The organism is Enterobacter cloacae complex sp. GF14B (genome assembly GCF_004136805.1).
GTDB classification, from domain to species: Bacteria; Pseudomonadota; Gammaproteobacteria; order Enterobacterales; family Enterobacteriaceae; genus Enterobacter; species Enterobacter hormaechei_C.
The window spans coordinates 1-55,326 of the sequence record NZ_QFRV01000027.1; the positions used below are offsets into that span (position 1 = coordinate 1).

Consider the following 55,326-nt stretch of genomic DNA (forward strand, 5'->3'; position numbering starts at 1 on the left):
CTGCGTCGGGCCGCGCTGGCCCAGGGTTTTCTGTCGATTGCCTTTAGCGCATTCTGGTCAACGCTGGCGGTCATGCTGCTGGAACGGTATCACCTTGGCAGCGCTGTGGCGGGTGGATTTGGTATTGCCGGAGCCGCTGGCGCGCTGGCCGCACCGCTGGCAGGTGGTCTGGCAGATAAGCTGGGCGCCGGTAAAGTCACCCAACTGGGTGCCGCGCTGGTGACCCTCTCGTTTGCCCTGATGTTCCTGATGCCGGCACTGGGTATACACGGTCAGTTGATCCTGATTGCCCTCTCCGCGGTCGGTTTCGATCTCGGCTTGCAGTCCAGCCTCGTGGCCCACCAGAATCTGGTCTACAGCCTTGAGCCGCAGGCCCGTGGACGCCTGAACGCTCTGCTGTTTACCGTCATTTTCATCGGAATGGCGCTGGGTTCGGCATTAGGCAGCAATATCTACACGCTGGCAGGCTGGTCTGGCGTGGTGGCTCTGGCAACCCTGTGTGGTGCCATTGCGCTGGCTATCAGAGTGATTGAAAGCGCCCGGGTGCTGTCCGCACAGGCAGAAAGTGTGTAAAAAAAAAATGCCCAACCCGGACGGGTTGGGCAGTCAAAACATGCCCAGTTTCAAGACATGTTAAACAGGTCAGAGTCTTATCTGTTCATCTGGAACAAAGACATACCCTGCATATCGCTAAAGGCTTTATACGAGGCCTGCAACGCCGCCTGCTGCATGGTGTAGGACGAAATCACCGAGTTCCAGTCCACGTCAACCAGGTTACTCATCTGCTGGGTCTGACCCAGCGCGCGGTCTTCACCCAGAGCGTCCAGCTTGCCCAGCTCATCCAGCTTGATGCCGAGGTCGGCGCGCACGGTCAGCACGTTGTTGAGGGAGTTGCTCAGGCCACGGTTGGCTTTATCAATAGCCGCCGTAAACGCCTCGGCTTTCGTTTCATCCTCCCCAATCGGCGTATTCAGCGCTTCAATTGCGGAGTCGAGGATCTTGAACAAATTCGTTTCCGGCTTACTACCATCTGGCTCTGGCTTCGCATTGCTGGTGAAGCTATCGAAAACTTCAGTGCCCGTATGGCTGATTTGCATCGTGCGCGCGGAGTCAACCTGCTGGCTGATTGGCGTTCCGCCGCCCTTATAATCACCCGTAGTCTGGTCGAAAGCCGCCGCTTCGGTCTTGTAACCGGAAAAAATATAGCGGCCGTTACCGTCCGTGCTGTTAGCCAGGTTCATGAGCTGATCGCGAATACCTTGCAGGTTCGTGGCCAGCGAAGCGCGGTCATCGTCACTTAACGTACCGTTGCCCGCATTGACAATCTTTTCCTGAGCAGCCTGGATAGCGGTTGTCACTTGCGATAACACGTTCTCTTCCAGCGAGACTTTCGTCGTAGCGAAGGAGCGCGCCAGCGCATACTGACTGTTTTGCGTTTGAGCCTGAGAGAGCACAACGGCCTGCGAGGCGGCAATCGGATCGTCAGATGGACGGTTGATACGCTTCCCCGTAGACATCTGCTCGCCGTAGCTGAGCCAGAGACTTTGGGAGTTCGTCACGCCGCGCATGCTTTGCTCATACATCATTTGAGTACTAATACGCATTTTTATGCCTCAGCCTTAGCGGATATTGATCAATGCATCAAACAGCGTGCTCGCCGTTTGCAGCACCTGCGCATTCGCCAGATAGTACTGCTGATAGCGTTGCAGGTTGCCATACTCTTCATCCAGGTTAACCCCGGAGATTGACTGCTGTTGTTTGGTCAGCTGCGTCACCACGTTAACTTTGGTTTCGCTGCTGGTTTTCAGCGACGCCGTGGTGCTGCCCACCGTACTGACCAGCGCGGCATAAGCATCGTTAAAGGTTTTGTTCCCCCCCACCAGCTTAGCGCTCTGTAAATCCAGCAGCTTCTGGCCATTGGTATTGTCGCTTTCGCCGCTTCCTTGCGCGGAGGCCATCGCCAGTTTGGATTCGTCGCTGATCGCAACGTCCATATTCACAATGACGTCATTCACCGGTTTGACGATGAAACTGTCTTTATTATTGGCTGAGCCGCTAATCTTAACGTTAAGACCATCAAACGACAGATTACCGCTGGCGTCAGGCTTGGCCGTGAAGCTGGTGTTGTCCGACAGACGCGTGATTGTCCAGTCAGTACCGTTGTACTCAACTTTGTAGTTTGTCGCCTGGACCTTGGTACTGTCCGTCATCGTTGCCGTAACGGACGCGCTTCCGGTGTTTTTGCCGTTACTCAGCACTGCCGGGGAGCCAAAATCAAACAGCTTGCCGCCTTTATCTCCGTTGGCGTCAAAGCCCGCCTGGTGCTGGGTATTCATGGCATCCGCAAACGCCAGCGCCATCTGGTTGAGGGTATTTCGCGCCTGATCCAGATCCTGAGAACGGAACGTTAACAGCCCTCCAAGCGACCCCGTGGTGATCTGTTTTTCTGAGATCTCCACGTTGCCTGCTGCGGCATCCACATACGCAATCGTCGTACGCGCTGGGTCCGCACTGGATTTCACCGCCGCCAGCTGACTTGCGTTGCTGCCCTGTACCAGGGTGTAACCGTTGGCGATAGAGATGTTATACGTGCCGCTGTCCTGTACGGTAACGTCCACACCGACAATCTTGTTCAGTTCACTCACCAGCTGATCGCGCTGATCGAGCAGTTCGTTCGGGGATGCGCCCGCCCCTACGCCAGTCAGCCGGGAGATCTGATCGTTAAGGTTAGCAATCTGCTTCGCATAGTTATTGATCTGATCGACGCTGGTAGAAATCGCCGTATTGACCTGCGCATCCTGATCGCGGAGATATTGATCGTTGGTTTTAAACTGGTTTACCAGACCATCCGCCTTACCGAGCACCGTCTGGCGTGCAGCCGGATCTTCTGCGTTACTCACCAGCGTTTGCAGGCTTTTAAAGAAATCCTGGAGGTTGGCAGAAAGCGAGTTCGTGGTATCCGACAGCACGTCGTCAATTTTTGACATCTGCTGGTAGCGCGTGGTCAGCCCACTGCTCTGGTTCTGCGCCGCACGCAGCTGGTTGGTGATAAACGCATCATATTCACGCTGAACGCCGGAGACATAGACCCCGTTACCCACCCAGCCACCACCGGTCAGGGTGCTGTTTGATGCCCCCAAAATGGTGGTCTGGCGGGTATAACCTGCCACGTTGTAGCTTGAAATATTATTACTGACGGTATTGAGTGCCGACTGCGCAGCACTGAGGCCACTCATGGCGCTGTTAATCAAACTGGACATGGGGGTTCCTTTTATACGTTCAGACACGAGTCCTGATGAAGGTTATCGGCAACCTCCTCCGGGACTTGAGAACTTTCAGAACAGATTTTCGAGATCTGTGCTATACGCTTTACTGACCTTCTCAGACATGGATTTCAGCTGCTGGATCATGCTGGTCAGCTTGCGTGCATAGTTTGGATCGGTCGCGTAGCCGGCATTCTGCAATGCCTGAGCGCCCTGCTCTGGCGTGGCGGCCTGGGTCACCGCGGTGTAGCGCGGATTCCGGCTCAACAGCCCGACATAATCCGACAACGCTTCCAGATACGAGCTGTAGACGCGGAATTTGGCTTTCACCTTCACTGCCGCACCGTTCTCATATTCGGTGGTGGTGATTTCCGTGGTCGGCCCTTTCCAGCTGGAGGTGGCCTTCACGCCAAAGATGTTGAAGCTCGGCTCGCCGTTCTCCCTGCGGATCTGACGTTGCCCCCAGCCCGACTCCAGCGCCGCCTGCGCCAGAATCAGATGGTGCGGCACGCCGCTCTCTTCACTGGCAAGACGCGCCGGCAGGGAGAGCTGCGCCAGGAAGTCTTTGCTGTCGCCGGAGAGCGGCTCGTCACGCGTTTCTGCCGGCTTCGGCATCGCCTTACGCACCATCTGCGTTAGCGCCTGATTTTGATAACTGGTCACCTTTTCCAGATCAAACTTCAGCGGCACCTGCGGCGGAGCCTCTTCAGGCGGGAGTCCCTGAGCGGCTGCGGTCTGCTTCACGATCATGTCCGCCAGGCCGAGTCCCTTTCCGGCGGTCAATTGCTGGGCAATCTGCTGATCGTACATGCTGGTGTAAAGCCGCGTGGAATCACTGCTGAACATGCCGTCTTTCGGCAGAGTTTCACGCATGCTTTTCAACATCATCTGCACGAACATGCCTTCCACCTGACGGGCAACCGGGCGGATATTCGCCGCCGGATCCTTGCCCGCTTTGGTTTTCAGCTCGTTGAGCGACTGGGCATCCCAGGCGGCACTGGTCAACAGTTTGCTATCGGTCAGCATTTAGATGATTTCCAGTTTAGCGCGCAGGCAGCCTGCACTTTGCATGGATTGCAGAATGGACATCAGATCCATTGGCGTTGCACCCAGCGCATTCAAGGCACGCACCACGCTGTTCAGGTTGGCGCTGGAGCGCACGCTCTGCAACGAACCGCCGCTCTGTCGTAAATCAATCTGCGTTTGCGGGGTCACTACCGTCTGACCGCCACCAAACGGGGTATCCGGCTGGCTGACGTTGGCCGAGCGGTTAACCGTGACGGAGAGATTGCCCTGCGCCACGGCGCAGCTGTCCAGCGTCACTTCGCGGTTCATCACCACCGAGCCGGTACGGGAGTTGATAATGACTTTCGCATCCTGAACCGGCACGTTCACTTCCATATTCTGGATATCTGCCAGCATTCGCACCTGGTTGCTGCTGCCGGTTGACGTGCGGATCTGCACGGTGCGGGCATCCAGCGCGGTGGCGCTGCCGTAGCCCCGGCTGCGGTTGATGGTGTCAGCAATCTGCTGCGCCATCGTAAAGTCTTCGTTATTCAGTTGCAGGTTAATGGTGTTGCCGGTGCCGAACTGGGTCGGCAGCTCACGTTCGATGATCGCGCCGTTGGTAATACGTCCCCCGTTCAGCTGGTTCACCTGCACGCTGCTGCCGCCCGCCGACGCACCTGCTCCGCCAACCAGAATGTTGCCCTGCGCCAGAGCATACACCTGGCTGTCGACGCCTTTCAGCGGCGTCATCAGCAACGTACCGCCACGCAGGCTTTTGGCATTACCCATCGACGAGACAACCACGTCGATGGTCTGCCCCTGACGCGCAAAGGCCGGATAAGACGCGGTCACCATCACGGCCGCCACGTTTTTCAGCTGCATGTTGGTCCCGGCCGGTACGGTAATACCGAGCTGCGAGAGCATGTTGTTCAGGCTCTGGGTGGTGAACGGCGTCTGGGTCGTCTGGTCACCCGTCCCATCCAGCCCCACCACCAGGCCATAGCCAATCAGGGAGTTTTCGCGCACGCCCTGCACGCTGGTGAGATCGCGTATGCGATCGGCCTGCGCAACGGTAGCGACCAACGACAGCGCCACGGCGAAGAGAAATTTATACATAGGTCACCTCGCTTACATCGGCGATAGGTTAAGGAAGAAGCGTTGCAGCCAGCCCATATTTTGCGCTTCGTTGATGTAGCCGTTGCCGACGTACTCAATGCGCGCATCCGCCACCTGGGTGGACGGTACGGTGTTGGTGCCGCTGATAGTGCGAGGGTTAACCACACCGGAGAAACGAATGAATTCCGTACCCTGGTTAATGGCGATCTGTTTTTCGCCCACCACGTGCAGGTTGCCGTTCACCAGAACCTGGTCAACCGTTACCGTCAGCGTTCCGCTGAAGGTATTGCTGGCGTTCGCGCCACCTTTACCGTTAAAGGTGTTGCCGCCGGAGGCTTCCACATCCGCACGGGCGTTGCCGAACAGCCCTTGCAGATAGCGCGGTACGGTGTCGAAGCCAAAATTGGTTTTGCCGTCGCGGCTGGCGTTCGCCGACGAGCTCTTGCTCGCGCTGACGTTTTCCTGCAACACAATGGTCAGCGTATCGCCGACGTTACGCGGACGACGGTCTTCAAACAGCGGCTGATAACCGTAGTTAATCGGCTGCGCGGTCTGGAAAATAGAACCGTTCACCACCGGCGCGGGGCCGGGAACGGGTTGGGCGGTAGTCGCACCCTGTACCAATGGTTTAGACGGGATCCAGGCACACCCGCTGAGGGTGACGGCCAGAACAGTCAGGATCGGATAACGAAACGCCGCGTTTTTTTGCATTGCCTTCATCTTCGAAAACAGGGAGCCGGTGCGACGTTTACCGCACCGGGCTACACCTTAGAGTTGCGTCAGTTTTTGCAGCATCTGGTCGGTCGTCGACACTGCTTTACTGTTAATTTCATAGGCGCGCTGGACCTGGATCATATTCACCAGCTCTTCCGCCACGTTAACGTTCGAGGTTTCCACATACCCCTGATACAGCAGCCCCGCCCCGTTCAGGCCCGGGGTACTTTCATTTGGCGTGCCGGAAGACTGCGTTTCGGTGTAGAGGTTCTCACCGATGCTTTCCAGTCCGGTATCGTTCATGAAGGTCGTCAGATTGAGCTGTCCAACCTGGACCGGCGCGGCCTGACCTTGCTGAGTGACGCTGACGATACCGTCACGACCAATGGTGATACTCAGCGCGTTCGCCGGGATGGTGATCGCAGGCTGAACCTGGAAGCCGCCCGCTGTCACCAGCTGACCATTCTGATCCACCTGGAACGAACCATCGCGGGTATAGGCGGAGGTCCCGTCAGGCAGCTGCACCTGGAAGAAACCCTGACCTTTGATGGCAACGTCTTTACTGTTGTTGGTCTGGGACAGGTTGCCCTGGCTGTGCAGACGCTCGGTGGCAACCGGGCGCACGCCGGTACCAATTTGCAGACCGGACGGCAGCGTGGTTTGCTCAGAAGACTGCGCCCCTGGCTGACGAATCGTTTGATAAAGCAAATCTTCGAAAACCGCACGCTGGCGCTTGAAACCATTGGTGCTGACGTTTGCCAGGTTGTTGGCAATCACATCCATATTGGTTTGCTGTGCGTCCAGACCGGTTTTCGCGATCCATAAAGAACTGATCATAGGGAGTCCTGTTAACTCATAGCCAGAAGTTGGTTAGCCTTGCCTGCGTTTTCATCGACGCTGCTGATAATTTTCATCTGCATTTCGAAGCGGCGGGCGCTGGCGATCATGTCGGTCATGGCTTCTACCGGTTTGACGTTACTGCCTTCCAGCACGCCGGACATCACGCGGATGGTCGGGTCGGCCTGTAACGTGGCGCCACGCGTAGCCTGCGCCGCCTGGGTCAGACGGAACATCCCGTCATCGCCACGCTGCACTTCGTTGCCTTCCGCTTTCACCAGCTTCAGACGACCGACAGGCGCAACGGTGTTAGCCGGGTCGCCCGGGTTTAACGCCGAAATCGTCCCGTCTGCCGCAATGGTCAGCTCTGACCCTTCCGGCACCGTCAACGGACCGGCTTCGCCCATCACCGGATGCCCCTGAATCGTCAGCTGCCCGGTGGAGCTCACCTGGATATTACCGTTGCGGGTATACCCTTCCCCGCCGTCAGCCGTTTGCACCGCCAGCCAGCCGTCCTGCTGAAGGGCAACGTCCAGCGGACGCGCGGTGTAATCCATCTGGCCTGGCGTCATGTCGGCGCCCGGCGTGGAAGCGGTGACCAGCGTACGCGTGGGCAATGACAGCCCTTCTACCGGCACCGCACGCAGCGCGTTGAGCTGCGCACGAAAACCTGGCGTGGAGGCGTTCGCCAGGTTGCTGGCGGTAACAGCCTGCTGGTTGAGCGTCTGGCTTGCTGCGCCCATCGCTGTATATATTGCGTGATCCATTGCGCTTTCCCGTCAGCTGCTTAACGCAGGTTAACCAGCGTGTTAAGGATCTGATCCTGGGTTTTGATGGTCTGCGCGTTGGACTGGTAGTTACGTTGCGCGACGATCATGTTCACCAACTCTTTGCTCAGATCGACGTTAGAGGCTTCCAGCGCGCCGTTGGTCAGCGTGCCGAAGTTACCGGAACCCGCAGTACCCAGCAGGGCAACACCGGAAGACTGCGTGGCAGACCAGACGTTGTCCCCTTCGGATTTCAGGCCTTCGTTGTTGGCGAAGTTTGCCAGCACGATCTGGCCCAGCACCTGGGTCTGTTCGTTCGAATAGTTACCGACAACGGTACCGTCATCGTTGATCTGGTAGCTCACCAGATCGCCCGGCTTATAACCGTTCTGGCTGGTCGCCACGATGTTGTTCGCACCGGTATTCTGTTGCATGGAGTTGGCGAAACTCATGTCAAACGTGGCTGGCGTCGCGCCCGGAACGGTGCCCGTTGTGATCTTGATATCATCGCCACCCGTCAGCACGCCGCTCGCGTTAAAGGTCAGCGTGGTTGCCAGTTTCGCTGCATCTCCCGCTACGCTGCCGTCCTGGGAATACACCTTCCAGGAGTTAGCTGGCGTCGCGTTTTTGACATAGAACAGGTTCATGTTGTGCGCATTACCCTGGCTGTCAAACACCGTCACGGTGCCTTTCTTGTTGTAAGAGTCAGGGTTGGCCGGGTCGAAGGCGACGGTTGGTGCGGTATCGGTGGAGTTCAGGTTGATCTGCTGAGAGGCCGTGGTGGTGGACTTCGCCGCCATCAGCGTCGTTGGGATGGAGATCGCCTGCGGATTCGCACCGGTTTGCACCGTAGGCGGCGTGCCGGCAACCGGATAACCGGTTAACTGAAGCCCCTGCATGTTCACCAGGTTACGGTTTTCATCCAGCTTGAACTGGCCGTTGCGGCTGTAGAATACGGAACCGTTGGCATCCACCATACGGAAGAAACCGTTCTGGCTGATGGCGACGTCCAGACCGCGACCGGTGTTGGTGGTCGTCCCGTCGGTGAAGTCCTGGGTGATACCCGCCACCTTCACGCCCAGGCCCACTTTAGAGCCTGCAAACATATCTGCAAAAGACGCAGAACCGGATTTAAAACCATAGGTCGCGGAGTTGGCGATGTTGTTGCCAATGACGTCCAGGTTGGTGGCCGCAGCATTCAGGCCGCTGACCGCTTGAGAAAAGGCCATGACTTACTCCTGATAAGTATGAAGGCTTAGATAATCTGCCGAACTTCGTCGAGTGTGGTGGTACCGGAGGTACCCAAATCCAGTTTGTTACCATCGCTACCTTTGATGACGCCCTGAACCAGGGCAAACTGTAGCGGCTGAGCCACCAGCTGAGTGGTGCCGTTGCTGGCGCTAATCGCAACCTGATACGAGCCGTTAGGCGCTTTAGTGCCGTCGGTCAGGCTGCCATCCCAGGTAAAGGTATGAACGCCCGCTTTAAGCTCGCCAATCTCAATCGTGCGCACCACGTTGCCGCTGGCGTCTTTGATGGTGGCGGTGACTTTGTCGGCCGGCTGCTGCAACTCAACGCCAAACGGCGTCGTGGTGGTGGTGGACGTGCCATCGGTGGTGCTGGTGCCCGCCAGAATCGTGGTCCCCGGGATCATCACCCCGTGCCCGATCAGGTTGGCGGCCTGCAAGGACTGGCTATTATCGATTTGACCGGAGACCGAGCCGAGCGTGGTGTTCAGTTTCTCAATGCCGCTGACGGTACTGATCTGCGCAAGCTGCGTGGTCAGTTCGTTGTTCTGCATCGGATTGGTCGGGTCCTGATTTTTCAGCTGCGCCACCAGCAGGGTCAGGAAGCTGCTCTGTAAATCGGAGGCATTGCTCCCGGTGAGAGAGCTGGAACCGGTCGCACTGCTGGTGCTATTGACGCCGGTATTTGTCGGGTCATTCACGTTTACGGCGATGGACATGCGTGTCTCCTTTACTGGCCGAGAGTGAGTGTTTTGAGCATCATGCTCTTCACGGTATTAAGCACTTCGACGTTTGCCTGGTAGCTGCGCGACGCGGACATGGAGTTCACCATTTCCCCGACCACATCCACGTTCGGCATTTTCACGTAGCCGCTGGCATCCGCGAGCGGGTTGCCTGGCTCGTAAACCAGCTTGTCGGGTGCCTGGCTCTCAACCACGTCCGCCACTTTTACGCCGCCCGTTGCCGCACCCGGTGCAGCATCAACCTGGAAGACAACCTGTTTAGCGCGATACGGTTGCCCGTCAGGGCCGGTCACGCTGTCGGCGTTGGCCAGGTTACTGGCGGCCACGTTCAGTCGTTTAGACTGCGCCGTTAATGCCGAACCGGCGATATCAAAAATATTCAGCAAGGCCATTTACTAATTGCCCCCCTGTAGGACGGTCATCATGCCTTTAATTTGCCCGCCGAGTAGCGTCAGGCCTGTCTGGTATTGCAGGCTGTTATCGGCAAACTGTGTGCGCTCCCTGTCCATGTCGACGGTGTTACCATCAAGCGAGGGCTGATCGGGAATACGGTAAAGCAGGTCGGTCGTTGGCGCGGTCATCGCCTGAGCGGGAATATGACGTGAGGATGTCAGGGCCAGTGAGACACCCGTTCCTTCGGCACGTCCACGCTCCATCACTTTTTTGAGTTCACTGGAAAAATCAATATCGCGCGCCTGATACCCGGGGGTATCCGCGTTGGCGATATTGGCGGCTAAAATCTCCTGCCGCTGGGCGCGTAAATTGAGCGCTTCCTGCTGAAAACGTAACGCGGCGTCGAGTTTATCGAGCATGTCTCCTCCGCTGATGAGAAAATTTCAGTTCACAGCTTAAATCTCAAGGCGTCTCCCTTATCGACGGAATAAGCGCAAAATGCGTCGCTATTTGTTGCGTTGATGGAAAACCACTGCGGGTAGAATTTGCTTAATTCTGGACATGGTGGAACGTGCGATGCGGACTTTTAAACGTGGCCTGGCGGCGACCCTACTGCTTTTGAGCCCTCTGGTGCAGGCTGAGGGGTTAGAGGACCAGCTCAATGCATTCTTTGCGCAGAAGCTGGCCGGTTTCAGCGATGACGTACGCGTGACCGTGCGCACCCCGCCTAACCTTTACCCTTCCTGCGAAGCCCCGTCATTTAGCGTGACCGGCAGCACAAAGTTATGGGGTAACGTGAACGTGCTGGCGCGTTGCGCCAATGAAAAACGGTATTTACAGGTTGCGGTACAGGCGACGGGCAATTATGTTGTCGCCGCCGTTCCGATTCCGCGAGGCAGCCTGCTGCAACCTGACAGCGTAACGCTGAAGCGAGGCCGTCTGGATCAGCTTCCACCGCGGACGATGCTGGACATTAACCAGGCTCAGGAGGCGGTCAGCCTGCGCGATGTCGCCCCTGGACAGGCGATACAGCTATCCATGCTGCGCCAGGCATGGCGGGTGAAAGCGGGACAACAGGTGATGGTGGTCGCCAATGGCGAAGGCTTTAGTATCAACAGCGAAGGAAAAGCGCTGAATAATGCCGCAGTGGCGCAAAATGCCCGGGTCAGAATGTCCTCAGGCCAGGTGGTCAGCGGCACGGTCGGTCCTGATGGGAATATTCTGATTAACCTGTAATCTTTTTAAAGATTTCGCGGCGACTGCCGATAAATATTCAACAAATGATGATGTCAGGCGCAAACGCCGCGAACCCTCGATGAGGACAACACTATGAGCATTGATCGTACATCAGCCCTGAAGCCGGTTAGCACTGTACAACCTCGCGAAACGAATGAGGCTGCCCCGCAAAAAACGCGTCTGGAAAAAACGTCGACGGCTAACAGCACCAGCGTCACGCTGAGCGATGCGCAGTCGAAGCTGATGCAGCCAGGCAGCAGCGATATCAACATGGAACGTGTTGAAGCGCTGAAAACGGCTATCCGTAACGGCGAACTGAAAATGGATACCAGCAAAATCGCTGATGCGCTGATTCAGGACGCACAGAGTTTCCTCCAGAGTAACTAACCGTATGAGTCGACTGTCAGAAATACTGGATCAGATGACGGTGGTCCTGAACGACCTGAAAACGGTGATGGATGCCGAACAGCACCACCTCTCTTCTGGTCAAATCAACGGCAGCGCGTTGCAACGCATAACTGAAGATAAAAGCTCGCTGCTGGCGACCCTGGATTATCTGGAAAAACAGCGACGCGCTGAGCAAGACGCGAAACGCAGCGCCAATGATGAGATCAACGAACGCTGGCAGACCATTACAGAAAAAACCCAGCATCTTCGCGATCTCAACCAGCATAACGGCTGGCTGCTGGAAGGTCAGATTATCCGTAATCAGCAGGCGCTTGAGGTGTTAAAGCCCTATAAAGAGCCGGGGCTGTACGGTGCGGATGGTCAGACGGCCACGGCACGTATCACGGGCGGGAAAAAGATTTCGATTTGACGCAGTAGCGGCACGTCATGAAGCGGGGAGCACCTTCTGGTGAACTCCCCTTTTGACGTTTATACCGTGCGGCGGGCGAATTCTTTCACCTTGAAGCCAAGCACCGCCAGCGTGGCAAAGTACGCCACCACCCCGACCGCCACCACGGCCATCAGACGCATCAGGCGGTAAGGCATGGTGCCCTGCGCCCATTCAGGCATGACATACAACATGCCAACCAGCGCGGCCGCCATCACCACTACCGCGATCGCCAGACGCAGCAGGAAGCTTGCCCAGCCCGGCTGCGGTGTGAAGATATCCTGCTTGCGCAGCTGCCAGTACAGCAGCCCGGCGTTCAGACAGGCCGCCAGACCAATCGACAATGACAGCCCCGCGTGTTTCAGCGGTCCAATAAACGCGAGGTTCATCAGCTGCGTCATAATCAGCGTCACAATGGCAATCTTAACCGGCGTTTTGATGTCCTGACGTGAATAGAAACCGGGCGCAAGCACCTTCACGACGATCAGCCCCATCAGCCCCACCGAGTAGGCTACCAGTGCACGCTGGGTCATGGCGGCATCAAAGGCGGTGAATTTTCCATACTGGAACAACGACACCGTCAGCGGTTTTGCCAGGATCCCCAGCGCCACCGCGCTTGGCAATGCCAGCAGAAAACAGAGACGCAGTCCCCAGTCCATCAGGCGGCAGTATTCATCGTGGTTGCCGCTGGCGAAACTTTTCGACAGCGACGGCAGCAGAATAGTCCCCAGCGCCACGCCCAGCACCCCTGATGGAAACTCCATCAGACGATCGGCGTAGTACATCCAGGACACCGAGCCCGACACCAGGAAAGAGGCGAAGATGGTATTGATGATCAGCGAGATCTGGCTGACGGACACGCCGAGTATCGCCGGTCCCATCTGTTTAATAACGCGCATTGCGCCCGCATCTTTGAAACTAATGCGCGGCAGAACCAGCATGCCGATCTTTTTCAGGTGCGGAAGCTGGTAAGCAAGCTGTAACACCCCGCCGACGGTCACGGCCCAGGCCAGCGCCAGCACCGGTGGGTTAAAATGCGGCGCGGCGAACAGCGCAAAGCCAATCATGCTGACATTAAGGAACGTGGGGGCAAAGGCCGGCACGGAGAAGCGGTTCCAGGTATTCAGGATGGCACCCACCAGCGACGCCAGCGAAATCAGCAGAATATAGGGGAAGGTTATCCGCAGCAGTTGCGTCGTCAGGGCGAATTTATCCGCCGTGTCGGCAAAGCCCGGTGCCGTTACCATGATTACCCAGGGCGCTGCCAGCATGCCCAGGACGGTCACGATCGCCAGCGCCAGCGTCAGTAAACCGGAAACGTAAGCCACAAAGACGCGGGTGGCATCTTCGCCCTGCTTGCTTTTATATTCCGCAAGGATCGGGACAAATGCCTGTGAGAAAGCCCCTTCAGCAAAAATACGGCGCAGCAGGTTCGGCAGCTTGAACGCAACGAAAAAGGCGTCAGTCGCCATCCCTGCGCCAAAAACCCTTGCCACAATGGCATCGCGCGCAAAGCCAAGCACGCGGGAAAACATGGTCATCGAGCTGACGGCCGCCAGCGATTTTAATAAGTTCATTAACGTGAAGTTCCAAAACCCTACGGATTTCCAGGACGGATAAGCGAAAGCGCCACCCGGCAAAGCCAACAAGCGGCGCTTAGTCTAACCGGATTTCAACGAATTACTATCGGCAGATGTTACAGCGAGTTATTCCGACATGGCTTCGCGCCAGAGTCGTTCCACGATGCGCTGCGCCAGAATGGCCTGCTCCCCGGACGTTTCAGGAACCGTCTGATTCTGCACGCAGGTGATGAAGTGACGCGCGCAGCCCACAAAGCCACGCTGTTCCAGGGTGCTCTGCCAGCCGGGAACGGGTAACGCAACCACGCCATTGCCCTTCTCTTCCCGCCACTCTCGCATATCGGTGACGTCATACAGCGCGCCATCCGTAACGGCCTGCACGGACTCGCGCTGGCTGCCCGCCCGACGATGCATGCTGGTCGTCACCTGCAAATGCTCAACGGCAAAATGATGTTCGGCGTAAACCATCTCACCCTGCTCGCTGGTCAACAGCGTGCCGCTTTGCAGCTGGGCTTTTCCGTTACTCAGCCACAGGGCCGTATCCACGACGTGGAGATAATCATCCAGCAGCGTGAAGCGCAGATCGTTCGGCCCCACGCTGTCGGTACGGTGCTTATCCATACGCAGAGAGGCGAACGAGCCGGACTGCGCTTTAAGCTGCTGATAGAGCGGCGCAAAACGGCGGTTGAAGCCGACCATCAGCGTCAGCTTTTTACGCGCGGCCAGCTCAATCAGTCGCTCAGCATCCTGTACATTTTCCGCCAGGGGTTTATCCACGCAGACGTGAACGCCTGCATTCAGCAACTCGCTCACCACCTGGTAGTGCGTCGCGGTTGAGGTATGCACAAATACCGCATCACATTCACGGGCTAAATCCTGTAGCGAACCGGCATAAGGGATGCGCCAGGTTTTGCAGATGCGCTCTGCTTTCTCGCGGGTGGGCGACCACGCCCCTTGCAGCGTCCAGTCTGACGCGGCGCCTAAAACGGGCAGCCAGGCTTTTTGCGCAATCCCTCCCAGCCCCACAACACCAATGCGTAATGTTGTCACGATTAATCTCCCAGATGTGCGAGTAACGCATCCAGACGCTGCTTCAGCCCGGCAACCTCGTCTTCCAGGGCTGCCACGCGCGCGGTCAGGCTTTCGTTTGATGCTGGCGTGTCGGATACGACGGCCAGCGCAGAGGGCTCCACGTCGCCGCTAAACAGGTGCATGTAGCGGCTTTCACGCTTGCCCGGTTCGCGGGGCAGACGCACCACGTAGGGACCGTCCTCGCGTGAGGCTAATCCCTCCAGCGTCTGTTCAACGTCCTGCATATCCTGAAACTCATGCATGCGGGAAGCGCGTGTGCGCAGTTCCCCCGGCGTCTGCGCCCCGCGCAGCAGCAACGTGGTGATAACGGCCACTTCCGCAGCGCTGAGTTTTAAATCGCCAAATTCAGAATTACAAAAGCGCTGTTCATATTTAGTGACGCGGTTACCGAAGCCGCTGACGGTGCGCAGGTAGTGGCGCTTCACCAGCTCATCAAGGATATCCTGCACCTCGTGCTCGCCAAGGTTCATCACCGGCTCACGGTTCGTCTTCTGGTTGCAGGCCATCGTGACGGCATTCACGGACAGAGGATACTGTTCCGGCGTGGTGACCTGCTTTTCCAGAAGGCAGCCGATCACGCGCGCTTCGGCGCCATTTAACTGATATTTCATCTTTTCTCCTTAACGACCCGCGGTCCACTCCTGCGTGGTGAGCGCGGTGAGCACATGGTCCCGCCACTCGCCGTCAATCAGCAGATAATCTTTGGCATAGCCTTCTTTCTCAAACCCCAGGCGGGCCAGCAGATCGCCGCTGCGCTTATTGTGCGGCATGTAGTTAGCCATAATGCGATGGATATGTTGCGTGCGCTGCATGTAGCGAATCGCCGCCGTCAGCGCCTCAAACATGAGCCCCTGTCCCTGCCATTTCTGGCCGATGGAATACCCGAGATAGCAGGCGTGAAACGACCCGCGTACCACGTTTGAAAAATTGGCAATGCCAACGATCTCTTTCTCTTCCGGATCGAGAAGCGCGAAATAAAACGCACTTCCCTGTTTATGAAATTCCGCAATCATACTGAGGCGCGCCTGCCAGCCAGAGGGGTAGCAGTGGCTCTCGTCCCGAACGGGTTCCCAGGGTTTTAAAAACTGGCGATTCTCGGCGTAATAATCCGCCAGACGCCAGGCATCACGCTCATGCACCAGACGAACGACCAGCCTGTCCGTCGTCAGACGCACTTTTGGCACATTACTGCGATAGCCAAACATCGTTACCACTCCTTCCCGTCGCTTCTGCTCTGCCTGTTAGCTTTACTATACCTGTGCCTGCGCCTTCTGTGAAAACAGTGACATACCATTTTGATCGCTTTTCACATTTTTCGATGAGAACTCTCTATCAAAGCACCTTTTTGATAAAAAAATATTGTCGCCAGCGGGTATGGGAAAAAGCGCGGCGACACCGCAAAATGTTAGCGTGCTCACCTTTTATTTTCCCTGGAGGGAAAATGTCCCGCGTATCACAGGCCAGGAGCCTGGGTAAATATTTCCTGCTCGTCGATAACATGCTGGTCGTGCTCGGCTTTTTTGTCGTTTTTCCGCTTATATCAATTCGTTTTGTCGATCAAATGGGCTGGGCGGCATTGATGGTCGGGATCGCGCTGGGTCTACGCCAGTTTGTACAACAGGGTCTGGGCGTGTTTGGCGGCGCAATAGCTGACCGCTTCGGTGCAAAACCGATGATCGTCACCGGCATGCTGTTACGTGCGGCGGGATTCGCCACCATGGCAATCGCTCATGAACCCTGGCTGCTGTGGTTCTCCTGTTTCCTTTCCGGGATTGGCGGCACCCTTTTCGACCCACCGCGTACCGCGCTGGTGGTTAAGCTTATCCGTCCGCAACATCGGGGGCGCTTCTTCTCGATTTTGATGATGCAGGACAGCGCAGGCGCGGTGGTGGGCGCCCTGCTGGGAAGCTGGCTGCTGCAATACGATTTCCGCCTGGTTTGCGCCACCGGCGCGGTGTTGTTTATTCTCTGCGCGCTGTTTAACGGTCTGTTTCTGCCCGCATGGAAGCTGTCGACGGTGAAAGCGCCTGTGCGGGAAGGGCTTGACCGTGTGCTAAGCGATAAACGCTTCGTCACCTATGTGTTAACCCTGACCGGCTACTACATGCTCGCCGTGCAGGTCATGCTGATGCTGCCCATTATGGTTAACGATATTGCCGGCACGCCGGCAGCGGTGAAATGGATGTATGCCATTGAGGCCTGCCTCTCACTGACTCTGCTCTATCCAATTGCCCGCTGGAGCGAGCGCCGTTTCCGGCTTGAGCACCGTCTGATGGCCGGGCTGTTGCTGATGACGCTGAGCATGATGCCCATCGGTCTGGTAAGTTCGCTTCAGCAGCTGTTTATGCTGATCTGCACCTTCTATATTGGCTCAATCATTGCCGAGCCAGCCCGTGAAACGCTGAGCGCGTCACTTGCCGACGCCCGGGCCCGGGGCAGCTACATGGGCTTCAGCCGTCTCGGGCTGGCGCTTGGCGGCGCGCTGGGTTACACCGGTGGCGGCTGGCTGTTTGATGCCGGAAAAGCGCTCCATCAGCCGGAGCTGCCGTGGGTCATGCTCGGCATGGTCGGCTTTATGACGCTGATTGCCCTCTGGTGGCAGTTCAGTGATAAACGCAGCACCCGCGGGATGCTGGAGCCTGGCGCCTGACCTCTTGCATTATCAGTTTTTTCTGCTGGTTTCTGTAGGATCACCCTGACATACTGGCGTATCAGGACAGATGCGCCGATTTTATGTTGAGGAACGCCATGAAAAAGATCGTTATTGCCGCTGCGTTAATTGTCAGTGGTCTGCTGGTGGGATGTAACCAGCTTACGCAGTACACCGTCAGTGAGCAGGAAATTAATCAGGCGCTGGAAAAACATAATAACTTTTCAAAAGATATCGGCGTGCCCGGCCTTGCGGATGCGCATATCGTCCTGACGAATCTCGCCAGCCAGATTGGTCGCGAGGAGCCTAACAAAGTCACCCTTTCCGGCGATGCCAGCCTCGATATGACCTCGCTCTTCGGCAATCAGAAAGCGGATATCAAGCTGAAGCTCAAGGCGCTGCCGGTCTTTAATAAAGAGAAAGGGGCAATTTTCCTGCAAGAGATGGAAATCGTCGATGCGGTTGTAACGCCGGATAAAATGAAACCGGTGCTGCAAACGCTGATGCCGTATCTCAACCAGTCGTTGCAGAACTACTTTAACCAACAACCTGCCTATGTTCTGAGCGAAGACAAAAGCAAAGGTGAATCTCTGGCGAAAAAATATGCCAAAGGGATAGAGGTGAAACCGGGTGAAATCATCATCCCTTTCACCGACTAAATACTCCGGGCGCTCAGGCGCCCGTTTTTTTTAACGGAATAGTGTGCAAACGAAAACGTTTCCGCTTATGATTTGTGTCCGGCAAAAACAGCCATCTTATGACTGATCTCTTTCAAGCCGGAGCTTCCATGACTGTACAATCCCAGGTTCTCAAAATCCGCCGCCCAGACGACTGGCATATCCATCTTCGTGATGGCGACATGCTGAAAACCGTCGTGCCGTATACCAGCGAAATTTATGGCCGTGCGATTGTTATGCCTAACCTGGTTCCGCCAGTCACTACCGTCGAGGCCGCGATTGCCTATCGCCAGCGTATCCTTGACGCCGTTCCGGCCGGGCACGATTTTACCCCGTTGATGACCTGCTACCTGACGGACTCGCTGGATCCCAATGAGGTTGAGCGCGGGTTTAACGAAGGTGTGTTCACCGCCGCGAAGCTCTACCCGGCGAATGCCACCACCAACTCCAGCCATGGGGTGACCAGTATCGACGCCATCATGCCCGTTCTGGAGCGTATGCAAAAACTGGGCATGCCGCTGCTGGTGCACGGGGAAGTGACCCACGCTGACATTGATATTTTCGATCGCGAAGCACGTTTTATCGAAACGGTCATGGAGCCGCTGCGCCAGCGTCTTCCGGGGCTGAAAGTGGTGTTTGAACACATTACGACTAAAGATGCCGCAGAGTATGTCCGGGATGGAAACGAGCTGATTGCCGCCACCATCACCCCGCAGCACCTGATGTTTAACCGTAACCACATGCTGGTGGGCGGCGTTCGCCCACATCTGTATTGTCTGCCGATCCTCAAGCGCAACATCCACCAGCAGGCGCTACGTGAGCTGGTCGCCAGCGGCTTCCCGCGCGCGTTCCTCGGCACGGATTCCGCCCCGCATGCCCGTCACCGTAAAGAGGCGAGTTGCGGCTGTGCAGGCTGCTTTAACGCCCCGACCGCCCTGGCAAGTTACGCAACCGTGTTTGAAGAGATGAATGCGTTAGACCATTTCGAAGCCTTCTGCTCCCTTAACGGCCCGCGTTTCTACGGTCTGCCGATCAATGACACGTTCATTGAGCTGGAGCGCAAAGAAAGCCAGGTTGAAGCGTCGATTGCGCTCACCGACGATACGCTGATCCCCTTCCTGGCCGGTGAAACCGTAAACTGGACGGTAAAACGCTAAAAAACTGTCGCCCCCTGTTGTCAAACCGATAATATAACTGTATAAATAAACAGTATATTACACAGGGGGCATTTATGCGTATTGAAGTCACCATTGCCAAATCCACCGTCCTGCCTGCTGGCGCACTCGACGCTCTGGCGGGTGAACTATCCCGACGTATTAACAGCACTTTTCCTGAAAACGATGGCGCCGTAACGGTACGTTATGCGACAGCAAACCATCTTTCAGTCATCGGCGGCGCGAAAGAAGACAAAGAACGCATCAGCGAAATTTTGCAGGAAACATGGGAAAGCGCCGACGACTGGTTCATCACTGATTAAAATTTGCTCCCTCATTGTGTTTTTTGCCGGGTCGCCCCGGCTTTTTTTCGTTTCGTCTCCTGAAAGTTCAAAATATTTCAGCATCTTCTTAGAAAATCGTGAACAAGATGGCGTTTTATTGTTCGAACAATCCTAAAAAGCAGAAAAATGTGTTGCTACCCGTTTATTTTTTCCTGCTGAACCCTTATTAATTGATATACTGAAATTGCTTTCAGAAAAACATGCATTGAACCTCAAAGTCGTTGTCTTCTAACACGCATTAAGGGGGTTATAATGGAAAAGAATAGTGAAGTGATCCAGACCCATCCGCTTGTTGGCTGGGATATCAGCACCGTAGACAGCTACGATGCGCTGATGCTGCGTTTGCACTACCAGACCCCAAATCAGCTAAACCGTGATGAAGCGGAAGTTGGACAGACGCTGTGGCTTACAACAGACGTCGCCCGTCAGTTTATCTCTATTTTGGAAGCAGGCATCGCAAAAATAGAATCTGGCGACTACCAGGAAAATGAGTATAAACGGCATTAATCTTATGCCTCTTCACTCAACAGGCACCCTCGCGGTGCCTTATTTATTTCGTTCTTGTATAAGCCTACATAGTTAATTACTCTGCTAACAAAGCGTTAGTAAAGAGAAGCCTATGAAATACGATTTGATCATTATCGGAAGCGGCTCCGTAGGATCTGCCGCCGGTTATTACGCCACGCAGGCGGGTCTGAATGTGCTGATGATTGACGCCCATCGTCCCCCCCACTCTGAAGGAAGCCATCACGGCGATACCCGTCTGATACGTCACGCTTATGGCGAAGGTGAGCGCTATGTACCGCTGGTGCTTCGGGCTCAGACGCTGTGGGATGAGCTGGCCGCCCTCACCGAAGAACGCATTTTTGAGCGCACCGGGGTCGTTAACCTGGGGCCAGCCAGCTCCACGTTTCTGGCGACCGTCGAGGAGAGCGCGAAAGCCTACCGCCTGGACGTCGAGCGTCTGGATGCGAACGGCATCATGGCGCGCTGGCCGGAAATTTCTGTCCCTGAAGACTACATTGGGTTGTTTGAAGCCAACTCTGGCGTACTGCACAGCGAAACGGCCATTAAGACCTGGATTGATCTCGCCGCCAAAGCGGGCTGCGCGCAGTTGTTCAACTGTCCGGTCACGGGCATCACCCACCATGCAGAGGGTTCAACCGTCACCACCTCTGAAGGTGAATATACCGCCACGCGTCTGCTGGTGAGTGCGGGAACGTGGGTGACGAAACTGCTGCCGGACCTGCCCATCCAGCCGGTGCGAAAAGTCTTCTCCTGGTTCCAGTCTGACGGGCGTTACAGCAGCCAGAACAAATTCCCGGCGTTTACAGGCGAGTTACCCAATGGCGACCAGTTCTACGGTTTCCCCTCGGAAAAAGACGCGCTCAAGATTGGCAAACATAACGGCGGGCAGGTAATTTCCTCTGCGGAAGAACGCAAACCGTACGGCGCTTATCCGCAGGATGGTTCCGAAGCCTTTACGTTCCTGCGTAATATCCTGCCGGGTGTAGGCGGGTTGCTTTACGGCGCAGCGTGCACCTACGACAACACCCTGGATGAAGACTTTATCATCGACACCCTGCCGGGGCACGACAACACCCTGCTCGTAACCGGGCTCAGCGGTCACGGGTTTAAATTTGCCTCTGTGTTAGGTGAAATCGCCGCCCAGTTTGCTCAGGGGATAGCGCCTTCGTTTGATCTCAAGCCCTTCGCGCTCTCGCGCTTTGATCGATAATACCTCTTCAGGCTCCGAGTAACCGGGGCCTGTTTAGCGAGAGGGGCATGATGCGCAGACTGGTGAATTACCTTATCAATAACATCCGCGAGCATTTCATGCTCTACATTGTTCTTTGGTCGCTACTGGCGATCATTGACGTTATCTATATTGTATTCTTCTGAACATTCTCGCTGACGTTTATTGACACTCCTTTAAATTTATTTAACTTATTTTTTTTAAAAAACGTCGCCTCAAATTTATTGAACGAAGCGATTGAAATACATTGCGCAAACACATTCAAATTCGCTGAAATAAATTAAATAAAATACATTATTCATTTTTTTCAGTTGCATTATTTATTTAACCCGTCCATTTTTATTGCTCAGTCATTTGAGAACGGAAATTCATATGCAATGGCGTAACTCCTCCCGTCGCTACGGAATAATATCCATGTGTTTACACTGGCTATTTGCAATTGCCGTCTATGCCATGTTTGGTCTCGGCCTCTGGATGGTGACATTAAGCTATTATGACGGTTGGTATCATCAGGCCCCCGAATTGCACAAAAGCATTGGGGTTCTGCTGATGATGGGTCTGGTTTTTCGCGTGATCTGGCGACATATCTCTCCGCCCCCTCCTGCGCCCAAAAGCCATGGCCGACTTACCCGCATAAGCGCTGTTGGCGCGCATATCGCACTCTATGCCCTGCTGTTCGCCATTTTGATCAGCGGCTATCTCATTTCGACCGCAGACGGCAAACCGATCAGCGTATTTGGGCTTTTTGATGTCCCAGCCACGCTGGCTGACGCCGGTTCACAGGCTGACACCGCAGGTGTGGTTCATTTGTGGCTGGCATGGAGCGTAGTGATCCTGTCTGTCCTGCATGGCCTTGCGGCCCTGAAACACCACTTTATTGATAAAGACGATACGCTGAAGCGCATGCTTGGCCGTTCGTCAGTTGACTCTGGAGCATAAAATGAAAAAACGCCTGTTGGGTATCGCATTAGGTTCGCTGTTATTTACTACCGGTTCGGCCCTGGCCGCCGACTATAAAATTGATAAAGAGGGCCAGCATGCCTTCGTCAATTTCCGTATTCAGCATCTGGGTTACAGCTGGTTATATGGCACGTTCAATGATTTCGATGGCACATTTACTTTCGACGAGAAAAACCCTGCTGCCGATAAAGTGAACGTCACCATTAATACCAACAGCGTCGACACTAATCACGCCGAGCGTGATAAACATCTGCGCAGCGCTGAATTCCTGAACGTGGGCAAATTCCCGCAAGCTACTTTCGCGTCGACAGAGGTGAAGAAAGACAGTGATAAACTCGCTATTACCGGTAATCTCACGCTGAACGGCGTAACAAAACCTGTCACACTGGATGCCAAATTAATTGGACAGGGTGACGATCCATGGGGCGGAAAACGTGCTGGCTTTGAAGCCGCAGGCAAAATTCATCTGAAAGATTTTAATATCACCACGGATTTAGGCCCGGCATCGCAGGATGTAGAGCTGATTATTTCGGTGGAAGGCGTTCAGCAGAAGTCATAAAACAGGCCCGGCAGGCTTGTGAGCCGCCGGGCAGTGTTTTACTCCGGGTCCGGAATACCCAGTTTGGTATTCAGTCGGCCCCGGGATTTATTAAAGATCTTATTCCCGTTCTCGCGTCCGGCACGGCGACGACGTTGCTCTTCTTCAGGCAACATACTCTCTTCGCTGCACAGCTCGCTACAGCAGCCATTAAACTTCTCGGCGCATGCAGGGCACTGAATAAACAGCAGATGACACCCGTCGTTTTTGCAGTTGGTATGCGTATCGCACGGTGTTCCGCACTGGTGACAGTGCGCGATCACGTCCTCTGAAATTCGCTCGCCCATACGCTCATCAAACACAAAGTTCTTACCGATAAAACGCACCGGTAAACCCTGCTCACGGGCGCGGCGGGCATACTCGATAATCCCACCCTCAATGTGCCAGACTTTATTAAACCCGTTGTGCTTCATCCAGGCGCTGGCTTTTTCACAGCGGATCCCCCCGGTACAGTACATCACAATCTTTTTGTCTTTATGCTCCTGCATCATCTCAACCGCTTTCGGCAGTTGCTCGCGGAAGGTGTCGGCAGGAATTTCCATCGCATTTTCGAAGTGCCCCACTTCATATTCGTAGTGGTTACGCATATCGATGAACACCGCATCCGGATCGTCGAGCATCGCGTTCACTTCAGCGGCCTTCAGGTATTCCCCCACATTAGCAGCATTGAAGCTCGGATCGTCAATGCCATCCGCCACAATACGCTCGCGCACCTTCATGCGCAGCACCCAGAATGATTTACCGTCATCATCCAACGCAATATTCAGGCGTAAGCCGTTAAGCGCCGGATCAAACCCGTAAAGGAGATCGCGGAAGGCGCTGACCTTGCTTTCCGGCACGCTGATCTGCGCGTTAATCCCCTCACGCGCCAGATAGACGCGACCAAACACGTTCAGGGCGGTGAAAGCCTGGTAAAGCGCATCGCGGGTCGCCTGTGGATCGTCGATGGTGAAATACTTATAGAAAGAGATCGTTGTGCGCGGTTCGGTTTCGGCCAACATACGCGCTTTCAACATCTCATTCGAAACGCGGTTGTGTAACACTGGCATGGTGTACAAGTCCTGCAATCGTTGAGAAATAAAAATCGGTCGGCATGATATAGCAAACAAAGACAATTTACATCCACACAATTTACGCTACATTTCAGTCAATCTGATTAATCAGACTTAACATTTGCATATTCTTTCATGTTTCGATGACAGACATTTTGGCTATGCCTTAAAAAATGAGACAATAGCCTTTCAGGACGTTAGAACACAGGACAGACATGACCCAGTTACCGAAATTTACTGCCGCGCTTTTGCATCCCCGCTATTGGTTAACATGGTCAGGCATTGGCTTGTTGTGGCTAATTGTACAGCTGCCTTATCCCGTCATTTTCCGCATGGGTAAAGGGCTGGGTCGCATTGCTCAGCAGTTTATGAAGCGTCGCGCCAGGATCGCGTATCGCAACCTTGAGCTTTGCTTTCCTCAGATGAGTGAATCTGAGCGCCACGACATGGTGGTTAAAAACTTCGAATCTGTCGGCATGGGGCTGATGGAGACCGGTATGGCCTGGTTCTGGTCGGATAAGCGCATGGCGCGCTGGACGGAAGTGGCCGGGACCGGCATGGAGCCAGTGCATACTCTTCAGGCCAACCAGACTGGCGTCCTACTGATTGGCGTTCATTTTCTGACGCTCGAAATTGGCGCACGCATGTTCGGCATGCAGGCGCCCGGTATTGGCGTTTATCGTCCTAACGATAATCCGGTGATCGATTTGATCCAGACCAACGGACGTATGCGCTCCAATAAAAGCATGATCGACCGAAAAGACCTGAAAGGGATGATCCGCGCCCTGAAATCAGGTGAAGTGGTCTGGTACGCTCCGGATCATGACTATGGCCCGCAATCCAGCGTGTTTGTTCCGTTCTTTGCGGTGGAAGATGCAGCGACGACCACCGGGACCTGGATGCTGGCGCGAATGTCCAAAGCGGCTATCGTGCCGTTTGTACCGCGCCGTAAACCAGACGGTTCAGGCTATCAGCTCATCATGCTGGAGCCGGAGCTCGCGCCACCGCTGATTGATGCGGAAACCACCGCCCGCTGGATGAACGGCGTTGTCGAGAAATGCATTATGCTCGCCCCGGAGCAGTACATGTGGCTGCATCGCCGCTTTAAAACCCGGCCTCAGGGCGTACCTTCACGTTATTAACCTGCGTGCGGCCATCCGGGCCGCATGTTGTTTTAGCTTTAAAAGCTCCCCGTCATTGCGGCAATCATACCCCGGGCGCATAATTAGCAGGCTTATTACCTCACTGGTCACGGTGCCCTGCACCTCATTATGCGGATAGTTATGTCCCCCACAGATGCTCCCATAAACTGGAAACGTAACCTGACGGTTGCGTGGCTGGGTTGTTTTCTTACTGGCGCCGCCTTTAGCCTGGTGATGCCTTTCCTGCCCCTCTACGTTGAGCAGCTCGGCGTCACCGGACATAGCGCCCTGAATATGTGGTCCGGCCTGGTGTTCAGCATTACGTTCCTGTTCTCCGCCATTGCGTCGCCTTTCTGGGGTGGGCTGGCGGATCGCAAAGGCCGCAAAATTATGCTGCTGCGCTCCGCGCTCGGCATGGCGATCATTATGCTTCTGATGGGGATGGCGGAGAACGTCTGGCAGTTCCTGATATTACGCGCACTCCTGGGTCTGCTCGGGGGATTTATCCCTAACGCCAACGCCCTGATCGCCACCCAAATCCCGCGCCAGAAAAGCGGCTGGGCGTTGGGCACGCTCTCCACTGGCGGCGTAAGTGGCGCACTGCTGGGCCCGCTGGCGGGCGGGCTGCTGGCCGACCACTACGGACTGCGGCCGGTATTCTTCATTACCGCCAGCGTGCTGTTCCTCTGCTTCCTGGTGACGCTTATCTGTATCCGGGAGAATTTCACGCCGGTAGCCAAAAAAGAGATGCTGCACGCCCGGGATGTGCTGGCCTCGCTGAAAAACCCAAAGCTGGTGCTGAGTCTGTTTGTGACTACCATGATTATCCAGGTGGCCACCGGTTCAATCGCGCCTATTCTGACGCTCTATGTCCGCGATCTGGCGGGAAACGTCAGCAATATCGCCTTTATCAGCGGCCTGATCGCCTCTGTTCCCGGCGTGGCGGCGCTAATGAGCGCGCCGCGGCTCGGCAAGCTGGGAGACCGTATCGGCCCGGAAAAGATCCTGATCTGCGCCCTGATCGTCTCCGTCCTGCTGCTGATCCCCATGGCGATGGTGCAGTCTCCCTGGCAGCTCGGCGTCCTGCGCTTCCTGCTGGGGGCTGCCGATGGCGCACTGCTCCCGGCCGTGCAGACGCTGCTGGTCTATAATTCCACCAACCAGATAGCCGGTCGTATTTTCAGCTATAACCAGTCGTTTCGCGATCTGGGTAACGTCACCGGGCCGCTGGTCGGTGCGGGGATTTCAGCCAGTTTCGGTTTCCGGGCGGTCTTTATCGTGACGGCAGGCGTCGTGCTGTTCAACGCCGTTTATTCGTGGCTCAGCTTATCCCGGGCGCTACGCCCGGGGCGAATAAGACAACATCGTGACGGCTAATTTTCGCATTCATACTTGCAAAATCACATAATCAGCTATTCTTTCCCTGAATACCTTCACGAAAAACAGGGAGACACCAATGACCATGTACGCCACGCTGGAAGAAGCAATTGATGCCGCTCGCGAAGAGTTCCTCGCCGATAATCCCGGCATTGAGGAAGAAGATGCTGACGTGCAACAACTCAATATCCAAAAATACGTCCTACAGGACGGCGATATTATGTGGCAGGCCGAATTCTTTGCTGATGAAGGTGAAGATGGTGAATGTCTGCCGATACTGAGTGGTGAAGGAGCACAGGCGGTATTCGACGGCGACTATGACGAAATTGAGTTACGTCAGGAGTGGCTGGAAGAAAATACGCTGCACGAATGGGACGAAGGCGAGTTTCAGCTCGAACCGCCGCTGGATACCGAAGAGGGTCAGGCCGCAGCGGACGAATGGGACGAGCGATGAGCTCCCGTTACTCGTAAGGGCCGTGACTGGCATCAATGGGCAGCAGCAGCGTGTCGAAAATCAGCGAAAACGGCAGATCGAGTACGGTGAGATAGCGCCATGCGGAATCGCGAACGTCCCACTGTACGCCGGGGTAGTATTGATTCCCGTGGCCCTGCCCGGGGATGGTGCGGCTGATAATGCTGCCGCAGCCGCTGAGCAGGCATGCCATCATGACGACAATGATTACTTTCATGTCTGACCTCTAAAAAAATACCGGCGATTAAGCCGGTATTTCATTTGGCGGGTGGCGCTTCGCTTACCCGCCCTACTTAACAACTTACTTCGCCTTCAGTGCCAGCGGATTCAGCTTAACGTCCTTATAGTAGTTCACCCACGAAGAGTATCTCTCCGGAGAAGACCACACGCGGTAGTGAAGCCGTGCCATCGTCACCGGATCGCTCAACAGCACCAGACGACGGTCGCGGTTAAGCTTTTCTGGCGTCTCGTTCAGCGCCTGCTCAACGTGGCGATCGCGGGCGATCTCCAGCACCTGGCTGGCGCGGTGACGCGCCGTCGCCATCGCGGTTGCCAGCGCGTTGAATGACGGGTTAAACACGGCGTGCATAAAGCCATCATCCAGCGTGCGTTTGCGGTTCTGCTCCAGATAGGTATCGGTATCCACCAGCACCTGCGGCGGAGAATACTCTTCCGGGATCAGGAACAGCTTCCAGCGTTTGGTACGCAGGCCCACCGTGGAACGGCTGGAGATCACCGACACAAACGGCGACAGGATCAGCGAGAAGACGATTGGCGCCAGCCAGAACAGGAAACGCAGATCCAGCCAGGCCATACCAACGGCCCACACCAGGCCCAGCAGCAGCTGAGAGCCGTGGCGCATAAAGGCCTCACTCCACGGCGTAGAGTCATCGTCACGCTGCGGTGAATTCCACACCACTTCCCATCCCAGGAACGCGCTCACCACAAACACCGTATGGAACAGCATACGCACCGGCGCCAGCAGGACCGAGAACAGCACTTCCAGCAGCAGTGAAAGGGTCACGCGGCAGAAACCACCGTACTCCTTCGAACCTTTGCACCAGATCAGAATGATACTGAGCAGCTTAGGCAGGAACAGCAGCACCATGGTCGACGCGAACAGCGCAATCGCCAGCTCCGGACGCCACTGCGGCCACACCGGGAACAGCTGGCGCGGTTGCAGGAAGTATTGCGGCTCCGTCAGAGCATGCACAACCTGCAACGCGGTCGAGAGTGCCAGGAACATAAACCACAGCGGCGCAGACAGATAGGACATAACGCCCGTCAGGAACACCGCACGGTGAACAGGGTGCATCCCTTTCACCAGGAACAGGCGGAAGTTCATCAGGTTACCGTGACACCAGCGGCGGTCGCGTTTGAGCTCATCCAGCAGGTTCGGCGGCAGCTCTTCATACGAGCCAGGCAGATCGTAGGCAATCCAGACGCCCCACCCTGCACGACGCATCAGAGCAGCTTCCACAAAGTCATGCGACAGAATGGACCCGGCAAACGACCCTTCACCCGGCAGCGGCGCCAGGGCACAGTGCTCGATGAATGGCTTCACGCGGATAATGGCGTTGTGGCCCCAGTAGTGAGATTCACCCAGCTGCCAGAAGTGCAGACCGGCAGTAAACAGCGGCCCGTAGACGCGGGTCGCAAACTGCTGGCAGCGCGCATACAGCGTGTCCATACCTGACGCTTTTGGCGAGGACTGAATAATACCCGCGTTCGGGTTGGCTTCCATCAGACGGACCAGCCCGCTCAGGCAGTCGCCGCTCATCACGGAGTCCGCATCCAGAACCACCATGTAGCTGTACTGGTTACCCCAGCGACGACAGAAGTCATCAATGTTCCCGCTCTTACGCTTAACACGACGACGACGACGGCGGTAGAAGATCTGCCCTTCCCCCTGCACCTCGGCAATCAGCTCCATCCAGGCTTTTTGCTCTGCCACGCAAATATCCGGGTTGTAGCTGTCGCTCAGGATATAGACGTCGAAATGCGCCGCGTTACCGGTCGCCTTCACGGACTCCCAGGTGGCACGCAGCCCGGCGAATACGCGGTCAACGTCTTCGTTACAGATAGGCATGATCAGCGCGGTACGGTGCTCAGGATTGAGGGGTTCATCCCCGACCGTCGACGCGGAAATGCTGTATTTGTCACGCCCCATCAGCAGTTGCAGGAAGCCCATCAGCGCCGTCCAGAACCCGGCGGAGACCCAACAGAACAGCACCGCGAACAGCAGAAGAATGCCGCTCTGTAAAATATACGGCAGCAGCTGCATGAAGGAGACCCAGATATCCTGGCCAATCATGTCAGCAGGGTTAATCAACGCCCAGCCCTGGTACGGCAGAATGGTTTTCATGTACCAGGTGGCGACAACCGTCTGCGCCAGCGTCAGCAGCAGCAGAATGTAACGACGAATCGTTCCTACGGTACGCCATTTCTGCTCGGAGGCCTGCTGTTCTTTGGTCAGACGTGACAGATAGCGCGGTGTCACGTCACGCCCACGCAGACGATCCCAGAAGCGGCCCACCGGGTTGGTGCGCCACGGATCGGGGAACATGGAGGAACGCGTGGCCTTCGGCATCGCCTGTAGCTGGTCACGCCCTTCGTCATCCTTGATTAACTGCCCTTCTGCCAGCGAGTCCGGCCATGCCTGCTCCAGACGTGCCTTCACTGACCCCAGCGGCGTATCATCATCACGGGAAAAATGACGATGTTCACCATCCAGCGCGGTGTGAACCGCGCGGATGTCGCTCGCAGGGAGCGCCGCTTTTTCAATGTCCGTCAGCGGCATGGCATCAATATATTCAGATGTATTATTCATTGGCAGGTAGCTGATAGCTCCAGGTTTCACTCAGCGGCTTATCGTTACTGACCAGCGCGGCGCGCATTTCAGTGGTCTGTTTCGGATCCTTCACCTTCACGCGCAGGGTCAAACGCCACCCTTTGGTGACCGGGTTGTACCGCACGGCGTTTTCAACGATTTCACCGTTATCGCCAATGCTGGCCTGTGCCGTCACGGCAGTATCCGGCGCCAGTTTTTTCATATCCTGCCCGGCGAAGTCCACGATAAATGCCAGCGTGCCATCCGGCTGACGAATCAGGTTGGACTGCTTCACATCACCCGTTGAACGACGCGTCTGCATCACATACGCGTTATCCGGTGCGTGCAACTTGTCTTCGTCACGGCTGAAGGTAATCGCATACTTGAAGTTCATCTCTTTACCGGCTTCAGGCAGCTGATCCGGTGTCCAGTACGCCACGATGTTATCGTTGGTTTCATCGTTGGTTGGAATTTCAACCAGCTCAACCTTACCTTTACCCCAGTCGCCTTTCGGCGTAACCCAGGCGCTTGGGCGCAGATCGTAGCGGTCATCCAGATCTTCAAAGCGGGAGAACTGACGGCCACGTTGCAGCAGACCAAAGCCCTGCGGGTTTTCCATCGCAAAGCTGCTGACCGCGAGGTGTTTCGGGTTGTTCAGCGGACGCCAGATCCACTCGCCGTTACCGGCATGGATGGAGAGGCCATTGGAATCATGCAGTTCAGGACGGAAATTGGTCGCCGGAGATGGCTGGTTCGGCCCAAACAGGAACATACTGGTCAGCGGTGCGACGCCCAGTTTGCCCACTTTATCGCGCAGGTAAACTTTAGACTGCACGTCAACCACCGTGTCACGCCCTGGCATGATCACGAAGCGATAAGCGCCGGTCGCACGAGGGGAGTCCAGCAGCGCATAAATTGTCAGACGTTTGTCGGTTGGTTTTGGACGTTCGATCCAGAACTCGCGAAAACGTGGAAATTCTTCACCTGATGGCAGCGCGGTATCAATTGCCAGACCGCGCGCAGAAAGCCCGTACACCTGCCCCGCGCCAATCACGCGGAAGTAGCTGGCGCCAAGCATGCTGACGATTTCATCGTTTTTATCTTTGCTGTTAATCGGATAAAGCACCTTGAAGCCTGCGAAGCCGAGGTCTTTCACCGTGTCTTTATCGTGTTGCACATCGCCAAAATTGAAGTAATCCGGGCTGTACTTGATTTTGCGTACCGCGGTCGCCGTCACTTCATTGATGGCAACTGGCGTGTCGAAGTACATACCCTGGTGGTAAAATTCAAGCTTGAACGGGGTTTTAATATTGTTCCAGTACGCTTTATCGTGATTGAACTGGATCTGCTGATAGTCCGCGTATTTCATGTCGCGGAAAACGGAGGGCAGGTTACTTTTTGGCGCTTCGTAGCTCTTGCCCGCCATCGATTTTGCCTGTTTTGCGACATCATCGATGTTAAAGGCCAGTGCAGATGAGGTATACAGTGACAACAGCACTGCTACACCCAACCAACGCATTTTCATCATTTGTGGTTTATGTTTCATAATAAGTAAGCACTTCCCCCTTTGTGTGCTTATATCGATCCGATCCATTTTAATGGAAACTCAGGCAATCCGACAACATTATCACTGCTTTGTTCAGCTCGCTGGCTCATGGATTAAGCAAATGAAAGAACCCGCTTTTCACTTTGCGTGCTTATCCTGGAGACAGGGTGTCGGTCTTGGTGTAGGGTTGGCTCCGAATGTAACCATTATGAGCCTTAGGGATAAGGCGAAAAGTCTGAGAATGCGCAAAGTTATATGAGCACAACCCCTGTACAACGTGAATATTTCCTCGACTCGATCCGCGCATGGCTCATGCTATTGGGGATCCCTTTTCATATTTCACTGATCTATTCCAGCCACACCTGGCACGTGAACAGCCAGATGCCCTCCTGGTGGCTGACGCTGTTTAATGATTTTATCCATGCCTTCCGCATGCAGGTGTTTTTTGTTATTTCCGGTTATTTCTCTTACATGCTCTTCTTGCGCTATCCCCTCAAGCGATGGTGGAAAGTGCGCGTGGAGCGCGTGGGCATACCGATGTTGACGGCCATTCCGCTGCTGACGCTGCCGCAGTTCATCATGTTGCAGCATGTTAAAGGCAAGGCGGAAAACTGGCCGAATCTCTCCTTCTATGAGAAATACAACACCCTGGTCTGGGAGCTTATTTCCCACCTCTGGTTCCTGCTGGTACTGGTGGTGCTAACCACGGTGAGTTTGCTGATCTTCAGCCAGCTGCGTCAGCGCGCGAGCACCACATCCTCGACCTTCTTCGCCAACATCACCCTGGGCAAGCTGTCGCTGCTGTTTCTTGCGCTGGGGGTCGCGTATGCCGCCATCAGGCGTACCCTGCTCATTGTCTACCCTCCCATTCTGAGCGATGGGCTGTTTAATTTCGTGGTGATGCAGACCCTGTTCTACATTCCCTTCTTCCTGATTGGGGCGCTGGCATTTATTCATCCCCGGCTTAAAGCGCTGTTTACCACCCCCTCCCCCTGGTGTGCGGTGGGTGCTGCGCTGGCCTTTGCCGCCTATCTTCTCAATCAGCGCTATGGCAGCGGGGACGCGTGGATGTATGAAACAGAGAGCGTTATAACGATGCTGATGGGCCTGTGGATGGTGAACGTGGTGTTCGCCCTTGGCCATCGTCTGCTGAATTTTAAATCCAGTCGCGTCACCTATTTCGTTAATGCTTCGCTGTTTATCTACCTGGTTCACCATCCGCTGACGCTGTTTTTCGGGGCGTACATTACGCCGCATATCGCCTCGAATGCGCTGGGCTTCTTCACCGGCCTGGTCTTTGTGGTTGGCATTGCCATCGTGTTGTATGAAATCCACCTGCGGATCCCGCTTTTGCGTTTCCTGTTCTCAGGCAAACCTCAGGTTAAAGCGGGATAACAAAACGGCGCCTCCAGGGCGCCGTTTTTGCACTTCAGACATCAAAATGCCTGGCTGCGCGCGGTCAAAATCCGCTGATACAGGTCGGCGGTGTGCTCATCGAAACAGACAAAAATGACTTTTTCCGGCATGGGTTTGAGGGAAAGGTAGTGATAAACGGTATTCACGGCGATCGTAGCTGCCGCTTCCTTTGGATAGCCGAACACCCCGGTGCTAATGGCGGGGAACGCCATGGTCTTATACCCGTTATCCGCCGCAAGCCGCAGGCAGTTACGATACGCCTGCTCCAGAATCTCAGCCTCATGGCGGTCGCCACCGTGCCAGACGGGTCCAACGGTATGGATCACCGCTTTGGCCGGGAGATCGCCCGCAAGCGTAATAACAGCATGCCCCGGCGGGCACTCTCCCTGCTGCTGACGCACGGTTTTGCATGCTTCAAGGAGTTGAGGGCCTGCGGCCCGGTGAATGGCACCGTCCACCCCGCCACCACCCATCAGGGAGGAATTGGCTGCGTTGACGGTCACGTCAACGCGCACCGTCGTGATATCGCCATGAATAACGTCGATTTGCGGTCTCATAAACACCCTCTGCAACCCGCCTTTTTCACCAGTGTATCGCAGAGGGAGAAGGAGAAAAACTGCCGCGAAAAAAACGTCGGTTAGCGGTAATCCACCTGAACGACCGCAAGCGTTTTCTGTTCATTCAGGTATTTCATGCTGACAGCGGCCAGAGCTGAATGAGGATGATGGCCCCGGAGCGCCTCGTCATAACTGATGGTATGCGTTTTCATACGGTTATTTTCCGGACAGGAGATCGCAAACTGCTGATGCCGGGGCGTGACTTCGCACGGGTCAGCGACCACCGCGCCACGAAAATGAATCACCCCACCATTTTCTATAGTTGCTGAATAAGCCGGAGAAAAAAAAGAGGACAGGATCAGTCCCAGACCAGAAATAATACACGCTGCGGATTTGAACATTATTTGTACTCCTCAATGAAATTCGTCCTTGAGGGGTAAAAACGCTCCGTTATGAAGTATCAATTTAAGCAACCCGATGACTGGGTTCTTGATATCAGCATAGCTTACCTGTGCAGCGCCGCCACTTTATTAAATCATTGATTTCATGAATTATTAAAGCGCACTTACCGGTGCGTTCCACTGCTGTGATAAATGAAGCGATTTTCCATCGGAAACGGTGACGATTATTTTTACCGCATCCCCTGAGCGAATATTTAAACTGATTCGCGTTAAATCAATCGGCTGATTAGCGGGTATAAAAAGAGTATTTTTCTGCCGCGATGTACTTTGTCCCCCCTGCCCCTGTCGGACAGATAACACCTCAACCTGACATTCGCAAGCGTCTGCCAGCGTGACCTGAGGAATAATGGTTGTCATATTTGCCTGCTGTGAGGTGCTGAACGTTATCTGGCTGGCAAGCGCGGCAAGGAGAATGAAGGTGCTCATGAGATCCTCCCGAAAAAAAACAGGGCGCATGCCCTGTTTTTTGGTACAGAAATGAATCAGTACTGGTGTGCGGTCGCGTTGTTGCCAAAGCCAACCTGGTGCACAGTCACCGTTGAGCCGGACGCTGTCTGGTCTACCGCCGCGCCGTTGCCGCCGCCGAACTGTTTCACGTTGATAACAGAGTCTTTGCTATTCCACTGGTCGATGGTGGCGCTGTTACCAAAGCCTTTTTGCAGCAGATCGATAGAACTGTCATCAGAGCCCTGGCCAACATCTGCGCCGTTACCACCACCATGCTGGGTAATGGTCAATTCAGAATCTCGGGCGTCCGTCTGCAAAGCAAGCGCGGAGTTACCGCCGCCGTACTGGTAAATGCTCAGGGTTGAGTCAGGGCCGTTATTGCCGCCACCCCAGCCACCACCGTGGCCGCCGCCAAATTGTGGTACCGCACCTGCGAAAGCACTGCCAGAAACTACGATTGCTGCAATAACTGCCACTTTGAAAAGTTTCATGGTAAACCCCCATCGGATTGATTAAGGCGTCACACATCGCTAACGTTGAATAACGCGAATAGCCATTTGCGACTGTCTCTGTACTACAACTGCTGTTTTCTGCGTACCATACTGCGTTATATTCGCCCTGTTACCCGAGCCTTTCTGGATAATCATGGCGGTGTTGCCAAAAGCGCCCTGCTTAATACTCGCATCGTTGCCGTTGCCGGTCTGATCGATATAAGCAAGGTTATACGTCCCTGACTGATCAACATTCGCGCGGTTATTCCCGCCCTCCTGAGAAATAACGGACAGCAATTTAGAACCGCCCTGGCGTACATCAGAATTATTTCCTGAACCCTGTTGACCAATAATGGCTGCCTGATTGTATGAAGCTTTACTTAATTCATTTATCGCAAAATTATATTCAGAACTGGCTAAATCTGAATCACCTGCGATTACAAACCCAGGCGCACCCAGTAATGTAAACATCATAAACAACGTTTTGTTTTTCATGCTGTCACCCTGGACCTGGCTATAAAAAAGTATCTCTTGCTCCGTTAACGCGATTCGTTTTGTTAACGCCGCGTTACGGAAAAGAGTATGTCTGCCGAAACATGTTTAATATCTCACCCGTGCGCCTTATTTTTATATTCTCCTTCACCTCAAAGTCGTAAATCTCGCCTGAAACGACGGGATACACGCCTAAAGCAGAAACCAAAAATGTCTTCCTGCGCTTGTACAACAGCGAGACAGACTGTCCAACCTGCACCGGCTTCTTCAGACAAAAAAGACAATGCCCTTTGCCACGCGCGTGACACGAAGCAAGTTTTCTTAAGAAAAAATTCTGGCTTAGGGAAGTCTTATGTTTTTAGCAGAGATCATACTTTTTACCGGCTGGCTTAGAATAATACAAAGCCAAATAATTCAACCCATTATAATATACTTTATGGTTTTTAAAATCTGTGCACGTTTATACACATGTACAACTTTCCCCTTATCTTAAAATCTATTAGCCCTGCAATATACACAAATTAATATCGAATTTTACATTCTGTTACACGATTAACACTTGCTTTAAAGTTTGCAATAGCTAGATTGAAAACAGCAGTACGTTATTTGTTTTTAATTTTACCGCCTCCTTTGGAGGAAGGTTTTTTAACTACACACAGCAGTGCCACACCTGTCAGTACCTCTGGTGCCCTTTTCAATAATACGAGGGCAACTGCCGGGTGTCATAAATAACGTGGGGTTTCATCATGTTTAATGAAGTCCATAGCTTACCCGGTCATACATTATTGTTGATCACAAAACCTTCCTTACAAGCGACAGCGTTATTGCAGCATTTAAAGCAATGCCTGTCTCTTAACGGGAAACTGCATAATATTCAACGTTCTTTTGATGATATCGCTTCTGGCAGCATCATTCTTCTCGATATGATGGAAGCGGATAAAAAACTCATTCATTACTGGCAAGATAATTTAAGCAGGAAAAACAATAATATCCGCGTATTGTTATTAAATACGCCTGATGAGTATCCTTTCCGCGAAATTGAGAGCTGGCCGCATATTAACGGCGTGTTTTACGTCACTGAAGAAGAAAACCGTGTCGTGGAGGGTTTGCAGGGCATATTGCGGGGGGAGTGTTATTTCTCGCAGAAACTGGCCAGCTACCTCATTACCCACTCCGGAAATTATCGCTATAACAGTTCGGAATCGGCCCTTCTGACGCACCGTGAGAAAGAGATCCTGAACAAACTGCGTATTGGTGCTTCAAATATTGAAATCGCCCGTTCGTTATTTATCAGCGAAAATACGGTTAAGACGCATCTTTATAATCTTTTCAAAAAGATAGCTGTTAAAAATCGCACGCAGGCGGTGTCGTGGGCAAACGATAACCTCAGGCGTTAATAGCATGAAACGCACCTTAAGTTGGATTGCCGCCGCAGGCATTATGCTTGCTGCCGGAAACCTTCAGGCTGTTGAGGTAGAAGTTCCCGGACTGTTAACCGACCACACCGTCACCTCTGTCGGACACGATTTTTATCGTGCCTTCAGCGATAAGTGGGAAAGCGATTATCCGGGTAACTTAACCATCAACGAACGGCCCAGTGCGCGGTGGGGAAGCTGGATCACAATAACCGCTAATCAGGACGTTATTTACCAGACTTTTTTATTCCCAACGAAAAGAGACTTCGATCAGAACGTCGCTTTCGCGCTGGCACAAACAGAAGAAGCTATTAACCGCCTACAGTTAGACAAAGCCCTTTTGAGCACAGGCGATTTAGCAAAAGATGAGTTCTAACAACGATACCTATTTCGGAGGCTGTAATGCGTCTCGCACACACAGTGATTTCGTTAATGCTCATTGCGCCGTTGAGCTGGGCCGGAAATATGACATTCCAGTTCCGCAACCCTAATTTTGGCGGCAACCCGAATAACGGAGCCTTTATGCTTAACCAGGCTCAGGCTCAAAACTCCTATAAAGACCCCAGCTATGACGATGATTTCGGTATCGAGACCCCGTCAGCCCTGGATAATTTTACTCAGGCCATCCAGTCGCAAATATTAGGTGGCTTATTAACTAACATTAATACCGGAAAACCCGGCCGGATGGTCACTAACGACTTTATCGTCGATATTGCCAATAAAGACGGGCAGCTTCAGTTAAATGTGACAGACCGAAAAACCGGTAAAACGTCGACAATCCAGGTTTCCGGTTTGCAGACCAGTTCAACTGATTTCTAAACAACCCCGAAATAAGGACAATTATTATGCAGCGCTTTTTTATTTTAGTTGCAGTGTGCTTATTAAGCGGTTGTTTAACTGCCCCGCCAAAAGAAGCCGCTAAACCCACCCTGATGCCTCGTGCCCAGAGCTATCGGGATCTTACACATCTGCCGGTCCCAACCGGAAAGATATTCGTCTCGGTGTATAACATTCAGGATGAGACGGGTCAGTTCAAACCGTATCCGGCCAGTAACTTCTCGACAGCCGTACCGCAGAGCGCCACCGCGATGCTGGTTACCGCCCTGAAAGATTCTCGCTGGTTTATCCCGCTGGAACGTCAGGGGCTGCAAAACCTGCTTAACGAACGAAAAATCATTCGTGCCGCGCAGGAGAATGGTACCGTTGGCGTCAATAACCGCATGCCGCTACAGTCTCTCACCGCAGCCAATATCATGGTGGAAGGCTCGATTATCGGCTACGAAAGTAACGTGAAATCGGGTGGCGCGGGTGCGCGTTACTTTGGCATCGGGGCCGACACGCAGTATCAGCTGGACCAGATTGCCGTCAACCTGCGCGTGGTTAACGTGAGCACGGGTGAGATATTATCCTCGGTGACCACCAGCAAAACGATTCTCTCTTATGAAGTGCAGGCCGGGGTATTCCGCTTTATCGATTACCAGCGTCTGCTGGAGGGTGAAATTGGCTATACCTCTAACGAGCCGGTCATGCTGTGTCTGATGTCGGCCATCGAAACCGGCGTGATTTTCCTGATTAATGACGGTATCGATCGCGGCTTGTGGGATCTTCAGAATAAAAGTGACGTGAGTAATGCGGTGCTGGTGAAATATCGTGAGATGTCGGTGCCGCCAGAGTCATAATCGACGGCGCATAAAAAAGGCGAGAATTCCGTCTCGCCTTTTTTTATTTACTTACCGCAGGAACGCTCTGGCTCTTCTCGCGTCGGGCCGCAAGCCAGAGGCCGCTGTTCTTCATGGCGTAGCCAAACAGTAACCCCAGCATGAGCGAAGGGACCACCAGCTTCCAGTCCCCCTGCCCTGCAAAGGTCGCGCAGGCACCCATGAACGTGCCGGGCACAAAGGACAACAGCAGATGTTTTGCCTGAACGCACATCAGGAAGGCCACAATGCCGGTCATGGCGTACCCCAGGATTTCCAGATGCGGCGCCAGCGCGCTGCCTTTCATAATGACCAGCGCCCAGACCACGCCACTCAGTAACGTGCAGCCTGAAATAAAGAGCCCTTTGAGACCACCGTGCGGGCAGGCGAAATAGGCCGTGCAGCCAAGAAAACCAGCCCAGCTCAACAAGCCGAGAGAGACAGCCACCCAACCCCAGAGGCCGGAGAGGATGCCAGTCGTGATTGCAATACAAAGTAATATGTTCATGGTGCGCATCTTAGCAGATGCGCACCATATAAATGAGATCAGAAGCACATTACGTGCAAGTTGAAATGTATCGTTGCAGAATTTTTGTGATTCAAGTCACCCTTCGTTCTCTTCTTCCAGCTCGTCCCACATAGCAGCGATAGCGTCACGCGTCAGCGGAGCCAGCGTTCTCCAGAATGGCGAGGTGGCGTGGGCTTCAACTTTACCCAGGAAGGTGCCAACCCACGGCAGCAGATACGTTTCGAACAGGGTTTCAATCGCCTCGTTCTCATCATCACCTGCATTATCTTCAATCCAGGAGGCCGCCAGCAGCAGGGTACCGATATGATCGGCAGGCATATCCGTCAGCGGCATGCCGCGTTCTGAAAGAAACGCCCGAACTTCCGCTTCGGTCGCACCTTCCTGCCAGGCAGAACGATACGGCGACACGCGACACTCTTCCCCCACAAACAGCGCGTTGTAATCCGTTGAAATCTGCTGCATATCGCAGCTTTTTTGCAAGCGTTCCAGCAATTCATCCTGTTCCAGCGGCCAGCTCTGCGCCAGTTTACCTTCACGAATCAGGGTAAACAGCGGAACCAGCAGCGGATCCTGCGGCTGGCGGTAATATAAGGTGCCCAGCACGCGGCAAAGGATGGAAAACTCATTCATGTTTTTATTCCGTTATTAATTAAAGATAGGCAAATTCATCAATCGGCGCCATGCCGCGCGACTCAAGGAAGTCGAGCATACGACGCGGCGTGACGTTCAGGATCTGTTCTTCCGGGAAATTCACGTCCCGCAATATTTTCAGGCACTCGCTGAAATCCCCCAGCGTGAAGGCCGTGTGTGAATCAGAGCCCAGCGCCACCATTCCGCCCGCGTCACGCACTGCCGCCGCCACTTCGCGGCAGTTGGCTTCACTGCCCTTACGCGAGTGAACAAAGGAGGAGTTGTTAATCTCCAGCGCCACGCGGTGCTTCGCTGCCGCCTGCGCCACGGCCTGAATATCAATCGGGTATTTCGGATTTCCCGGGTGGCTGATAATGTGCACGTTGCCGCTGGCAATAGTGGCAATCATCGCTGCGGTGTTGGTCTCTTTATCCTGGGGCGCAAAGACCGGCTCATGGAAGCCAGCGAGGATCAGATCTAAAGAGGTCAGCATCGGGCCGGTGCAGTCAATTTCACCGTCGGTATTTTTGATGTTCGCTTCGATGCCGCGCAGTATCCCAATACCGTCCACCAGGCGTGGCCAGATACGCATATTCACAAAATGCCAGTAGTGCGGCGCATCCGCCATATCCGGACCGTGATCGGTTATCGCAAACAGTTTGATGCCTTTCAGCTTCGCCTGAGCGATATAATCATGGAGGTTACTGTAAGCGTGGGTACTGGCGACGGTGTGCATATGCAGGTCAACGGGATACATCTTTCTCTCCTCTGCGGTTTTTCCAAAGGATAGCAGTTATCAGCGGCGAATATTAGCAAAAACCCGGCGAACGCCGGGTTTCTCTCAGTAGCCTCGCTGTCTGTCGACCTGTCCGGACACCGCGTTGCCCTTCTCTATTTCGCTGATGGTATGCGAGATGTACGCCACGGCCTCCGCCGGTCGCGTCACGGCCGCAATATGGGGCGTCATCGCCACGCGCGGATGTGCCCAGAGCGGGCTGTCTTTTGGCAGCGGTTCGCGGCTATACACATCCAGCATTGCGCCTTTCAGTTTACCGCTATCCAGCGCTTTCAGCAGATCGTCTTCCACAACGTGTACCCCGCGCGCCAGGTTCATTAAGTAGCTGTCTTCTGCCAACTGGTTGAGGAGCGTGCCATTGATAATGCCGACCGTTTCCGCCGTATTCGGCAGCAGGTTAATGAGGACGCGAGTCCCTTTCAGGAACGCCGGGAGTTCGTCCGTTCCGGCAAAGCTCTCGACGCCCGGATACTCCTTACGGCTCCGGCTCCAGCAGCGCAGTGGGAAGCCCCACGGTGCGAGCGCTTCGGCGACTTTCGAACCCAGTACACCCGCGCCGAGGATGCCGATGGTGAAATCTTCACGCTGATAATCCGGAAGCGGTTCCCAGTGGGATTGCTGTTTAAACGCCTGATAATCGTCGAAACGGCGGAACCAGTGCAGCACCTGGCTCACGGCATATTCCTGCATCTGCTGCCCCATACCGGTATCTTCCAGACGAAACAGGGGAATATCTTCCGGCAGCATTTCAGGGTGTGCCTTCAGCTTACTGAGAATGGAATCCACCCCCGCACCAAGAGCAAATACCGCCTTCAAACGGCGTCCCTGAAGCATTTCGACCGGGGGATGCCAGACCAGCGCGTAGTCGGCATGTTCATTATCGCCCTGTTTCCATTCGCGAACGCGTGAGCCAGGCAGTGCCGCCGTAAGCGCATTAATCCAGTAAGCCGTATCAAAAGTGGGGTGATAGAAGATAATATCCATAGTCATTGCCTTTTATTGCACTGTTTTATTTTCATTTTCAACTGGCTTGCCAGCATAACAAATTTATTGCTAAACCGCGTTGCTGATAAAAGAGGCGCATTTCGCACATTTCGGAATCAGGTTGCCTGAAGTTTGTCTAAACACGCTAAATTACTGAAAAAGTGGGTTGACGGCAGTACGGCTTTTACTTACATTAGCGCCCGTCCCGACAACAACGGGATGACAATATGGTGAGGTGTCCGAGTGGCTGAAGGAGCACGCCTGGAAAGTGTGTATACGGCAACGTATCGGGGGTTCGAATCCCCCCCTCACCGCCATATTTGAAAAAGAGCTCGCATGAAAATGCGGGCTTTTTTTTCACATGTTGCACGCCTGTGGGGGATTCGAACTTTGCAGCCCCTGCGGTAATTGTGTCGGGTGGCGCTACGCTTACCCGACCTACAAAAAGCTAGTCTTCAACCATCTTTGCATACTCTTCGGTGAGAAAATCCACCAGCGTCCTGACCGATGGCAGCAGGCCGCGCCGGGAAGGATACACCGCATGGATCACTTCCCGTCTGGGTTCCCAGGCATTCAGCACCCGAACAAGTTCACCTGAAGCCAGCTGATCCTTCACCATCAAAATGGGCAGCTGTACCACGCCCACGCCCGCCATCGCTGCCTCCCGCAGCGCCAGCATGTCGGTAGTCACCAGGCGCGGCGTGAAGTGAATTTCTGCCTTTGCGCCCTCCGGACCGTTCAATTCCCACTTATGCAGGTGCTTGCACGCCCCCATACTTAACCCCGGCCACTCGCTGAGTTCAGAGGGCATCGCCGGGTTGCCCATCCGTTCAATCAGTGCCGGCCCGGCAACCAGACAGTGTCCCCTGTCCGCCAGCACCCTTAATACCAGATCGCTGTCATCAAACGGGCGCGGACGAACGCGGATCGCCACATCCACCCCCTCCGCCACCAGATCGACCCGGCGGTTGGTGGCTTCGAGCTGAAGGTTGATCCCCGGATAGCGCGCCATAAACCGCGCCAGCATGGGCCCCACGTGAACGTGCAGCAAGGTGACAGGACAGGTGATCCGGACCATACCACGCGGCTCAGCCTGTAAAGCAGCCACCGCCTCCTCCGCAGCTTCAGCCTCCACCAGCATAGCTTTACAGTGCTGATAGAATGTCTGCCCCACCTCCGTCACCGCAAACTGCCGCGTGGTACGTTGTATCAACCGAACCCCCAGGCGTTCCTCCAGCTGCGCAATCCGACGGCTCAGTTTCGACTTAGGCTGATCGAGCGCCCGACCCGCCGCTGCAAAGCCGCCATGCTCCACCACCTTCACAAACCATACGAAATCATTGAGGTCCTGCATACGCCTCCATTGTTCCATTTAAGGAACAGTGAATGTCATTTTTGCTATCTACCGGGATATTAACCCTGAATATAAGCTAATTCCATCAACAGGACATCAGGAGTTAATCATGAAAAACGTAACAGGCGTGTATACCGCACCTCGTCCGCACTGGGTCGGTGACGGTTTTCCGGTTCGTTCGATGTTTTCTTACCAGACGCATGGCGAGCCCCTGAGCCCGTTCCTGCTGCTGGACTACGCCGGACCGCATACCTTCCCGGCGGATGGCGCGAAACGCGGCGTGGGCGAGCATCCTCATCGCGGTTTTGAAACGGTGACCATCGTCTACTCAGGCGAAGTGGAGCACCGTGATTCAACCGGCAGAGGCGGCGTTATTGGTCCAGGTGACGTGCAGTGGATGACGGCGGGCGCAGGCATTTTGCACGAGGAGTTCCACTCCAGCGCGTTTTCGCAGAAAGGCGGTGAACTGAAAATGATGCAGCTGTGGGTCAACCTGCCCGCCAGGGACAAAATGGCGACGCCTGGCTACCAGAGCATCACTCAGGCGGATATCCCGGTGGTCACCCTGCCGGATAACAGCGGAACATTGCGTGTGATTGCTGGCCGCTTTGGAGAGGTAACCGGCCCGGCGCATACCTTCTCACCGCTGAACGTGTGGGATCTCGCGCTGCATCAGGGTAGCCACCTGACGCTTAATCAGCCCGAAGGCTGGAGCACGGCGCTGGTTGTCGTTGAAGGCAGCGTGACGGTGAACGGCACCACGCCTGCCGGTGAGGCGCAACTGGTCGTGCTGAGCCAGAGCGGTGACAAACTGCATCTCGAAGCCAGCAGCGATGCCAAAGTGCTGCTGATGGCCGGGGAGCCGCTGAATGAACCCATCGTGGGCTATGGCCCGTTTGTGATGAACAGTAAAACCGAAATTGCCGAGGCTATTCGCGATTTCAACTCCGGCCGCTTTGGCCAAATCTAAACGTAATAAGGAGCGCATTATGTCTACCCCTGCAAACTTCAACGGTGCACGTCCCGTTATTGACGTAAACGATGCCGTTATGCTGCTTATCGATCACCAGAGCGGGCTGTTCCAGACCGTAGGAGACATGCCAATGCCTGAGCTGCGCGCCCGTGCAGCAGCGCTGGCAAAAATCGCCTCGCTGGCGAAGATCCCGGTGATCACCACGGCGTCGGTTCCACAGGGACCGAACGGCCCGCTTATCCCGGAGATCCACGCCAACGCGCCGCACGCACAGTATGTGGCACGCAAGGGTGAGATCAACGCCTGGGATAACCCGGAGTTCGTGGCGGCGGTGAAAGCCACCGGGCGCAAAACGCTGATTATCGCGGGGACGATCACCAGCGTCTGCATGGCCTTCCCGTCCATCAGCGCGGTGGCGGACGGATATAAAGTGTTTGCGGTGATTGATGCCTCCGGCACCTACAGCAAAATGGCGCAGGAGATCACCCTGGCGCGCGTGGTGCAGGCAGGCGTGGTGCCGATGGACACGGCAGCCGTTGCTTCCGAAATTCAGCGCACGTGGAACCGTGAAGATGCGGGTGAATGGGCAGAGGTGTACACACACATCTTCCCTGTCTACCAGCTGCTGATCGAAAGCTACAGCAAAGCGCAGGACGTGGTGAAAAATAGCGAAGTGCTCGATTCGCAGCGTTAATCCTGCGCGCTGCGACATAAGCTGATTAAGGCTTAACCGAACAAGCACGAATGCTGAAAATCTGCTTGACCGTTTTAGCGCAACTCCCTATAGTAGCGCCCCGTTGCCCCCCAAGCGGTCAGGCAGCAAAACAATATGGTGAGGTGTCCGAGTGGCTGAAGGAGCACGCCTGGAAAGTGTGTATACGGCAACGTATCGGGGGTTCGAATCCCCCCCTCACCGCCATATTTGAAGAAGAGCTCGCATGAAAATGCGGGCTTTTTTTTCGCATGTTGTACGCCTTTGGGGGGAATGAGAGCCCCCGACCGGGGTTCGACAACTGGCGCAGCCAGTTGGACAGACTGAGAGCGTAGCGAACAGGCTGCCCGCAGGGCGAGCGCAGCGAGTCAATCCCCCCCTCACCGCCATATTTGAAGAAGAGCTCGCATGAAAATACGGGCTTTTTTTTCGCATGTTGTACGCCTTTGGGGGGAATGAGAACCCCCGACCGGGGTTCGACAACTGGCGCAGCCAGTTGGACAGACTGAGAACGTAGCGAACAGGCTGCCCGCAGGGCGAGCGCAGCGAGTCAATCCCCCCGGTGCTATATGCAGCTCGGTGCGGCCTGAGCCCCTCACCCTAACCCTCTCCCCAGGGAAGAGGGGATAAAATGCACAAAAAACAAAGCCCGGTTTCCCGGGCCTTGAACACAACAGCATATTCAATAATACGCTTGTAGCGTGCGCTGGCAGAGCGCCGAGCGGACGCAGTCCTCTTTTGTGAAGCGGACCACCCCTATCATCTCATCTTCCTCAAAACGTGACATGGCATCGCTCAGGCCGGACTTCACGCCCGACGGCAGGTCACACTGGGTAATATCGCCGTTGACGATCACCGTCACGTTCTCCCCGAGGCGCGTTAAAAACATCTTCATTTGCGCAGCGGTCACGTTCTGAGCCTCGTCAAGAATAACGACCGCATTTTCAAATGTACGTCCGCGCATATAGGCGAACGGCGCGATTTCCACCTTGCCAATCTCTGGTCGCAGGCAGTACTGCATAAAGGAAGCGCCCAACCGCTTCACCAGCACGTCATAGACGGGCCTGAAGTACGGGGCAAACTTCTCGGAAATATCGCCGGGCAGGAAGCCCAGATCTTCATCCGCTTGCAGTACCGGACGGGTAACGATGATCCTTTCCACGTCCTTATGAATCAGCGCCTCCGCCGCTTTGGCGGCGCTGATCCAGGTTTTCCCGCATCCGGCTTCCCCGGTTGCAAAGATGAGCTGTTTACTCTCGATAGCATTCAGGTAGTGCGCCTGAGCTTCATTTCGCGCCACAATTGGCGATGCATCGCGGCTGTCCCGCGCCATGCCAATCGATTCTACGCCGCTCATCTGCACAAGCGAGGTGACCGATTCTTCTTCACGCTGTTTATGACTACGTGAATCCCGTCTCAGCACACGTTTTGCTTCGCGACGAGCTTTGATCACTGCTTTCTGTCTTCCCATGGATAGCACCTTGAGTTGTTGGTATTCATCACACGCGCCAGCATCGGCACGATTATGCGCACGAACATCAGAGGGTTGGCTTCCTTGTAAGCCATTGCTTGCATTACCGGATGACGATATACAACGGCTACGCGCACCGTTATGCACGTCGGTAGAAAAAGGTTGTTGAGGTGAAGGAGAGAATTTGGTGGTGAAGAAATCGCTGCCGGAGTCTGAGCCTCCGCGCCGGGTACTGCGGTTGATATGTTTACCTTGTCCAGTACAGGACGCAACCATTCGCGATCTCCATAGTGAGTTAACATCACTGCCGGGAACTACCGCTGTCTTCTCTTAAGTACATCAGGAATTATCATAAATGCAACATTTATTTTACCTGAATGCAACTTTTCGGACTGCCCCTACATGGAAAATCAGTCTTATATAGAAATATTACAGAAATATAACAATAAGATAGTCTGGGAAAAAAATAATGTCCCCGCGAACTGTCGCAGGGACGATTATCAGGCTTCTATGAGACCCTGAGCGAGCCAGGCGTTCGCGTCACGCGCGCCGGGCAGGGCAAAGAAATAGCCGCCGCCGATGGGCTTAATGTACTCTTCCAGCGCTTCGCCGTTGAGCCGCTTCTGCACGGTTAGGAATCCCTTCTCCAGATCGTGCTGATAGCAGACAAACAGCAGTCCCATATCAAGCTGCCCGGAGTTGGTCACCCCCAGCGAGTAGCTGTAACCCCTGCGCATCATCAGGCTGGATTGCGTCTCTTTGGTGCGAGGATTGGCGAGGCGAATATGGCTGTCCAGCGCGATGACATCCCCGTTCGGATCGCGGGCGTAGTCGGGTTCATCGTGCTCGAGCTTCATGCCGAGCGGTGCGCCGGTTTGCTTATCGCGGCCGAAGATAGTCTGTTGCTCTTTCAGCGGCGTGCGGTCCCAGAACTCCACGTGAAACTGAATGATACGCACCGCCTGATAGCTGCCGCCCACCGCCCAGGCCGGTTCGCCCTGATCCGCCGTAACCCAGACCACCTTGTTCATCAACGCGGTATTGCTGCTGTCCGGGTTGGCGGTACCGTCTTTGAAGCCCAGCAGGTTGACCGGCGTCTCTTTCCCTTTACTGCGCGCGGCGTGGTCAGAGATAAAACCTTCCCGCTTCCAGCGCACGCTCAGCAGATCCGGGGTGTGCTTGATAATATCGCGCAGGGCGTGGATCACCGTATCCTGGGTATTAGCGCAGATCTGCAACAGCAGATCGCCGTGGCACAGCGCCGCGTCGAGAGAATCATTCGGGAATCGCGTCATTTTTTGCAGCGCTTTCGGCTTCTGCTTCGCCAGACCGTAGCGATCATCAAATAGTGATTCCCCCACCGACACGGTGATGGTCAGATTATCGGGAGCGATAAACGCCCCGAGGATCCCGGAATCCATCGGCGGCAGGCGCGGATTCGGTGTTTCCGGTGCCGGACCGCCGGCGGTGAGGAAGGCAATGCGCGTGGTTAATAGCCTGAACAGACGCTCAAGGTCGGCCTTATCACTCGCCAGCGAATCGAAAGCCACCAGCATCATCGAGGCCTGCTGCGGCGTCAGGATCCCCGCCTGGTGCTCACCATAAAACGGCTGCGTTTCCATACGCGCATCCGGGGAGAGCGTGCCAGGGGCGCTTTGCGGTTTTGCCGCATGCGCCACCGGACAGCCTCCCGCCAGGGCAAACGCGCCGCCCAGCGCCCCTACCCCTTTTAACAACCGACGTCGGGAAGGTTCCGCCACGTCGTACTCGTCATGCTCGTTCATCGCTTAATCCAGACCCAGTACGCCACGCAGCAGGGAGAGATCTTCCGCCAGCGTCGTAATCGGGCCTTTCAGCGCGTTACGATCAGCATCGGTCAGCTTGTCGTAGGTTTCGAACCCGTCTTTGGTGCGGTATTTCGCCAGGATAGCGTCAACTTTCTTAAAATTGGCATCCACTTTCGCCAGCAGTTCGCCGTTCTCTTTTTGCAACTGTGGCCGCAGCAGATCGACAATTTTCTGTGCGCCGTCGACGTTTGCCTGGAAGTCCCACAGGTCGGTGTGGCTGTAACGATCTTCTTCACCGCTGATTTTGCTGGCGGCTACTTCTTCAATCAGACCCGCTGCGCCACCCACCACTTTCGACGGTTGGAATGCCAGCTCGCTGATGCGTTTTTGCAGCTCCAGCACGTCGCTGTTGAGCTGCTCGGCGTATTTCTCCATCCCCCTGGTGGAGTTATCGCCAAACAGGGCTTTTTCCAGACGGTGGAAGCCGGTGAATTTCGGATCGGCGGCCTTCTGCTCGTAGTCGTCTTCACGGGCGTCAATGCTGCCATCGAGGTCAGAGAACAGCTCGGCAATCGGCTCGATGCGCTCGTAGTGCTGACGTGTAGGCGCATACAGGGATTTCGCTTTTTCGATATCGCCCGCTTTCACCGCGTCGGTAAAGGCTTTGGTGCCTGCCACCAGGTCCGCCGTCTCTTTGGTGACGTAGGCTTTATAGGCGGTAATAGCGTCGCCGAGACTCAGCAGCGCCGTGCCTTTGGCCGCGTCCGCCGTCGCTGCGCCTTTGACGATCAGCTTACCTTTCGGGTTAGTCAGCAGGCCGCAGGTCATGTCATATTCCCCGGGCTGAAGATTTGCGGTCATCTTCTGGCTGAAGCCCGGCGCGATATTCTCGCGCTCTTCCACCACCATCACGCCTTTCAGGATTTCCCACTCCAGCGCCTTCTGGCTGTGGTTCTGAATAATAAACTGGGTTTTACCGCTGTTAACCGTGATGGTCATCGGCTCACACTGTTTATCGTTGACGGTGACTTTGACCTGCGGAATATCTGCTGCCTGAGCGGCGAAGGCAGACACGAGCAGCGCGGCGATGCCTGCGCATAACGCACTACGACGGAACTGAATGGCCATGACTCTTCCCTTTAAAAGTATGTTGTAACTAAAACAGCACTTACGGCGCAACGCGCGACGTCTGCGAGCCGGTACGTGGCGGCATAGCGAACAGGATCAGCGCCGGAACCAGATAGATAAAGTACATCGCCACTTCGCTGACGCTCGGCGTTTCCTGGTAGCCGAAGATCCCTTCGAGCAGGGTACCGGTCAGTGAATGGGTCGACAGGACGTTGCTGAGATCGAACGCCACGTCCTGGAAGTGGTTCCACAGGCCCGCTTCGTGGAAGGCGCGGATCGCCCCTGCCGCCAGTCCCGCGGCCACCAGCAGAATAAACAGGCTGGTCCACTTGAAGAACGCGCCCAGGTTAAGACGAATGCCGCCCCAGTAGAGCAGGAAGCCAAGCACAACCGCCGTGGCCAGCCCGAGCATCGCGCCCAGCGGCGGCCAGATGCCCACGTCCTGCTGAAAAGCCGCGAGCAGGAAGAACACGGACTCCAGGCCTTCACGCGCCACGGCGAAAAAGACCATCATGATCAGCGCCCAGCCGTGGTGGTTGCCTTTTTGCAGAGCGTTATCCACCGCCTGCTCAAGCTGTACCTTCACGTTACGGGAAACTTTGCGCATCCAGAACACCATCCAGGTGAGGATCACCACCGCTATTACGGCAACAATGCCTTCAAACAGCTCCTGCTCTTTCTGCGGAAATTCACCGGTGGTTTCGTTGATAAGAATACCCAGCCCCAGGCAGAGCGCCGCGGCAAGGAAAACGCCAACCCACATCACGCCAATCCAGCGTCCGCGCTGGGTACGCTTCAGATAACTGGCGATAAGGCTAACAATCAGGGCCGCTTCAAGGCCTTCACGTAACATAATGAGAAAAGGAACAAACATGCCGACACCTTAAATGTTTATCGCGGTCAACTGATGCAAAGAAAGGTAAATTCTTGTGATAGTGATTATCATTACGGCAACAAGAAAAACAAGCGAAATGTGTTGCGTTTTGATGACCAGATGTAAACGCATTGCGGAGTAATAATTGCCTGAGTAACCGTTGCGTTTATAAGGTATAACGAAAATGCCCATTTACGGTTAACCGGGGCTGTGGCTAAATGTCCACCTCGAAAACCAACTGAAAATAAACCATGTTTAAAATTGTCCATTTCCTGCTGGCGCTGGTGATTATTCTTGCGCTTGCCTGGCTGGTGAGTTTCGACCGCCGAAAAGTTCGTATTCGTTTCGTTTTACAGCTGATCGTGATTGAAATTGCGCTGGCGTTCTTTTTCCTGCATGCAGAAAGCGGTCTGTTTATTATTAAACACGTCTCCGGTTTCTTTGAGTCGCTGCTTAAATTCGCTGCCGAAGGGACGAATTTTGTCTTTGGCGGGATGGGTGAAAAAGGGCTGGCGTTTATTTTCCTTGGCGTGCTCTGCCCCATTATTTTTATCTCAGCGTTGATCGGTATTCTTCAGCACTGGCGCATTCTGCCGATCTTTATTCGGGTGATCGGGACGCTGCTGTCAAAACTGAACGGCATGGGCAAGCTGGAATCCTTCAACGCGGTGAGCTCGCTGATCCTCGGTCAGTCGGAAAACTTTATTGCCTACAAGGGCGTACTCGGGGATCTCTCCTCACGTCGTCTGTTTACGATGGCTGCCACGGCTATGTCGACGGTGTCGCTGTCGATTGTCGGGGCCTATATGACCATGCTCGACGCCAAATTTGTCGTCGCGGCGCTGATCCTGAACATGTTCAGCACCTTTATTATTCTTTCGGTCATTAACCCGACCCGCCCGGAAGCGGAGCCGGATATCAAGCTGGAAAAACTGCACGAATCCCAGAGCTTCTTTGAAATGCTGGGCGAGTATATTCTGGCCGGTTTTAAGGTGGCAATGATTATTCTGGCGATGCTGATTGGTTTTATCGCCCTTATTAGCGCCGTTAACGCCCTCTTCTCCAGCATATTTGGCATGAGCTTCCAGCAGATTCTGGGTTATGTGTTTTATCCGCTGGCGTGGCTTATTGGTATTCCGTTGAGCGATGCCTTAAACGCGGGGAGCATTATGGCAACTAAACTGGTGGCGAATGAATTTGTGGCGATGATCGAGCTGCAAAAAATTGCCCATCAAATGTCACCTCGCGGGCTGGGTATTTTGTCCGTGTTCCTGGTGTCGTTCGCTAACTTTGCTTCCATTGGCATTGTGGCGGGGGCAATAAAAGGTCTGAACGAGCAGCAGGGCAACGTGGTGTCGCGGTTTGGTTTGCGTCTGGTGTACGGCGCGACGCTGGTGAGCCTGCTTTCGGCGAGCTTTGCGGGGTTGGTGTTGTAAGTTTTGTGCGGTTAATGCCCGGCGGCGCTTCGCTTGCACGGGCCTACGATACTACAACGGCGGGATTTCCCGCCGTTTTTCATTAAAACTGCACGCACACCGGCTGGTCAACCCGCATCACCGACTCCTGCGCGAAGCGTGACTTATAGATCCCGCGCAACGCTTCAATATTCTTCTCACTCTGCGCATCTTTCCCGTGGATCAGCATCAGCGCCTTGCTCGGCTCGCGCGCCACCTTGCCGTCGTTACCCAGCCACTGACCACGGGCATCAAACACCGTTAAGCCATCGCGAAAACGCGGCGTCACGTCCTGGTCAACAAACTGCTGCCACTCGCTGCCGGTAATCTGCGCCCCTGCCGGGCGATTCAAGCCAAAATAGAGCGTGGTCTGCTGCATCTGGTTATCCGCTTTGCAGGTTTCCACCGGCACGTGCTGCGCGGGTGCGTTACAGCCCGCCAGCATCACGAATGCTGCCACCATTAACCCTGTTTTAATTCTCATTGATGAAGTCTCACATAGGTGAAAGGACTATCCCCTCTCCCCACCGGGGAGAGGGTTAGGGTGAGGGGAGATTACTCAGCCTGAAGCTTAGTCGGCGGCGCAGTGTGGTAGTGCGCGTCGGCTTCCGCAAAGCGTTTCTGCATGGAGGCAGACGGTGCTTTACCCAGCAGGCTGAAGACAACGATACCGATGCTGCCGAAGATGAAGCCAGGAATGATTTCGTACAGGCCCAGCCAGGCGAACTGTTTCCAGACGATAACGGTCACCGCACCAATAATCATCCCCGCCAGCGCGCCGTTGCGGGTCATGCGTGACCACATGACGGAGAACAGGACTACCGGCCCAAACGCGGCACCGAAGCCCGCCCACGCGTAGCTCACCAGCCCCAGCACGCGGTTTTCCGGGTTTGCTGCCAGCGCAATCGCCACCAGCGCAACCAGCAGCACCATAAAACGCCCTACCCACACCAGCTCTTTCTGGCTCGCGCCCTTACGCAGGAACGCTTTGTAGAGGTCTTCGGTGATGGCGCTGGAGCACACCAGCAGCTGACAGCTCAGGGTGGACATCACCGCAGCCAGGATCGCGGAGAGCAGAATACCGGCAATCCAAGGGTTAAACAGAATCTGCGCCAGTTCGATGAACACGCGCTCGGCGTTCTGGTTCACCGCGCCCGCCTGCGCCGGGTTGTTGTTAAAGTACGCAATGCCGAAGAAGCCAACCGCGCACGCGCCCGCCAGACACAGGATCATCCACGTCATGCTGATGCGACGCGCGTGAACGATGGTATGGTGAGAATCCGCCGCCATAAAGCGCGCCAGAATGTGCGGCTGACCGAAGTAGCCCAGGCCCCAGCCCATCAGGGAGACGATGGCGACAAAGTTCAGCCCTTTCAGCATATCGACGTTTTCAATGCTCTTCTGCTTGATCACTTCCAGCGATTCGCCAAAGCCGCCGACGGTGAAAATGACAATCACCGGGGTCAGGATCAGGGCGAAAATCATCAGGCTCGCCTGCACGGTGTCGGTCCAGCTTACCGCCAGGAATCCGCCCACGAAGGTATAGAGGATGGTCGCGGCCGCACCGGCCCACAGGGCGGTTTCATAGCTCATGCCGAAGGTACTTTCGAACAGACGCGCGCCCGCCACGATGCCGGAAGCACAGTAGATGGTGAAGAACAGCAGGATCACCACCGCAGAGATAATGCGCAGGATACGGCTGTTATCTTCAAAGCGTCCGGTGAAGTAATCCGGCAGCGTCAGGGCGTTGTTGTTGGCTTCGGTATGCACACGCAGACGGCCTGCTACCAGCTTCCAGTTGATCCATGCGCCAACGGTCAGGCCGATGGCGATCCAGCTTTCGGAGATACCGGAGATGAAAATCGCGCCCGGCAGCCCCATCAGCAGCCAGCCGCTCATGTCGGAAGCGCCCGCAGAGAGTGCGGTGACCATCGGGCCTAAGCTGCGCCCGCCGAGGATGTAGTCGTCAAAGTTTTTAGTGGAACGCCATGCCAAAAACCCTATCAGGATCATGCCAAAAATATAAACGAGAAATGTCACCAGCATCGGTGTGCTAATAGCCATTCAAATTCTCCAAAATGTCGAGCGACAACCGTCCGGGTTGCCTTGTTATGTCATCACCGGAACGTAGTGATGTGTGTATGTGTTTCCGTTGGGCGCGCTATCCTGCCGTATACGCATCCCACTGACAAACGATTTAACACTGCATTTACATGAATTTCATCACTGGTTTTATACGTCTTTCCTATAGGTTGCACTCGCTCACGCTTTTACGGGTTGCACCTTTAAAAAGTGTTAAGCACCGCATAAAAACTGGGCTCAGAAACGGCCGCACGTTCTTTTTCACAGCTAACTAATCGTTAACAATCCATTCATTTTCCAGCTTGCAGACCAGGTCACATTTAACACGGTTGCACAAAGTTGCAACATGGTGGATATTTCACGCTATCAACAGAACGCTATTACAGAACAACAGGAGTTTTGGCATGGGGATGACCACCATGGGGGTTAAGCTGGATGACGCTACCCGCGAACGGATTAAAACCGCTGCGACCCGCATCGACCGCACACCGCACTGGTTAATCAAGCAGGCGATTTTTAACTATCTGGAAAGACTGGAGAGTGAAGAAGGTCTGCCGGAGCTGCCTGCCCTGCTGGCGGGCGCAGCGAACGAAAGCGAAGAAGCCGCGACGGCCGTTGAGGAGAACCACCAGCCGTTCCTCGAATTTGCCGAGCAGATCCTGCCGCAGTCCGTCAGCCGCGCCGCCATTACCGGCGCCTACCGCCGTGCCGAAACCGACGCCGTGCCGATGCTGCTGGAGCAGGCGCGCCTGCCGGAAGCCGTTGCCGCTCAGGCGCACAGCCTGGCGTATCAGCTCGCCGACAAGCTGCGTAATCAGAAAACCGCCAGCGGACGCGCCGGTATGGTGCAGGGTCTGTTGCAGGAGTTCTCCCTCTCCTCGCAGGAAGGCGTGGCGCTGATGTGTCTGGCGGAAGCGCTGCTGCGTATTCCGGATAAAGCCACCCGCGATGCCCTGATCCGCGACAAAATCAGCAACGGCAACTGGCACTCCCACATTGGCCGCAGTCCGTCGCTGTTCGTTAACGCCGCCACCTGGGGCCTGCTGTTTACCGGCAAGCTGGTCTCCACCCATAACGAAGCCAACCTGTCGCGCTCTCTGAACCGCATCATCGGCAAGAGCGGCGAGCCGCTGATCCGCAAGGGCGTGGACATGGCGATGCGCCTGATGGGCGAGCAGTTCGTCACCGGGGAAACCATTGCCGAAGCGCTGGCGAACGCCCGCAAGCTGGAAGATAAAGGCTTCCGCTACTCCTACGACATGCTGGGTGAAGCGGCGCTGACCGCCGCCGACGCGCAGGCCTACATGGTATCTTACCAGCAGGCGATCCACGCCATCGGTAAAGCGTCCAACGGTCGCGGTATTTATGAAGGCCCGGGCATCTCCATTAAGCTCTCCGCCCTGCACCCGCGCTACAGCCGCGCGCAGTACGACCGGGTGATGGAAGAACTCTACCCGCGCCTGAAGTCCCTGACCCTGCTGGCGCGCCAGTATGATATCGGCATTAACATCGACGCCGAAGAGGCGGACCGTCTGGAGATCTCCCTCGATCTGCTGGAAAAACTGTGCTTCGAGCCGGAGCTGGCGGGCTGGAACGGGATTGGTTTCGTTATCCAGGCCTACCAGAAACGCTGCCCGTTCGTCATTGACTACCTGATTGACCTGGCCAGCCGCAGCCGTCGCCGCCTGATGATCCGTCTGGTGAAGGGCGCCTACTGGGACAGCGAAATCAAACGCGCCCAGATGGAAGGTCTGGAAGGCTATCCGGTCTATACCCGCAAGGTCTACACCGACGTCTCCTACCTCGCCTGCGCGAAAAAACTGCTCGGCGTGCCGAACCTGATTTATCCGCAGTTCGCCACCCACAACGCCCACACCCTGGCGGCGATCTACAGCCTGGCGGGTCAGAACTACTATCCGGGCCAGTACGAGTTCCAGTGTCTGCACGGCATGGGCGAACCGCTGTACGAGCAGGTGACCGGTAAAGTGGCCGACGGCAAGCTGAACCGTCCGTGCCGTATTTATGCCCCGGTAGGTACTCACGAAACTCTGCTGGCCTACCTGGTGCGTCGTCTGCTGGAGAACGGGGCGAACACCTCCTTCGTTAACCGCATCGCCGATACCACCCTGCCGCTGGACGAACTGGTGGCCGACCCGGTACAGGCCGTTGAGAAGATGGCGGCGCAGG

General features: G+C 55.0%; 60 protein-coding genes and 2 tRNA genes (1 of these 62 only partly in view). 27 read left to right on the forward strand and 35 right to left on the reverse strand.

The genetic code is table 11. The annotated features are described in order from the left end of the window. The coding region (locus tag DD606_RS10950; protein WP_129258631.1) for an MFS transporter at positions 1–573 on the forward strand (573 nt) is incomplete at its 5' end. Between the two features lie 77 nt (positions 574–650). On the opposite strand, the gene flgL is transcribed toward DD606_RS10950, so the two are convergent. From flgL to flgB, 11 genes are all read right to left on the reverse strand, one after another. Next, the gene (flgL, locus tag DD606_RS10955) at positions 651–1,604 is read right to left on the reverse strand and encodes a flagellar hook-associated protein FlgL (protein ID WP_003857977.1); all 954 of its coding nucleotides are present in this window, start codon (positions 1,602–1,604) and stop codon (positions 651–653) included. A 15-nt stretch (positions 1,605–1,619) separates the two neighbouring features. Continuing rightward, positions 1,620–3,260, reverse strand: coding sequence for a flagellar hook-associated protein FlgK (gene flgK / locus DD606_RS10960; RefSeq protein ID WP_003857979.1), 1,641 nt, complete (start codon positions 3,258–3,260; stop codon positions 1,620–1,622). A gap of 75 nt (positions 3,261–3,335) precedes the next feature. Further along, positions 3,336–4,289 carry a flagellar assembly peptidoglycan hydrolase FlgJ gene (gene flgJ / locus DD606_RS10965; RefSeq protein WP_003857982.1) on the reverse strand — a complete coding sequence of 318 codons (954 nt, stop codon included), beginning with the start codon at positions 4,287–4,289 and terminating at the stop codon, positions 3,336–3,338. Continuing rightward, positions 4,290–5,387, reverse strand: coding sequence for a flagellar basal body P-ring protein FlgI (locus DD606_RS10970; protein ID WP_003857984.1), 1,098 nt, complete (start codon positions 5,385–5,387; stop codon positions 4,290–4,292). A gap of 12 nt (positions 5,388–5,399) precedes the next feature. Further along, positions 5,400–6,098: a flagellar basal body L-ring protein FlgH gene (gene flgH / locus DD606_RS10975; RefSeq protein WP_003857987.1), complete on the reverse strand. Its 699-nt coding sequence runs from the start codon at positions 6,096–6,098 to the stop codon at positions 5,400–5,402. A 57-nt stretch (positions 6,099–6,155) separates the two neighbouring features. Further along, the gene (gene flgG / locus DD606_RS10980; RefSeq protein WP_000625853.1) at positions 6,156–6,938 is read right to left on the reverse strand and encodes a flagellar basal-body rod protein FlgG; all 783 of its coding nucleotides are present in this window, start codon (positions 6,936–6,938) and stop codon (positions 6,156–6,158) included. 11 nt (positions 6,939–6,949) lie between these two features. Then, positions 6,950–7,705: a flagellar basal body rod protein FlgF gene (locus tag DD606_RS10985; RefSeq protein WP_058656911.1), complete on the reverse strand. Its 756-nt coding sequence runs from the start codon at positions 7,703–7,705 to the stop codon at positions 6,950–6,952. A 20-nt stretch (positions 7,706–7,725) separates the two neighbouring features. After that, a complete protein-coding gene (gene flgE, locus DD606_RS10990; RefSeq protein ID WP_003857992.1) occupies positions 7,726–8,934 on the reverse strand; it encodes a flagellar hook protein FlgE in 1,209 nt (402 codons plus the stop codon). A gap of 26 nt (positions 8,935–8,960) precedes the next feature. Continuing rightward, the gene (flgD, locus tag DD606_RS10995; RefSeq protein ID WP_003857994.1) at positions 8,961–9,671 is read right to left on the reverse strand and encodes a flagellar hook assembly protein FlgD; all 711 of its coding nucleotides are present in this window, start codon (positions 9,669–9,671) and stop codon (positions 8,961–8,963) included. Between the two features lie 11 nt (positions 9,672–9,682). After that, positions 9,683–10,087: a flagellar basal body rod protein FlgC gene (gene flgC, locus DD606_RS11000; protein WP_003857997.1), complete on the reverse strand. Its 405-nt coding sequence runs from the start codon at positions 10,085–10,087 to the stop codon at positions 9,683–9,685. Positions 10,088–10,090: 3 nt separating this feature from the next. Beyond that, complete coding sequence (gene flgB, locus DD606_RS11005) at positions 10,091–10,507, reverse strand: flagellar basal body rod protein FlgB (RefSeq protein WP_003857999.1); 417 nt, start codon at positions 10,505–10,507, stop codon at positions 10,091–10,093. Between the two features lie 157 nt (positions 10,508–10,664). On the opposite strand from flgB, the gene flgA reads away from it, so the two are divergent. From flgA to flgN, 3 genes are all read left to right on the forward strand, one after another. Further along, entirely contained in the window at positions 10,665–11,324 is a 660-nt protein-coding gene (flgA, locus tag DD606_RS11010; protein ID WP_003858001.1) for a flagellar basal body P-ring formation chaperone FlgA, read from the forward strand. Between the two features lie 93 nt (positions 11,325–11,417). Further along, positions 11,418–11,711, forward strand: a complete 294-nt coding sequence (flgM, locus tag DD606_RS11015; protein WP_003858002.1) for a flagellar biosynthesis anti-sigma factor FlgM — start codon at positions 11,418–11,420, stop codon at positions 11,709–11,711. Positions 11,712–11,715: 4 nt separating this feature from the next. Next, positions 11,716–12,141 carry a flagella biosynthesis chaperone FlgN gene (gene flgN / locus DD606_RS11020; RefSeq protein ID WP_003858003.1) on the forward strand — a complete coding sequence of 142 codons (426 nt, stop codon included), beginning with the start codon at positions 11,716–11,718 and terminating at the stop codon, positions 12,139–12,141. A 59-nt stretch (positions 12,142–12,200) separates the two neighbouring features. Here the strand turns inward: flgN and murJ are convergent, their stop codons facing one another. The 4 genes from murJ to rimJ all read right to left on the reverse strand — a co-directional run bounded on the left by murJ (position 12,201) and on the right by rimJ (position 16,036). Further along, positions 12,201–13,736, reverse strand: coding sequence for a murein biosynthesis integral membrane protein MurJ (murJ, locus tag DD606_RS11025; protein ID WP_023324447.1), 1,536 nt, complete (start codon positions 13,734–13,736; stop codon positions 12,201–12,203). Positions 13,737–13,865: 129 nt separating this feature from the next. Further along, entirely contained in the window at positions 13,866–14,789 is a 924-nt protein-coding gene (locus tag DD606_RS11030; protein ID WP_023315806.1) for a Gfo/Idh/MocA family protein, read from the reverse strand. Positions 14,790–14,791: 2 nt separating this feature from the next. Next, positions 14,792–15,442 (reverse strand): YceH family protein, encoded by a 651-nt coding sequence (locus tag DD606_RS11035; protein ID WP_003858006.1) that lies wholly within the window; start codon positions 15,440–15,442, stop codon positions 14,792–14,794. Positions 15,443–15,451: 9 nt separating this feature from the next. Then, positions 15,452–16,036: a ribosomal protein S5-alanine N-acetyltransferase gene (rimJ, locus tag DD606_RS11040; protein WP_003858007.1), complete on the reverse strand. Its 585-nt coding sequence runs from the start codon at positions 16,034–16,036 to the stop codon at positions 15,452–15,454. Positions 16,037–16,272: 236 nt separating this feature from the next. On the opposite strand from rimJ, the gene mdtH reads away from it, so the two are divergent. The 9 genes from mdtH (at position 16,273) to DD606_RS11085 (ending at position 22,931) form a co-directional block, all read left to right on the forward strand. Further along, complete coding sequence (gene mdtH, locus DD606_RS11045) at positions 16,273–17,481, forward strand: multidrug efflux MFS transporter MdtH (protein ID WP_003858008.1); 1,209 nt, start codon at positions 16,273–16,275, stop codon at positions 17,479–17,481. A 98-nt stretch (positions 17,482–17,579) separates the two neighbouring features. After that, on the forward strand, positions 17,580–18,140 hold the full coding sequence (locus DD606_RS11050; protein WP_023305855.1) for a lipoprotein: 561 nt from the start codon (positions 17,580–17,582) through the stop codon (positions 18,138–18,140). 128 nt (positions 18,141–18,268) lie between these two features. After that, positions 18,269–19,315: a dihydroorotase gene (pyrC, locus tag DD606_RS11055; protein ID WP_023315804.1), complete on the forward strand. Its 1,047-nt coding sequence runs from the start codon at positions 18,269–18,271 to the stop codon at positions 19,313–19,315. 74 nt (positions 19,316–19,389) lie between these two features. Next, on the forward strand, positions 19,390–19,635 hold the full coding sequence (dinI, locus tag DD606_RS11060; protein ID WP_003858011.1) for a DNA damage-inducible protein I: 246 nt from the start codon (positions 19,390–19,392) through the stop codon (positions 19,633–19,635). Between the two features lie 273 nt (positions 19,636–19,908). After that, positions 19,909–20,163 carry a biofilm formation regulator BssS gene (gene bssS / locus DD606_RS11065; protein WP_003858012.1) on the forward strand — a complete coding sequence of 85 codons (255 nt, stop codon included), beginning with the start codon at positions 19,909–19,911 and terminating at the stop codon, positions 20,161–20,163. A gap of 112 nt (positions 20,164–20,275) precedes the next feature. Further along, positions 20,276–21,394: an N-methyl-L-tryptophan oxidase gene (solA, locus tag DD606_RS11070; RefSeq protein WP_032658013.1), complete on the forward strand. Its 1,119-nt coding sequence runs from the start codon at positions 20,276–20,278 to the stop codon at positions 21,392–21,394. A 50-nt stretch (positions 21,395–21,444) separates the two neighbouring features. Next, complete coding sequence (locus DD606_RS11075; RefSeq protein WP_003858014.1) at positions 21,445–21,558, forward strand: YceO family protein; 114 nt, start codon at positions 21,445–21,447, stop codon at positions 21,556–21,558. Positions 21,559–21,784: 226 nt separating this feature from the next. Beyond that, positions 21,785–22,351: a cytochrome b gene (locus tag DD606_RS11080; protein WP_003858015.1), complete on the forward strand. Its 567-nt coding sequence runs from the start codon at positions 21,785–21,787 to the stop codon at positions 22,349–22,351. 1 nt (position 22,352) lies between these two features. Then, positions 22,353–22,931 carry a YceI family protein gene (locus DD606_RS11085; RefSeq protein WP_023315801.1) on the forward strand — a complete coding sequence of 193 codons (579 nt, stop codon included), beginning with the start codon at positions 22,353–22,355 and terminating at the stop codon, positions 22,929–22,931. Between the two features lie 38 nt (positions 22,932–22,969). On the opposite strand, the gene DD606_RS11090 is transcribed toward DD606_RS11085, so the two are convergent. Continuing rightward, a complete protein-coding gene (locus tag DD606_RS11090) occupies positions 22,970–24,019 on the reverse strand; it encodes a rhodanese-related sulfurtransferase (protein WP_003858018.1) in 1,050 nt (349 codons plus the stop codon). A gap of 218 nt (positions 24,020–24,237) precedes the next feature. Between DD606_RS11090 and DD606_RS11095 the strand changes: the two genes are divergently transcribed. From DD606_RS11095 to DD606_RS11105, 3 genes are all read left to right on the forward strand, one after another. Beyond that, entirely contained in the window at positions 24,238–25,164 is a 927-nt protein-coding gene (locus tag DD606_RS11095; protein ID WP_003858019.1) for a Kdo(2)-lipid IV(A) acyltransferase, read from the forward strand. A 141-nt stretch (positions 25,165–25,305) separates the two neighbouring features. After that, positions 25,306–26,541, forward strand: coding sequence for a multidrug efflux MFS transporter MdtG (mdtG, locus tag DD606_RS11100; RefSeq protein WP_045345705.1), 1,236 nt, complete (start codon positions 25,306–25,308; stop codon positions 26,539–26,541). Between the two features lie 79 nt (positions 26,542–26,620). Then, on the forward strand, positions 26,621–26,995 hold the full coding sequence (locus tag DD606_RS11105; protein WP_003858026.1) for a MysB family protein: 375 nt from the start codon (positions 26,621–26,623) through the stop codon (positions 26,993–26,995). Between the two features lie 7 nt (positions 26,996–27,002). On the opposite strand, the gene DD606_RS11110 is transcribed toward DD606_RS11105, so the two are convergent. From DD606_RS11110 to mdoG, 3 genes are all read right to left on the reverse strand, one after another. Then, on the reverse strand, positions 27,003–27,230 hold the full coding sequence (locus DD606_RS11110) for a YceK/YidQ family lipoprotein (protein ID WP_003858030.1): 228 nt from the start codon (positions 27,228–27,230) through the stop codon (positions 27,003–27,005). Positions 27,231–27,314: 84 nt separating this feature from the next. Continuing rightward, complete coding sequence (gene mdoH, locus DD606_RS11115) at positions 27,315–29,843, reverse strand: glucans biosynthesis glucosyltransferase MdoH (protein ID WP_003858032.1); 2,529 nt, start codon at positions 29,841–29,843, stop codon at positions 27,315–27,317. Further along, positions 29,836–31,389 (reverse strand): glucans biosynthesis protein MdoG, encoded by a 1,554-nt coding sequence (gene mdoG / locus DD606_RS11120; protein ID WP_032608994.1) that lies wholly within the window; start codon positions 31,387–31,389, stop codon positions 29,836–29,838. The genes mdoH and mdoG overlap by 8 nt, the downstream gene beginning before the upstream one ends. A gap of 255 nt (positions 31,390–31,644) precedes the next feature. On the opposite strand from mdoG, the gene mdoC reads away from it, so the two are divergent. Then, positions 31,645–32,784: a glucans biosynthesis protein MdoC gene (gene mdoC, locus DD606_RS11130; protein WP_023315799.1), complete on the forward strand. Its 1,140-nt coding sequence runs from the start codon at positions 31,645–31,647 to the stop codon at positions 32,782–32,784. 41 nt (positions 32,785–32,825) lie between these two features. Here mdoC and ymdB read toward each other — a convergent pair whose 3' ends face one another. The 5 genes from ymdB to csgB all read right to left on the reverse strand — a co-directional run bounded on the left by ymdB (position 32,826) and on the right by csgB (position 35,256). Further along, positions 32,826–33,362 (reverse strand): O-acetyl-ADP-ribose deacetylase, encoded by a 537-nt coding sequence (gene ymdB / locus DD606_RS11135; protein WP_045350131.1) that lies wholly within the window; start codon positions 33,360–33,362, stop codon positions 32,826–32,828. A gap of 80 nt (positions 33,363–33,442) precedes the next feature. Continuing rightward, positions 33,443–33,763 (reverse strand): type 1 fimbrial protein, encoded by a 321-nt coding sequence (locus DD606_RS11140; protein WP_003858038.1) that lies wholly within the window; start codon positions 33,761–33,763, stop codon positions 33,443–33,445. A gap of 153 nt (positions 33,764–33,916) precedes the next feature. After that, the gene (csgC, locus tag DD606_RS11145) at positions 33,917–34,249 is read right to left on the reverse strand and encodes a curli assembly chaperone CsgC (protein ID WP_003858040.1); all 333 of its coding nucleotides are present in this window, start codon (positions 34,247–34,249) and stop codon (positions 33,917–33,919) included. A gap of 56 nt (positions 34,250–34,305) precedes the next feature. Further along, positions 34,306–34,761, reverse strand: a complete 456-nt coding sequence (csgA, locus tag DD606_RS11150; protein ID WP_003858043.1) for a curli major subunit CsgA — start codon at positions 34,759–34,761, stop codon at positions 34,306–34,308. Between the two features lie 39 nt (positions 34,762–34,800). Beyond that, positions 34,801–35,256, reverse strand: a complete 456-nt coding sequence (gene csgB, locus DD606_RS11155; RefSeq protein WP_023315797.1) for a curli minor subunit CsgB — start codon at positions 35,254–35,256, stop codon at positions 34,801–34,803. Positions 35,257–35,999: 743 nt separating this feature from the next. On the opposite strand from csgB, the gene csgD reads away from it, so the two are divergent. The 4 genes from csgD to csgG are packed head-to-tail and all read left to right on the forward strand — an operon-like array spanning position 36,000 to position 38,347. Beyond that, positions 36,000–36,650: a biofilm master transcriptional regulator CsgD gene (gene csgD / locus DD606_RS11160; RefSeq protein ID WP_003858049.1), complete on the forward strand. Its 651-nt coding sequence runs from the start codon at positions 36,000–36,002 to the stop codon at positions 36,648–36,650. 4 nt (positions 36,651–36,654) lie between these two features. Next, a complete protein-coding gene (csgE, locus tag DD606_RS11165) occupies positions 36,655–37,044 on the forward strand; it encodes a curli production assembly/transport protein CsgE (RefSeq protein WP_003858052.1) in 390 nt (129 codons plus the stop codon). A 26-nt stretch (positions 37,045–37,070) separates the two neighbouring features. Further along, complete coding sequence (csgF, locus tag DD606_RS11170) at positions 37,071–37,487, forward strand: curli production assembly/transport protein CsgF (protein WP_003858054.1); 417 nt, start codon at positions 37,071–37,073, stop codon at positions 37,485–37,487. Positions 37,488–37,513: 26 nt separating this feature from the next. Then, the gene (gene csgG, locus DD606_RS11175) at positions 37,514–38,347 is read left to right on the forward strand and encodes a curli production assembly/transport protein CsgG (protein WP_003858055.1); all 834 of its coding nucleotides are present in this window, start codon (positions 37,514–37,516) and stop codon (positions 38,345–38,347) included. A 43-nt stretch (positions 38,348–38,390) separates the two neighbouring features. Here csgG and DD606_RS11180 read toward each other — a convergent pair whose 3' ends face one another. From DD606_RS11180 to ghrA, 4 genes are all read right to left on the reverse strand, one after another. Then, entirely contained in the window at positions 38,391–38,873 is a 483-nt protein-coding gene (locus DD606_RS11180) for a DUF1097 domain-containing protein (protein WP_219824222.1), read from the reverse strand. 96 nt (positions 38,874–38,969) lie between these two features. After that, complete coding sequence (locus tag DD606_RS11185) at positions 38,970–39,524, reverse strand: molecular chaperone (RefSeq protein ID WP_063869308.1); 555 nt, start codon at positions 39,522–39,524, stop codon at positions 38,970–38,972. Between the two features lie 19 nt (positions 39,525–39,543). Further along, complete coding sequence (locus DD606_RS11190; RefSeq protein WP_129258635.1) at positions 39,544–40,281, reverse strand: phosphatase; 738 nt, start codon at positions 40,279–40,281, stop codon at positions 39,544–39,546. Positions 40,282–40,365: 84 nt separating this feature from the next. Next, a complete protein-coding gene (ghrA, locus tag DD606_RS11195) occupies positions 40,366–41,304 on the reverse strand; it encodes a glyoxylate/hydroxypyruvate reductase GhrA (RefSeq protein ID WP_023315795.1) in 939 nt (312 codons plus the stop codon). Positions 41,305–41,533: 229 nt separating this feature from the next. Between ghrA and DD606_RS11200 the strand changes: the two genes are divergently transcribed. Next, positions 41,534–41,621: transfer RNA gene (locus DD606_RS11200), tRNA-Ser, on the forward strand. Between the two features lie 131 nt (positions 41,622–41,752). Here DD606_RS11200 and DD606_RS11205 read toward each other — a convergent pair. Next, positions 41,753–42,658 carry a LysR family transcriptional regulator gene (locus DD606_RS11205; RefSeq protein ID WP_129258637.1) on the reverse strand — a complete coding sequence of 302 codons (906 nt, stop codon included), beginning with the start codon at positions 42,656–42,658 and terminating at the stop codon, positions 41,753–41,755. Between the two features lie 109 nt (positions 42,659–42,767). On the opposite strand from DD606_RS11205, the gene DD606_RS11210 reads away from it, so the two are divergent. The 3 genes from DD606_RS11210 (at position 42,768) to DD606_RS11220 (ending at position 44,550) form a co-directional block, all read left to right on the forward strand. Next, positions 42,768–43,628 carry a pirin family protein gene (locus DD606_RS11210; RefSeq protein ID WP_032608986.1) on the forward strand — a complete coding sequence of 287 codons (861 nt, stop codon included), beginning with the start codon at positions 42,768–42,770 and terminating at the stop codon, positions 43,626–43,628. Between the two features lie 19 nt (positions 43,629–43,647). Further along, a complete protein-coding gene (locus DD606_RS11215) occupies positions 43,648–44,325 on the forward strand; it encodes an isochorismatase family protein (protein WP_058659640.1) in 678 nt (225 codons plus the stop codon). Positions 44,326–44,462: 137 nt separating this feature from the next. Next, positions 44,463–44,550, forward strand: a tRNA-Ser gene (locus DD606_RS11220). 475 nt (positions 44,551–45,025) lie between these two features. Here the strand turns inward: DD606_RS11220 and phoH are convergent. The 4 genes from phoH to efeU form a co-directional block, all read right to left on the reverse strand. Beyond that, entirely contained in the window at positions 45,026–45,814 is a 789-nt protein-coding gene (phoH, locus tag DD606_RS11230) for a phosphate starvation-inducible protein PhoH (protein ID WP_003858070.1), read from the reverse strand. 500 nt (positions 45,815–46,314) lie between these two features. Beyond that, positions 46,315–47,598 carry an iron uptake transporter deferrochelatase/peroxidase subunit gene (gene efeB / locus DD606_RS11235; protein ID WP_003858074.1) on the reverse strand — a complete coding sequence of 428 codons (1,284 nt, stop codon included), beginning with the start codon at positions 47,596–47,598 and terminating at the stop codon, positions 46,315–46,317. Between the two features lie 3 nt (positions 47,599–47,601). Beyond that, the gene (gene efeO / locus DD606_RS11240; RefSeq protein WP_129258639.1) at positions 47,602–48,729 is read right to left on the reverse strand and encodes an iron uptake system protein EfeO; all 1,128 of its coding nucleotides are present in this window, start codon (positions 48,727–48,729) and stop codon (positions 47,602–47,604) included. 40 nt (positions 48,730–48,769) lie between these two features. Further along, the gene (gene efeU, locus DD606_RS11245; protein ID WP_003858080.1) at positions 48,770–49,603 is read right to left on the reverse strand and encodes an iron uptake transporter permease EfeU; all 834 of its coding nucleotides are present in this window, start codon (positions 49,601–49,603) and stop codon (positions 48,770–48,772) included. A gap of 251 nt (positions 49,604–49,854) precedes the next feature. Between efeU and DD606_RS11255 the strand changes: the two genes are divergently transcribed. Next, positions 49,855–51,039 carry a NupC/NupG family nucleoside CNT transporter gene (locus tag DD606_RS11255; RefSeq protein WP_129258641.1) on the forward strand — a complete coding sequence of 395 codons (1,185 nt, stop codon included), beginning with the start codon at positions 49,855–49,857 and terminating at the stop codon, positions 51,037–51,039. An 82-nt stretch (positions 51,040–51,121) separates the two neighbouring features. Here DD606_RS11255 and DD606_RS11260 read toward each other — a convergent pair whose 3' ends face one another. Then, entirely contained in the window at positions 51,122–51,541 is a 420-nt protein-coding gene (locus tag DD606_RS11260; RefSeq protein ID WP_023315789.1) for a DUF3574 domain-containing protein, read from the reverse strand. Positions 51,542–51,612: 71 nt separating this feature from the next. Further along, the gene (putP, locus tag DD606_RS11265) at positions 51,613–53,121 is read right to left on the reverse strand and encodes a sodium/proline symporter PutP (RefSeq protein WP_003858085.1); all 1,509 of its coding nucleotides are present in this window, start codon (positions 53,119–53,121) and stop codon (positions 51,613–51,615) included. Positions 53,122–53,543: 422 nt separating this feature from the next. Here putP and putA point away from each other — a divergent pair. After that, positions 53,544–55,326 carry part of the coding region annotated (gene putA, locus DD606_RS11270) for a trifunctional transcriptional regulator/proline dehydrogenase/L-glutamate gamma-semialdehyde dehydrogenase (protein WP_129258643.1) on the forward strand (this coding region is incomplete at its 3' end). 1,785 nt of the annotated region lie beyond the right edge of the window, so 1,783 of the 3,568 annotated nt are shown.

Excerpts from the sequence above, each read along its gene's own strand:
- flgL (WP_003857977.1), bottom strand. The coding sequence starts at position 1,604 with ATGCGTATTAGTACTCAAATGATGTATGAGCAAAGCATGCGCGGCGTG.
- flgK (WP_003857979.1), bottom strand. The coding sequence starts at position 3,260 with ATGTCCAGTTTGATTAACAGCGCCATGAGTGGCCTCAGTGCTGCGCAG.
- flgJ (WP_003857982.1), bottom strand. The coding sequence starts at position 4,289 with ATGCTGACCGATAGCAAACTGTTGACCAGTGCCGCCTGGGATGCCCAG.
- DD606_RS10970 (WP_003857984.1), bottom strand. The coding sequence starts at position 5,387 with ATGTATAAATTTCTCTTCGCCGTGGCGCTGTCGTTGGTCGCTACCGTT.
- flgH (WP_003857987.1), bottom strand. The coding sequence starts at position 6,098 with ATGCAAAAAAACGCGGCGTTTCGTTATCCGATCCTGACTGTTCTGGCC.
- flgG (WP_000625853.1), bottom strand. The coding sequence starts at position 6,938 with ATGATCAGTTCTTTATGGATCGCGAAAACCGGTCTGGACGCACAGCAA.
- DD606_RS10985 (WP_058656911.1), bottom strand. The coding sequence starts at position 7,705 with ATGGATCACGCAATATATACAGCGATGGGCGCAGCAAGCCAGACGCTC.
- flgE (WP_003857992.1), bottom strand. The coding sequence starts at position 8,934 with ATGGCCTTTTCTCAAGCGGTCAGCGGCCTGAATGCTGCGGCCACCAAC.
- flgD (WP_003857994.1), bottom strand. The coding sequence starts at position 9,671 with ATGTCCATCGCCGTAAACGTGAATGACCCGACAAATACCGGCGTCAAT.
- flgC (WP_003857997.1), bottom strand. The coding sequence starts at position 10,087 with ATGGCCTTGCTGAATATTTTTGATATCGCCGGTTCGGCATTAACGGCG.
- flgB (WP_003857999.1), bottom strand. The coding sequence starts at position 10,507 with ATGCTCGATAAACTCGACGCCGCGTTACGTTTTCAGCAGGAAGCGCTC.
- flgA (WP_003858001.1), top strand. The coding sequence starts at position 10,665 with ATGCGGACTTTTAAACGTGGCCTGGCGGCGACCCTACTGCTTTTGAGC.
- flgM (WP_003858002.1), top strand. The coding sequence starts at position 11,418 with ATGAGCATTGATCGTACATCAGCCCTGAAGCCGGTTAGCACTGTACAA.
- flgN (WP_003858003.1), top strand. The coding sequence starts at position 11,716 with ATGAGTCGACTGTCAGAAATACTGGATCAGATGACGGTGGTCCTGAAC.
- murJ (WP_023324447.1), bottom strand. The coding sequence starts at position 13,736 with ATGAACTTATTAAAATCGCTGGCGGCCGTCAGCTCGATGACCATGTTT.
- DD606_RS11035 (WP_003858006.1), bottom strand. The coding sequence starts at position 15,442 with ATGAAATATCAGTTAAATGGCGCCGAAGCGCGCGTGATCGGCTGCCTT.
- rimJ (WP_003858007.1), bottom strand. The coding sequence starts at position 16,036 with ATGTTTGGCTATCGCAGTAATGTGCCAAAAGTGCGTCTGACGACGGAC.
- mdtH (WP_003858008.1), top strand. The coding sequence starts at position 16,273 with ATGTCCCGCGTATCACAGGCCAGGAGCCTGGGTAAATATTTCCTGCTC.
- DD606_RS11050 (WP_023305855.1), top strand. The coding sequence starts at position 17,580 with ATGAAAAAGATCGTTATTGCCGCTGCGTTAATTGTCAGTGGTCTGCTG.
- pyrC (WP_023315804.1), top strand. The coding sequence starts at position 18,269 with ATGACTGTACAATCCCAGGTTCTCAAAATCCGCCGCCCAGACGACTGG.
- dinI (WP_003858011.1), top strand. The coding sequence starts at position 19,390 with ATGCGTATTGAAGTCACCATTGCCAAATCCACCGTCCTGCCTGCTGGC.
- bssS (WP_003858012.1), top strand. The coding sequence starts at position 19,909 with ATGGAAAAGAATAGTGAAGTGATCCAGACCCATCCGCTTGTTGGCTGG.
- solA (WP_032658013.1), top strand. The coding sequence starts at position 20,276 with ATGAAATACGATTTGATCATTATCGGAAGCGGCTCCGTAGGATCTGCC.
- DD606_RS11075 (WP_003858014.1), top strand. The coding sequence starts at position 21,445 with ATGCGCAGACTGGTGAATTACCTTATCAATAACATCCGCGAGCATTTC.
- DD606_RS11080 (WP_003858015.1), top strand. The coding sequence starts at position 21,785 with ATGCAATGGCGTAACTCCTCCCGTCGCTACGGAATAATATCCATGTGT.
- DD606_RS11085 (WP_023315801.1), top strand. The coding sequence starts at position 22,353 with ATGAAAAAACGCCTGTTGGGTATCGCATTAGGTTCGCTGTTATTTACT.
- DD606_RS11090 (WP_003858018.1), bottom strand. The coding sequence starts at position 24,019 with ATGCCAGTGTTACACAACCGCGTTTCGAATGAGATGTTGAAAGCGCGT.
- DD606_RS11095 (WP_003858019.1), top strand. The coding sequence starts at position 24,238 with ATGACCCAGTTACCGAAATTTACTGCCGCGCTTTTGCATCCCCGCTAT.
- mdtG (WP_045345705.1), top strand. The coding sequence starts at position 25,306 with ATGTCCCCCACAGATGCTCCCATAAACTGGAAACGTAACCTGACGGTT.
- DD606_RS11105 (WP_003858026.1), top strand. The coding sequence starts at position 26,621 with ATGACCATGTACGCCACGCTGGAAGAAGCAATTGATGCCGCTCGCGAA.
- DD606_RS11110 (WP_003858030.1), bottom strand. The coding sequence starts at position 27,230 with ATGAAAGTAATCATTGTCGTCATGATGGCATGCCTGCTCAGCGGCTGC.
- mdoH (WP_003858032.1), bottom strand. The coding sequence starts at position 29,843 with ATGAATAATACATCTGAATATATTGATGCCATGCCGCTGACGGACATT.
- mdoG (WP_032608994.1), bottom strand. The coding sequence starts at position 31,389 with ATGAAACATAAACCACAAATGATGAAAATGCGTTGGTTGGGTGTAGCA.
- mdoC (WP_023315799.1), top strand. The coding sequence starts at position 31,645 with ATGAGCACAACCCCTGTACAACGTGAATATTTCCTCGACTCGATCCGC.
- ymdB (WP_045350131.1), bottom strand. The coding sequence starts at position 33,362 with ATGAGACCGCAAATCGACGTTATTCATGGCGATATCACGACGGTGCGC.
- DD606_RS11140 (WP_003858038.1), bottom strand. The coding sequence starts at position 33,763 with ATGTTCAAATCCGCAGCGTGTATTATTTCTGGTCTGGGACTGATCCTG.
- csgC (WP_003858040.1), bottom strand. The coding sequence starts at position 34,249 with ATGAGCACCTTCATTCTCCTTGCCGCGCTTGCCAGCCAGATAACGTTC.
- csgA (WP_003858043.1), bottom strand. The coding sequence starts at position 34,761 with ATGAAACTTTTCAAAGTGGCAGTTATTGCAGCAATCGTAGTTTCTGGC.
- csgB (WP_023315797.1), bottom strand. The coding sequence starts at position 35,256 with ATGAAAAACAAAACGTTGTTTATGATGTTTACATTACTGGGTGCGCCT.
- csgD (WP_003858049.1), top strand. The coding sequence starts at position 36,000 with ATGTTTAATGAAGTCCATAGCTTACCCGGTCATACATTATTGTTGATC.
- csgE (WP_003858052.1), top strand. The coding sequence starts at position 36,655 with ATGAAACGCACCTTAAGTTGGATTGCCGCCGCAGGCATTATGCTTGCT.
- csgF (WP_003858054.1), top strand. The coding sequence starts at position 37,071 with ATGCGTCTCGCACACACAGTGATTTCGTTAATGCTCATTGCGCCGTTG.
- csgG (WP_003858055.1), top strand. The coding sequence starts at position 37,514 with ATGCAGCGCTTTTTTATTTTAGTTGCAGTGTGCTTATTAAGCGGTTGT.
- DD606_RS11180 (WP_219824222.1), bottom strand. The coding sequence starts at position 38,873 with ATGAACATATTACTTTGTATTGCAATCACGACTGGCATCCTCTCCGGC.
- DD606_RS11185 (WP_063869308.1), bottom strand. The coding sequence starts at position 39,524 with ATGAATGAGTTTTCCATCCTTTGCCGCGTGCTGGGCACCTTATATTAC.
- DD606_RS11190 (WP_129258635.1), bottom strand. The coding sequence starts at position 40,281 with ATGTATCCCGTTGACCTGCATATGCACACCGTCGCCAGTACCCACGCT.
- ghrA (WP_023315795.1), bottom strand. The coding sequence starts at position 41,304 with ATGGATATTATCTTCTATCACCCCACTTTTGATACGGCTTACTGGATT.
- DD606_RS11205 (WP_129258637.1), bottom strand. The coding sequence starts at position 42,658 with ATGCAGGACCTCAATGATTTCGTATGGTTTGTGAAGGTGGTGGAGCAT.
- DD606_RS11210 (WP_032608986.1), top strand. The coding sequence starts at position 42,768 with ATGAAAAACGTAACAGGCGTGTATACCGCACCTCGTCCGCACTGGGTC.
- DD606_RS11215 (WP_058659640.1), top strand. The coding sequence starts at position 43,648 with ATGTCTACCCCTGCAAACTTCAACGGTGCACGTCCCGTTATTGACGTA.
- phoH (WP_003858070.1), bottom strand. The coding sequence starts at position 45,814 with ATGGGAAGACAGAAAGCAGTGATCAAAGCTCGTCGCGAAGCAAAACGT.
- efeB (WP_003858074.1), bottom strand. The coding sequence starts at position 47,598 with ATGAACGAGCATGACGAGTACGACGTGGCGGAACCTTCCCGACGTCGG.
- efeO (WP_129258639.1), bottom strand. The coding sequence starts at position 48,729 with ATGGCCATTCAGTTCCGTCGTAGTGCGTTATGCGCAGGCATCGCCGCG.
- efeU (WP_003858080.1), bottom strand. The coding sequence starts at position 49,603 with ATGTTTGTTCCTTTTCTCATTATGTTACGTGAAGGCCTTGAAGCGGCC.
- DD606_RS11255 (WP_129258641.1), top strand. The coding sequence starts at position 49,855 with ATGTTTAAAATTGTCCATTTCCTGCTGGCGCTGGTGATTATTCTTGCG.
- DD606_RS11260 (WP_023315789.1), bottom strand. The coding sequence starts at position 51,541 with ATGAGAATTAAAACAGGGTTAATGGTGGCAGCATTCGTGATGCTGGCG.
- putP (WP_003858085.1), bottom strand. The coding sequence starts at position 53,121 with ATGGCTATTAGCACACCGATGCTGGTGACATTTCTCGTTTATATTTTT.